This is a genomic window from Peptoniphilus rhinitidis 1-13, from assembly GCF_000246925.1.
In the GTDB taxonomy this organism is placed as follows: Bacteria; Bacillota; Clostridia; order Tissierellales; family Peptoniphilaceae; genus Peptoniphilus_A; species Peptoniphilus_A lacydonensis.
Map to the genome: position 1 here is coordinate 1 of NZ_BAEW01000002.1, position 57,671 is coordinate 57,671.

At 29.5% G+C, this 57,671-nt stretch carries 54 protein-coding genes, 1 pseudogene, 1 riboswitch and 1 other annotated feature (1 of these 57 running past the window's edge); of the genes and pseudogenes, 13 read left to right on the top strand and 42 right to left on the bottom strand.

Annotated elements, in window-relative coordinates:
- Positions 1-36: 36 nt before the first annotated feature.
- The 6 genes from RH95_RS01465 to RH95_RS01490 form a co-directional block, all read right to left on the bottom strand.
- Positions 37-1,155, bottom strand: coding sequence for a lanthionine synthetase LanC family protein (locus tag RH95_RS01465; RefSeq protein WP_010242549.1), 1,119 nt, complete (start codon positions 1,153-1,155; stop codon positions 37-39).
- Positions 1,156-1,187: 32 nt separating this feature from the next.
- A complete protein-coding gene (locus tag RH95_RS01470) occupies positions 1,188-2,120 on the bottom strand; it encodes a CPBP family intramembrane glutamic endopeptidase (RefSeq protein WP_010242551.1) in 933 nt (310 codons plus the stop codon).
- A gap of 257 nt (positions 2,121-2,377) precedes the next feature.
- Positions 2,378-3,127, bottom strand: coding sequence for an ABC transporter ATP-binding protein (locus RH95_RS01475; protein ID WP_010242553.1), 750 nt, complete (start codon positions 3,125-3,127; stop codon positions 2,378-2,380).
- Positions 3,124-4,155 (bottom strand): ABC transporter substrate-binding protein, encoded by a 1,032-nt coding sequence (locus RH95_RS01480; protein ID WP_010242555.1) that lies wholly within the window; start codon positions 4,153-4,155, stop codon positions 3,124-3,126. Before RH95_RS01480 ends, RH95_RS01475 begins: the two co-directional genes overlap by 4 nt.
- On the bottom strand, positions 4,152-4,916 hold the full coding sequence (locus tag RH95_RS01485) for an ABC transporter permease (RefSeq protein ID WP_010242557.1): 765 nt from the start codon (positions 4,914-4,916) through the stop codon (positions 4,152-4,154). Before RH95_RS01485 ends, RH95_RS01480 begins: the two co-directional genes overlap by 4 nt.
- Positions 4,885-5,184: a thiamine-binding protein gene (locus RH95_RS01490; protein WP_010242558.1), complete on the bottom strand. Its 300-nt coding sequence runs from the start codon at positions 5,182-5,184 to the stop codon at positions 4,885-4,887. The genes RH95_RS01485 and RH95_RS01490 overlap by 32 nt, the downstream gene beginning before the upstream one ends.
- 716 nt (positions 5,185-5,900) lie before the next feature.
- Between RH95_RS01490 and RH95_RS09785 the strand changes: the two genes are divergently transcribed.
- A complete protein-coding gene (locus RH95_RS09785) occupies positions 5,901-6,254 on the top strand; it encodes a TetR-like C-terminal domain-containing protein (RefSeq protein ID WP_010242559.1) in 354 nt (117 codons plus the stop codon).
- 121 nt (positions 6,255-6,375) lie between these two features.
- On the top strand, positions 6,376-8,169 hold the full coding sequence (locus RH95_RS01500; RefSeq protein ID WP_010242560.1) for an oleate hydratase: 1,794 nt from the start codon (positions 6,376-6,378) through the stop codon (positions 8,167-8,169).
- A gap of 406 nt (positions 8,170-8,575) precedes the next feature.
- Here the strand turns inward: RH95_RS01500 and RH95_RS01505 are convergent, their stop codons facing one another.
- Positions 8,576-10,321, bottom strand: coding sequence for an ABC transporter ATP-binding protein (locus tag RH95_RS01505; RefSeq protein WP_010242561.1), 1,746 nt, complete (start codon positions 10,319-10,321; stop codon positions 8,576-8,578).
- 148 nt (positions 10,322-10,469) lie between these two features.
- Between RH95_RS01505 and murJ the strand changes: the two genes are divergently transcribed.
- From murJ to RH95_RS01525, 4 genes are all read left to right on the top strand, one after another.
- Positions 10,470-12,071, top strand: a complete 1,602-nt coding sequence (gene murJ / locus RH95_RS01510; RefSeq protein WP_010242562.1) for a murein biosynthesis integral membrane protein MurJ — start codon at positions 10,470-10,472, stop codon at positions 12,069-12,071.
- Positions 12,072-12,192: 121 nt separating this feature from the next.
- Positions 12,193-13,005, top strand: coding sequence for a hypothetical protein (locus RH95_RS01515; RefSeq protein WP_010242563.1), 813 nt, complete (start codon positions 12,193-12,195; stop codon positions 13,003-13,005).
- A 126-nt stretch (positions 13,006-13,131) separates the two neighbouring features.
- A complete protein-coding gene (locus tag RH95_RS01520; RefSeq protein ID WP_010242564.1) occupies positions 13,132-13,602 on the top strand; it encodes an HD domain-containing protein in 471 nt (156 codons plus the stop codon).
- Positions 13,599-14,300, top strand: a complete 702-nt coding sequence (locus tag RH95_RS01525) for a putative ABC transporter permease (RefSeq protein WP_026038561.1) — start codon at positions 13,599-13,601, stop codon at positions 14,298-14,300. Before RH95_RS01520 ends, RH95_RS01525 begins: the two co-directional genes overlap by 4 nt.
- 41 nt (positions 14,301-14,341) lie before the next feature.
- Here the strand turns inward: RH95_RS01525 and RH95_RS01530 are convergent, their stop codons facing one another.
- The 12 genes from RH95_RS01530 to glmU all read right to left on the bottom strand — a co-directional run bounded on the left by RH95_RS01530 (position 14,342) and on the right by glmU (position 33,284).
- Positions 14,342-16,105 (bottom strand): ABC transporter ATP-binding protein, encoded by a 1,764-nt coding sequence (locus tag RH95_RS01530; protein WP_010242568.1) that lies wholly within the window; start codon positions 16,103-16,105, stop codon positions 14,342-14,344.
- A 22-nt stretch (positions 16,106-16,127) separates the two neighbouring features.
- Entirely contained in the window at positions 16,128-17,912 is a 1,785-nt protein-coding gene (locus RH95_RS01535; RefSeq protein ID WP_010242570.1) for an ATP-binding cassette domain-containing protein, read from the bottom strand.
- A gap of 110 nt (positions 17,913-18,022) precedes the next feature.
- Positions 18,023-19,756 carry a pyruvate kinase gene (pyk, locus tag RH95_RS01540; RefSeq protein WP_010242572.1) on the bottom strand — a complete coding sequence of 578 codons (1,734 nt, stop codon included), beginning with the start codon at positions 19,754-19,756 and terminating at the stop codon, positions 18,023-18,025.
- Between the two features lie 8 nt (positions 19,757-19,764).
- Positions 19,765-20,718: an ATP-dependent 6-phosphofructokinase gene (locus RH95_RS01545; protein WP_010242574.1), complete on the bottom strand. Its 954-nt coding sequence runs from the start codon at positions 20,716-20,718 to the stop codon at positions 19,765-19,767.
- Positions 20,719-20,732: 14 nt separating this feature from the next.
- Positions 20,733-24,161, bottom strand: a complete 3,429-nt coding sequence (locus RH95_RS01550) for a DNA polymerase III subunit alpha (RefSeq protein WP_010242576.1) — start codon at positions 24,159-24,161, stop codon at positions 20,733-20,735.
- Between the two features lie 172 nt (positions 24,162-24,333).
- Positions 24,334-24,600 carry an HPr family phosphocarrier protein gene (locus tag RH95_RS01555; protein ID WP_010242578.1) on the bottom strand — a complete coding sequence of 89 codons (267 nt, stop codon included), beginning with the start codon at positions 24,598-24,600 and terminating at the stop codon, positions 24,334-24,336.
- Position 24,601: 1 nt separating this feature from the next.
- On the bottom strand, positions 24,602-25,537 hold the full coding sequence (gene whiA, locus RH95_RS01560; RefSeq protein ID WP_010242580.1) for a DNA-binding protein WhiA: 936 nt from the start codon (positions 25,535-25,537) through the stop codon (positions 24,602-24,604).
- A gap of 208 nt (positions 25,538-25,745) precedes the next feature.
- Entirely contained in the window at positions 25,746-26,828 is a 1,083-nt protein-coding gene (locus tag RH95_RS01565; protein ID WP_010242582.1) for a peptidylprolyl isomerase, read from the bottom strand.
- A gap of 49 nt (positions 26,829-26,877) precedes the next feature.
- Complete coding sequence (mfd, locus tag RH95_RS01570) at positions 26,878-30,357, bottom strand: transcription-repair coupling factor (RefSeq protein ID WP_010242583.1); 3,480 nt, start codon at positions 30,355-30,357, stop codon at positions 26,878-26,880.
- Positions 30,358-30,365: 8 nt separating this feature from the next.
- A complete protein-coding gene (gene pth, locus RH95_RS01575) occupies positions 30,366-30,935 on the bottom strand; it encodes an aminoacyl-tRNA hydrolase (protein WP_010242584.1) in 570 nt (189 codons plus the stop codon).
- Between the two features lie 9 nt (positions 30,936-30,944).
- The gene (locus RH95_RS01580; RefSeq protein ID WP_010242585.1) at positions 30,945-31,895 is read right to left on the bottom strand and encodes a ribose-phosphate diphosphokinase; all 951 of its coding nucleotides are present in this window, start codon (positions 31,893-31,895) and stop codon (positions 30,945-30,947) included.
- Between the two features lie 9 nt (positions 31,896-31,904).
- On the bottom strand, positions 31,905-33,284 hold the full coding sequence (gene glmU / locus RH95_RS01585) for a bifunctional UDP-N-acetylglucosamine diphosphorylase/glucosamine-1-phosphate N-acetyltransferase GlmU (RefSeq protein WP_010242586.1): 1,380 nt from the start codon (positions 33,282-33,284) through the stop codon (positions 31,905-31,907).
- Positions 33,285-33,766: 482 nt separating this feature from the next.
- Between glmU and cysK the strand changes: the two genes are divergently transcribed.
- From cysK to RH95_RS09790, 6 genes and pseudogenes are all read left to right on the top strand, one after another.
- Positions 33,767-34,657, top strand: a complete 891-nt coding sequence (gene cysK / locus RH95_RS01590; protein WP_010242587.1) for a cysteine synthase A — start codon at positions 33,767-33,769, stop codon at positions 34,655-34,657.
- A complete protein-coding gene (gene epsC / locus RH95_RS01595; protein ID WP_010242588.1) occupies positions 34,650-35,201 on the top strand; it encodes a serine O-acetyltransferase EpsC in 552 nt (183 codons plus the stop codon). The genes cysK and epsC overlap by 8 nt, the downstream gene beginning before the upstream one ends.
- A 19-nt stretch (positions 35,202-35,220) precedes the next feature.
- Complete coding sequence (locus RH95_RS01600; RefSeq protein WP_010242590.1) at positions 35,221-36,051, top strand: deoxyribonuclease IV; 831 nt, start codon at positions 35,221-35,223, stop codon at positions 36,049-36,051.
- Between the two features lie 199 nt (positions 36,052-36,250).
- Positions 36,251-37,381, top strand: a complete 1,131-nt coding sequence (locus RH95_RS01605; protein WP_010242592.1) for an aspartate-alanine antiporter-like transporter — start codon at positions 36,251-36,253, stop codon at positions 37,379-37,381.
- 174 nt (positions 37,382-37,555) lie between these two features.
- A pseudogene (locus RH95_RS09875) lies at positions 37,556-37,624 on the top strand (hypothetical protein); the annotation flags it as partial.
- A 28-nt stretch (positions 37,625-37,652) separates the two neighbouring features.
- Positions 37,653-37,862, top strand: a complete 210-nt coding sequence (locus RH95_RS09790; RefSeq protein WP_268869482.1) for a transposase — start codon at positions 37,653-37,655, stop codon at positions 37,860-37,862.
- A gap of 281 nt (positions 37,863-38,143) precedes the next feature.
- On the opposite strand, the gene RH95_RS01615 is transcribed toward RH95_RS09790, so the two are convergent.
- From RH95_RS01615 to rplJ, 16 genes are all read right to left on the bottom strand, one after another.
- Entirely contained in the window at positions 38,144-39,163 is a 1,020-nt protein-coding gene (locus tag RH95_RS01615) for a phosphate/phosphite/phosphonate ABC transporter substrate-binding protein (protein ID WP_010242597.1), read from the bottom strand.
- A 114-nt stretch (positions 39,164-39,277) separates the two neighbouring features.
- On the bottom strand, positions 39,278-40,153 hold the full coding sequence (locus RH95_RS01620) for a PhnE/PtxC family ABC transporter permease (RefSeq protein WP_010242599.1): 876 nt from the start codon (positions 40,151-40,153) through the stop codon (positions 39,278-39,280).
- Positions 40,150-40,932 (bottom strand): PhnE/PtxC family ABC transporter permease, encoded by a 783-nt coding sequence (locus tag RH95_RS01625; RefSeq protein WP_010242600.1) that lies wholly within the window; start codon positions 40,930-40,932, stop codon positions 40,150-40,152. The genes RH95_RS01620 and RH95_RS01625 overlap by 4 nt, the downstream gene beginning before the upstream one ends.
- A 31-nt stretch (positions 40,933-40,963) precedes the next feature.
- Complete coding sequence (gene phnC / locus RH95_RS01630; RefSeq protein WP_010242601.1) at positions 40,964-41,731, bottom strand: phosphonate ABC transporter ATP-binding protein; 768 nt, start codon at positions 41,729-41,731, stop codon at positions 40,964-40,966.
- 105 nt (positions 41,732-41,836) lie between these two features.
- Positions 41,837-42,652: a PHP domain-containing protein gene (locus RH95_RS01635; protein ID WP_010242602.1), complete on the bottom strand. Its 816-nt coding sequence runs from the start codon at positions 42,650-42,652 to the stop codon at positions 41,837-41,839.
- Positions 42,649-43,353: a phosphonate C-P lyase system protein PhnL gene (locus RH95_RS01640; RefSeq protein WP_010242603.1), complete on the bottom strand. Its 705-nt coding sequence runs from the start codon at positions 43,351-43,353 to the stop codon at positions 42,649-42,651. Before RH95_RS01640 ends, RH95_RS01635 begins: the two co-directional genes overlap by 4 nt.
- A 1-nt stretch (position 43,354) precedes the next feature.
- Entirely contained in the window at positions 43,355-43,987 is a 633-nt protein-coding gene (locus RH95_RS01645; RefSeq protein ID WP_010242604.1) for an LbetaH domain-containing protein, read from the bottom strand.
- On the bottom strand, positions 43,980-45,167 hold the full coding sequence (locus RH95_RS01650; RefSeq protein WP_010242605.1) for an alpha-D-ribose 1-methylphosphonate 5-triphosphate diphosphatase: 1,188 nt from the start codon (positions 45,165-45,167) through the stop codon (positions 43,980-43,982). Before RH95_RS01650 ends, RH95_RS01645 begins: the two co-directional genes overlap by 8 nt.
- 8 nt (positions 45,168-45,175) lie before the next feature.
- Positions 45,176-46,015, bottom strand: a complete 840-nt coding sequence (locus tag RH95_RS01655; protein ID WP_010242606.1) for an ATP-binding cassette domain-containing protein — start codon at positions 46,013-46,015, stop codon at positions 45,176-45,178.
- A 12-nt stretch (positions 46,016-46,027) separates the two neighbouring features.
- The gene (locus RH95_RS01660; protein WP_010242608.1) at positions 46,028-46,873 is read right to left on the bottom strand and encodes an alpha-D-ribose 1-methylphosphonate 5-phosphate C-P-lyase PhnJ; all 846 of its coding nucleotides are present in this window, start codon (positions 46,871-46,873) and stop codon (positions 46,028-46,030) included.
- Positions 46,863-47,951 carry a carbon-phosphorus lyase complex subunit PhnI gene (locus tag RH95_RS01665; protein ID WP_010242609.1) on the bottom strand — a complete coding sequence of 363 codons (1,089 nt, stop codon included), beginning with the start codon at positions 47,949-47,951 and terminating at the stop codon, positions 46,863-46,865. Before RH95_RS01665 ends, RH95_RS01660 begins: the two co-directional genes overlap by 11 nt.
- A complete protein-coding gene (phnH, locus tag RH95_RS01670; protein WP_010242611.1) occupies positions 47,932-48,522 on the bottom strand; it encodes a phosphonate C-P lyase system protein PhnH in 591 nt (196 codons plus the stop codon). The genes RH95_RS01665 and phnH overlap by 20 nt, the downstream gene beginning before the upstream one ends.
- A 9-nt stretch (positions 48,523-48,531) precedes the next feature.
- Positions 48,532-48,954, bottom strand: coding sequence for a phosphonate C-P lyase system protein PhnG (gene phnG, locus RH95_RS01675; protein WP_010242613.1), 423 nt, complete (start codon positions 48,952-48,954; stop codon positions 48,532-48,534).
- 118 nt (positions 48,955-49,072) lie between these two features.
- Positions 49,073-49,789: a GntR family transcriptional regulator gene (locus RH95_RS01680; protein WP_010242616.1), complete on the bottom strand. Its 717-nt coding sequence runs from the start codon at positions 49,787-49,789 to the stop codon at positions 49,073-49,075.
- Positions 49,790-50,153: 364 nt separating this feature from the next.
- Entirely contained in the window at positions 50,154-50,537 is a 384-nt protein-coding gene (gene rplL, locus RH95_RS01685; protein ID WP_010242618.1) for a 50S ribosomal protein L7/L12, read from the bottom strand.
- A gap of 45 nt (positions 50,538-50,582) precedes the next feature.
- Positions 50,583-51,119 carry a 50S ribosomal protein L10 gene (gene rplJ, locus RH95_RS01690; protein WP_010242620.1) on the bottom strand — a complete coding sequence of 179 codons (537 nt, stop codon included), beginning with the start codon at positions 51,117-51,119 and terminating at the stop codon, positions 50,583-50,585.
- 8 nt (positions 51,120-51,127) lie between these two features.
- Positions 51,128-51,249: a sequence feature (ribosomal protein L10 leader region), on the bottom strand.
- A gap of 126 nt (positions 51,250-51,375) precedes the next feature.
- Positions 51,376-51,463, top strand: a riboswitch (TPP riboswitch).
- A gap of 26 nt (positions 51,464-51,489) precedes the next feature.
- Here rplJ and thiT point away from each other — a divergent pair.
- Complete coding sequence (gene thiT / locus RH95_RS01695) at positions 51,490-52,044, top strand: energy-coupled thiamine transporter ThiT (RefSeq protein WP_010242622.1); 555 nt, start codon at positions 51,490-51,492, stop codon at positions 52,042-52,044.
- A gap of 89 nt (positions 52,045-52,133) precedes the next feature.
- On the opposite strand, the gene rplA is transcribed toward thiT, so the two are convergent.
- From rplA to RH95_RS01730, 7 genes are all read right to left on the bottom strand, one after another.
- Entirely contained in the window at positions 52,134-52,835 is a 702-nt protein-coding gene (gene rplA, locus RH95_RS01700) for a 50S ribosomal protein L1 (RefSeq protein WP_010242623.1), read from the bottom strand.
- A gap of 39 nt (positions 52,836-52,874) precedes the next feature.
- The gene (gene rplK, locus RH95_RS01705) at positions 52,875-53,300 is read right to left on the bottom strand and encodes a 50S ribosomal protein L11 (RefSeq protein ID WP_010242624.1); all 426 of its coding nucleotides are present in this window, start codon (positions 53,298-53,300) and stop codon (positions 52,875-52,877) included.
- A gap of 47 nt (positions 53,301-53,347) precedes the next feature.
- Positions 53,348-53,890 (bottom strand): transcription termination/antitermination protein NusG, encoded by a 543-nt coding sequence (nusG, locus tag RH95_RS01710; RefSeq protein ID WP_010242625.1) that lies wholly within the window; start codon positions 53,888-53,890, stop codon positions 53,348-53,350.
- Between the two features lie 14 nt (positions 53,891-53,904).
- Positions 53,905-54,120, bottom strand: coding sequence for a preprotein translocase subunit SecE (gene secE / locus RH95_RS01715; RefSeq protein WP_010242626.1), 216 nt, complete (start codon positions 54,118-54,120; stop codon positions 53,905-53,907).
- 9 nt (positions 54,121-54,129) lie between these two features.
- Entirely contained in the window at positions 54,130-54,279 is a 150-nt protein-coding gene (rpmG, locus tag RH95_RS01720) for a 50S ribosomal protein L33 (protein WP_010242627.1), read from the bottom strand.
- Positions 54,280-54,474: 195 nt separating this feature from the next.
- Positions 54,475-55,356: a CPBP family intramembrane glutamic endopeptidase gene (locus tag RH95_RS01725; RefSeq protein ID WP_010242628.1), complete on the bottom strand. Its 882-nt coding sequence runs from the start codon at positions 55,354-55,356 to the stop codon at positions 54,475-54,477.
- 32 nt (positions 55,357-55,388) lie between these two features.
- On the bottom strand, positions 55,389-57,671 hold the 3' portion of the coding sequence (locus tag RH95_RS01730) for an ATP-dependent DNA helicase (protein WP_010242630.1). It continues 15 nt past the right edge of the window; the window shows 2,283 of its 2,298 coding nt (coding positions 16-2,298); the start codon falls outside the window, past its right edge; the stop codon is at positions 55,389-55,391.

The following is a 57,671-nucleotide window of genomic DNA, read 5'->3' on the forward strand; positions in this document are numbered from 1 at the left end:
GAGTTAAATATACTCCAGTAAATCCTTGCAAAGAAACTAATATCGCCAAAAATATATATCATCTATATAAGAATTAAGCCCTTTTTTAGTTATTTCATTTATGATTAGTTCAATAAACTTATCTTTTATATCTAATTTTTTCTGTAAATATAATTTCCTAAAATATTTATCTGAAAAAGAATAATCAATTATTGATATTACAGAAGAATATCCATGGCACAAATTAGAAATGTTCAAGTTTAAGTCATCTTTACATAAAAGATTTATAAGTTCTCTTATGTAAAAATTTTTTTCTTCTTCATATCCTAAATATGAATAGGTTTTTATTAATCCTCTTAAAATTCCCAAGTTACCATTACACCAGCTCGACTTATAATTTTCTAAATCTAATTTATATTTTTTGTTGTATAAATCATCAAGATTTAATTTTACAGGCCAATAAAGTACATTATTTATTTTCCTACAAAATTTTTTGTAATAAACTAATATTTTTTCTATAGCATTATCTAAATCTTTAATATTATATCCTTTGCTTTTTGCTTTTGCTAACACTATAGCAATTGAAATAATTCCGTGGGCCATTCCGAAATTTAAATGTCCATGTGGAAAATTTATAGTTTCTAAATCATTTTTTTGCATTTCTCTTTTTATAAAAAATTTATTATCTTCAATTGTTATTGATACTAAATATTTAATTATATCTTCTATTCCTTTTTGTTCAAAATTATTATCTAGAAAATAGTACAAATCTCCTGATAATCCACCAATAATATCATAAAAATTATAATGAATGCTTTTATATCCTTCATAATTTTTAAGTAAGTTCAGTGTGATTTTAAAAAATAATCTATCAATACTTTTTGAAAAATTTTTTAGTAATCCTGTTATAAGTGAAAATTCTTTCAACACAAAAGCAAATTGTCCTAATCCTCCAATCATACCACAATTATATATTATATTTCCTTTATTAAATTCATCTTTCATAATCTTATAATAATCGTAAACTTTTTCTATATAAATATCATTATAATTATTCAATAATAATCGATTTATTATCATAATATCGTTTGAATCTATTATTTTATCTTTATTTATAAAATAATCTGACATGCTATCATTAATATTAGTGATCTTTTGCTCATAATTCTTAATCATACTAGATATCCTTGTTTTTATTCAAATTAAAATCACTTATACTTTTTATTTAATAAAAATGGAGTATATAAAACTATATTAATTATTACAGATACAAGTAAAAATTCTTTTGTAAAAATAGAATCTTGATTGTAATCTGCACTCGTGAAATTAGTCATAAACATATTGTGCAAAAGATGTATGAAAGTTACCATAATAACACTTCTACTCTCCATGTAGATGAGTCCAAGCACTATCCCAATGGCGATACAAAATACAGTAATTTCTATACCTGCATATATGCCTTCTGTTCCAGAATAAAATACCAAACAATACAAGGGAAAATGAGACAAACCCCACATAAGACCAGTTAACAAAACTCCTATTCTATTGCCATATAATGATTGAAGTCTTGTTTGTGAAAAATATCTCCAACCATATTCTTCACCCATAGTAAATATTAAATTAAAAGTTGTACTAATTAATCCTAGGGTTAAGGTCCCAGCTAACCTATTAAGAAGATCAGTAAAATCAACTTCTGATTGAAAATAAAAATTTAATATTCCCATTCTAAATAAATCTATTATAATTACAATAAAAGCCCATTTAAGAAATAAAGCAAAATTAAATTTTCCTCTTAATCTTTTATCATCTATCGTTAATACATAAAGACTAATTAACCAACCTAAATACACGACATAATCAATCTTATTTAAAACTTTTTCTGAAAAGAATGACAATATGTAAAAAAATATAGATAATATGAAGTATAAGGAATATATCAGACTAAATTTATCTTTAGATAAATCTTTTAACTTAAAATCTTTTTCTAATAAAATTGCAATAAAAGCAGGAACTAAACTCATGACAAGTGTTATAACCCCTGTATTATCTGTTTTATAAAAATATTTACATGTAATTCCTATCAAAAAATCTAGAAAAAGAACTATAAATAAGAAATATCTTATTTCTTTTTTTGTGCTCATATTAACTCCTCTCCTTCACCGTTTTATTAACTCACTCATTTATTTATATTCACAAAATATCTTATTATTTATTAATCATAATAAAGTATCAATAGTTACTACTAAAGATTATAAATCTTCTAAGCTACTCTATACATCTTTATTGAATCTAAATTATTAAACTTTTTATCCATCTTTATATAAAAATATTGTTTCAAGCTAAAAAAAGAGATTCCACACCTCCTTTTTCAGATCATATATAAATATTTACAATACTTTTATAGATTATCTAATTTATTTATAATATATTTTTTATATTTTATAAAATTTTCGTCTTCAAAAAAATTATCATGGAAATTTTCTTTGATATTAATTTCATCAATAATTGTACCAGGATTTCTCCCTAAAATATAAATTCTATCAGAAAGTTTCACTGCTTCTTCTATATCATGAGTTATAAAAATAGTCGAAATTTTCATTTCATTTATAATATTTTTATACCACTTGTGAATTGAAGCTTTTGTTATCGCATCCAATGCACTAAAAGGTTCATCTAAAAGTGTAACTTCACTTCCAAAAACATAAGTCCTTAAAAGAGCTGCACGCTGTGCCATTCCTCCTGACAGTTGTGATGGATATTTATATTCATTACCCTCTAATCCAAAATCCTTAAACAAATCTTTCACTTTTTCTCTTGCAACTTTTTTCTTATCTCCACGAAGAACAAGTGGAAGAGATACATTATCTATAATGGTCATATATGGAAGTAGAAGATCCTTTTGGAGCATATAAGATACTTTCCCTGCCTTATTTGTAATCTCTTTATCTCTTAAAAAAACTTTTCCACTATCTGGCCCGAGAAGACCTGCTATTATATTAAATAGCGTAGTCTTCCCACTCCCAGATACTCCAACGAAAGACACTAATTCTCCTTTATTTAGTTTAATATTTATATCTTTTAAAATAATCTTATCATCAAAAGATTTGTTAATATTTTCTGTTCTTAAAATCTCTAATTTTTCACTCATTTTAAATTTTCTGGATTTACAAAATCATTGGTGAAACCAAAATCCTTTGGAATTTCATTTTCAATTAGTCCATTTTCAAAGAGCCAAGTATAGAAATCATTCCATCTTTTTGAATCAATTTGACCAAAGTATTCTGCATCATCTTTATATTTATCTTTTAGATATTCCATTCCACCTTTTACAAGATCCTTATCAAGTTCAGGATTTGCCTTTACAAGAATTTCTGCTGCTTCATCAGGGTTTTCAATCGCATATTCGTACCCCTTAACAAAAGCCTTCATAAATCTTTTTGCAACATCTTCTTTATCTTTTAAGAAATCATTATTTGCAATCAAAATAGGTGTGTAATAATCAAAAACAGGACTTATATCTTTAAATGCAAAATAATTTATTGGAACATTTTGATTTTTTGCCAAAACTCCATCTACTTGATAAAAAATCCAAACTGTATCAATATCTCCATTTATCGCTTGCACTGCATTTGTAACATTTTCAGGAATCATTTCTACTTTAGAAAAATCTCCTCCATCATCTTCTACAACTTGTTTTAAAATAGCTTGTTCAATTTCAAGTCCCCATGTTGCATAATTGTGACCTTCCATATCCTTTGGTCTTTCAATATTTTTTTCTTTTAAAGAAATCACACCAGAAGTATTGTGATTAATAATTGCAGCAATTGCTGTAACTGGAAGTGGATCCTTATTTGCAAAAGCTGGTGCAATTGTATCTTGGAAAGAAATCCCTAAATCTGCTTTGCCAGATGCCACAAGAGCTTCTGCCCCATTTGCAGGCGGTTGATTAATTTCTACTTCAATACCTTCATCCTTAAAAAATCCCTTTTCGATTGCAGTGTAAAGACCTGCATGATTTACATTTGGATCCCAATCTAGCAAGAAACTAACTTTTTCTGTTTTTACATCTTCTTTTTCATTTTTATTTTGATTTTTACTTTTTTCGCCGCCATCTCCACAAGCAGTAAGCATGGCACAAGCCAAAAATATAATAAGTACTTTTTTTAAATTTTTCATTTTTCCTCCATCCACGGCATCATTTTCTTTTGAATAAAACTAACGAGTTTCATCAAAATTAATGAAATTGCCGAAATTAAAAATATAACTGCAAACATCTTGTCAAAGGAATAGTTCTTCTGAACTCTTATCATATAAACTCCTAAACCTTTAAAACCTCCAAGCCACTCGGCAATAACTGCACCAACAACAGAATATGAAACCGCAATCTTAAAAGCAGAGAAAAAATTAGAAAGACTTTCTGGAAGTTTTATATATTTATAAATTTCGTATTTACTTGCTCCCATTGCCTTTAAAAGTTTTATCTTATCTTGATCCACTTGCTTAAAAGCCTCGAGAAGAGAAATTGCAACTGGAAAGAATGTCACAATCACAATCAAAGTGATTTTTGGAACAATCCCATAACCCATCCACAAAACTAAAAGTGGTGCAATTGCAACTGTCGGAACTGTTTGCGTAATTACAAGTATTGGGTAAAGTGCAGAATAAATTGTTTCAGACAAATCCATCAAAAGTGCCACAATAAAACCAAGAGTAACACCAACAAAAAGTCCCCAAAAAGCTTCCGTAAGAGTAGTTCCCAAATGGGACAATATAGTAGAAAAATCATTTACAAAAGCCTTTATAACATCAATTGGTTTTGGCAAAAGATATGGTCCAACTATTCCCTTTGTTGTTACAAATTGCCAAAGAGCTAAAATAATTATTATCAAAGAAGCTGCTGAGATATTATCCTTGATATTTACCTGTTTTTTCTTCAATTGTCAAAATTCCCTTTTCTGAATAAAATATTTTACTATAACAAGCAACCTGTTCTGATAAATCGCCTGCAATTTTTACACAGTTTTTCAAAATTTCAAAAGCCTTATCATAATCATCAAGCTCAATTACAGTTTCAAAAGGTGTAACAACATAATTCACATTTTCATCAATAATATATTCAATTACTTTGTCAACCACAGCAACTACTGATTCAGATGTAGCTTCTTTTGTAGTTGGCAAAACCTGTATTGCCACTGAAATCTTCATATATACCTCCTAAAATAAATTTGTACAAATTTTTGCATAAAAAAATTCCCATAGCGGGAACATACTTTTCCCACGACAGCATTACCTGCCCCGGTCCAAAGGGTTTAAGGATAAACCTAATCTCAGCAAACGCTCCCCTGATATAATTATTATAGCTACAAGCAATATTTATTACAAGTTTAAAATTTAATGAAAAAGTGGAGTTAAGCCTAATATAGCGCTCACATAAAATTGAATTAAAATCAGATATGGCAATTAAATTTATATAAAAAAGTCTAGATATGAAATTATCCAATATTACAAAACTAGAAATTTGAAATTGATTTTAATTTACAGAAATAGTTATATTAAAAATTATAAAATTATTTATTATCTTATCTCTTTTAATAATTAATAAATTGGGAAAATATATAATATATAACTTTATTCTAATAAGGGGAAAATATAATATATAACTTTATTCTAATAAGGGGAATTTATATGCCAAAAAATTATACTAAAGATTTAATACGAAAAGAATTTATAAATCTTTTAAATAAAAACAATTACATAATATTACTGTAACTGAACTAGCTAAGCAATGTAAAATTGAAAGAAAGACTTTTTATTATCACTATGAAAATTTACCTCAATTAATTAAGGAAATTTTTGACGAAGAACTTGAAAATGTAATTGAGGAGTTTAATGAAACCTTATCATGGGAAGAAAGCTTTATTTTGGCTGCTAAATTTATCTTAGATAATAAAAAAGTTGTAAAGCATATGTACGAGTCTGATTATAAGGTTGAGTTGGAAAAATATATTTTTTCTATTTCCGGTGAGATAATGAAAAAATATGTAAGAAGAGTTGCTGTGGATACTAAGGCACAAGAAATTGATATAACATTAATTGCTTATTTTTATCAATGTGCACTAAGTAGTTCTCTGATTCAATGGGTAGCGACTGACATGAAGACTGATCCAAAAGCTATTACTCGTAGAATTGGTGAGCTAATGGACGGTAATATTTTATTGTCTTTAAAGAGAAGTGAAAACTTAGAAAAGTTTACCCAAAATTTTGAAATTGAGTAAAACTAACCCAATATTAAAGTTTTGGTAGATGAAACTTTATCTGGATAATGTTTTAATTAATTTGTAGGAAAGGATAAATAATTTTTGGAAAAAGTATAAGTAACTATCAAAGGAGGGTATTATGGAACTAAAAACTTATGATAAAAGACTCAAACTAACTAATGGCGACTTTCAAAGATTAGTTAAAGCGAGAAAACCAGAAGGTATAGAAGAAAAATCTGCTTATTTAATTGGAACAGGAGTTGCATCACTTACTGCAGCATGTTTTTTAATTAGAGATGCTCACATGGAAGGTAAAAAAATTACTTTCTTGGAACAATTAGATATAGCTGGAGGCTCACTAGATGGTAAATGCATGGAAACCAGAGGATATGTTGCTCGTGGTGGTAGAGAAACTGGAGCTCACTTCGAATGTTTATGGGATATTTGGAGCTCAATTCCAAGTATTGAAGATCCAGAAATGAGCGTGTTGGATTCTTATTATTACACAAATTATGATGATCCGAACTTTAGTAATTGCCGTATCACTCATAAACAAGGTGAGCGTTATGACGATGGTAATTTTAATCTAACTCAAGATCAAGTTAAAGAAATTGCTGAACTTTGCATGACTCAAGATGAACTACTAGAAGATAAGGCTATAGAAGATATTTTCTCTGATGGACTTTTAAACTCAGACTTCTGGACTTATTGGCGAACAATGTTTGCTTTTGAAAACTGGCACTCTGCACTGGAAATGAAACTATACTTAAATCGTTTCATCCACCATATAGATGGATTTACTGACCTATCAGCAGCAAGATATACAAGATTCGACCAATACAATTCACTTGTTAAGCCAATGGTTAAGTATCTTGAAGACCACGGCTGTAATTTCCAATACAATATTAAGGTAACAGATGTAGATTTTGATATATCTGAAAATAGAAAAGTTGCTACAAAAATTATAGCAGAAGATAAAGACGGAAACGACAAGTCTATAGACTTAACAGAAAATGATCTTTTATTTATAACTAATGGTTCTATGACAGAAAACTCAAGTTATGGTGATGACAACACACCAGCAGAACTTAGTGATGAACAAACTGGTTGCTGGGAAATGTGGAAAAACATTGCTAAAAAATCAGATGACTTTGGTAACCCTGAAGTATTTTGCTCTGATGTAGAAAAAAGTAATTGGGAATCATGTACAATAACTTGCCACGATGAATCAGTTCCAAAATACATTGAAAAAATCACAAAGAGAAGCCCTTATACTGGAAAAACAGTTACTGGTGGTCTAGTAACTTGTGTTGACTCAAGCTGGTTAATATCTTGGACAATAAATAGACAAGGACAATATCCAGAACAACCTGAAAATGATGTTGCTGTTTGGGTTTACGGTCTATTTACAGATGTTGAAGGTGACTACATCAAGAAGAAAATGAGAGATTGTACAGGTAAGGAAATTACAAAAGAATGGTTATACCACATCGGTGTTCCTGTAAATGAAATTGATGCACTTGCTGAAACTTGTACAGCTGTACCTGTTATGATGCCATACATTACAGCTCAATTTATGCCTAGAAAATTTGGCGATAGGCCACTAGTTGTTCCAAAGGGTGGAGTGAACTTTGCTTTCTTAGGACAATTTGCAGAAACTCTTGACGATCCAGGAAGAGATACAGTATTTACAACAGAATATTCTGGAAGAACAGCTATGGAAGCAGTTTATGTTCTTTGCGGAGTAGAAAAAGCTGTGCCAGAAGTTTATGCTTCAAGATATGACATAAGATATCTTCTAAATGGAATGGTTTCTTTATCAGATGGTAAAAAACCTGAACTTCCACTTAGCCCATTACAAAAGATGAAAATTGCAAAATTTATTAAGGGAACAGATATAGAAGAAATGCTAAAAGAATTTAATATAATTTAGTATTATTAAAAATAAAATTGTTGCAGTATAATTACGCTGCCCTATAACCTTAGATTAACTACCAGAGAAATTATAAACTATCTCTGGTAGTTTTTTATCTAAATTTTTATTTTAAGCAAAAGCTTTTTAATTTCTATTTAGCTTTTATTAATTTAATGCTATTAGATATACCTATATTTATAAATCTTTTATAAAAAATCGACTTTCAAAAACCAACTTTCGGAAATCAATTCATATTTTCTATTTTAAATTATCCAATTACTTTTAAAATTTTAAAGAATTTTCTGTATTGTGGAATATTTTTTCTTGTCCTTTATAGCATCTCTCTTATAAAAATTAAATCAGTTACTTTGCTTGATAAAATCTATAAAATTTTTCTTCATCACTTTTATATCAAAAGTTTCATTTACTCTAATCTTCCTCCTTTTGTATAAAGGTTGTAGTAATAATCTTTTCTATCCATTAACTCTTTATGGCTTCCTCTTTCTATAATTCCATCCTTTGTCATTACAATTATTAAATCTGCATTTTGCACTGTTGTAAGTCTATGTGCAATAGTAATTGTAGTCCTTCCTTTGGAAAGTTTTTCTATGGAATCTTGTACAATTATTTCACTTTTATTGTCTAGAGCAGACGTTGCTTCATCTAAAATTAATATTGGTGGATTTTTTAGAAAAACTCTTGCAATAGAAATTCTTTGTTTTTGTCCTCCTGATAATTTTACACCCCTCTCTCCAACATAGGTGTCAAATCCATCAGGTAAATTTTTTATAAATTCATATGCTCCTGCAAGTTTTGCTGCTTCAATTATTTCTCCATCACTTGCGTCACTTTTTCCATATCCAATATTGTCTTTCACAGTTCCTGAAAATAAATATACATCTTGTTGCACTATTCCAATATTTTCTCTTAATGATTTTATTTTTATATCACGTACATCAATACCATCTACATTTACAGAACCACTGTCTACATCATAAAATCTTGGTATTAAATTACAAATTGTAGTCTTTCCTGCTCCACTGGGTCCAACAATTGCAAGCTTTTCTCCAGGAGTTATATCAACACTAAAGTTTTCTAAAACTTTTTCTCCACCTTCTCCATAACTAAAATAAACATTCTTAAAGGAAATTTCTCCTCTCACATTTTTTATTTCTTTTGCATTTTTTCTATCCTTTATGTCAGATTCAACAGACATAATTTCTGCAAACCTTTCAATTCCAGTCATTCCTTTTTGAAACTGTTCTGTGAATTCTATAATTCTTCTCACAGTTGCAAGAAGTGATTGCACATACATTACATAGACAATCAAATCTTCTGGTCCAATTTCCCTCTTCATAAGGAAATATCCGCCACTTGCTATCAGGATAAGATACATCAAACCATCAAAAACTCTGTTAATTGTATTAAATCCTGCCATTGATTTGTAATATCTCTTTTTGATGTTTAAAAATTTATCATTTTCATTCATAAATTTTTCGTTTTCAACATCTTCATTTGCAAAAGATTTTACAACTTTTATTCCTAGTAAAGAATCTTCTATGGAAGAGTTCAAATGCCCAATGTGAACTCTTTGATCTTTTTGTGCTTCACGCATTTTCTTTCTAAATCTTCCTGAGAAAAATATCATAAGAGGAATCATAATATAAATCAAAAGAGTCATCTTCACATTTATATTTAAAAGAATAATTAAAGATACTAGTATTTTTATTGCCCCAATAAAATATTCTTCTGGACAGTGATGTGCAAATTCTGTTATGTCAAAAAGGTCATTTGTAATTCTTGACATTATAACTCCGACTTTTGTTTCGTTGTAAAAAGTATCAGAAAGAGTTTGAAGATGCGAATATAAATCACGCCTCATATCTGTTTCTATTCTCGCACCCATTATGTGCCCAATACTTGTCATAAAATACTGAGCAATTATTTCCACAATTTTTATTGAAATATATATAAGAGAAAGTTTTAATACAAAATCAAAGGTAATAGATTCTAAATCTTTCATCCCTCTATTTGTAAGTGCTCTTAGAATCAAGGGCAAGATCATTTCACTTGCAGTTGTAAAGGCTGCACAAAATAAATCTAAAAACAAAGTCAATTTATACTTATAAAAATATGGCATTACTTTTTTTATTAAATTTTTATTTTTCATTTTTCCCCCTATTTGTAATTTTTTTAATTTTCTATTTTACATTCATAATAACACAAAAAATCTTTTCTTTAAATTGAAAAGAATCCCTTTACTTGACATAAAATTTTAAACAAATTATAATTTGAGAAGATATAAAGGAGTTTTTAAATTGGAAAATAAAAGTAATACAAGCTCAAAAATTGCAAAGTCAACTCTTGCAATAATAATCTTTTCGTTAATAGGAAAAGTTTTTGGATTTTTTAGAGAGTCTTTAACTGCAAATGTCTTTGGTGCAGGAACTGAAATGGACGCCTTTTCTCTTGCACAAGCTGCAACTGCAACGATTGCAGCTTTTGTAACTCAAGCTATTGCAACAACTTATATACCATCAGTTCAAAAAGCTGAACTAGATTATGGTAAAAACCAAAAAAATTATTTTACTAATAATTTATTATCAATTGCCTCACTTGTATCCTTTGTACTTATCATCCTTGGTATAATTTTTCCAAGGCAAATTGCATACTTAACAGCATCCCAAGCTGATAAAGAAACTTATGATATTGTTGTTAAATTAATTCAAGTTGGTATGCCAGTAGTATTATTTTCATCATGGGTTGGGGTAATGGAAGGATATTTGCAACATGGTGGCAAATTTGCTGCAGCTGGTGCAATAGCAATTCCTCTAAACTTAACATATATAATATATTTAGCATTATTTTCTCGTCATGTTGGTATAATAGGGCTTACAATTTCATCTGTACTAGGAATACTTGCAGAATTTTTATTTTTACTTCCTCATGCAATGAAAATCGGTTACAAACCTAAATTTGTCTTGGATTTTAAAGATGAATATGTAAAAGAAGCAATAACTCTTGCTCTTCCTGTTTTTGTTTCTGTATCTATAAATGATATAAACACACTTGTAAATAGATCTTTGGCTTCTGGAATGGGTAGAGGAGCTGCTTCAATTTTATATTATGCGAATAAAATGAACACAATGATTATTGGTATTTTTATAACTGCAATAACTGCAACAATTTTTCCAGTACTAACAAGGACACTTGGTCAGGGAAATATGCGTGACGGAAAAAAAGTTATGAATGCATCAATAAAATCAGTTTTATTTTTAACTGTTCCTGCAACTGTGGGGCTAATAGTATTGGCAAGACCAATTATAGAAATTGCCTTTGTGCGTGGAGCTTTTACTCCAGAAAATGGGATTGCGGCAACTTCTACGCTTAGATTTTATTCACTCTCACTTATTTCTATATCATTAATAAATGTATTAAATAGAATTTATTATTCCGTTGATGACACAAAGACTCCATTTTATGTTGGAGTTGTAAATGTGGCAATAAATGTTGGGCTAAACCTCTTAGTTGCAAGACACTTTGGCACAAATGGACTTGCTGCATCAGTTTCAATTGCAACTATGATAGCAGTTTTTATTTCATTTATACTTTTAAAGAAAAAAATTGGAAATCTTGGAGTAAAATCCTATATAAAAGCACTTGTTAAAGCATTAATGGCATCTTCTGTTATGGGACTTGTTACGCTTGCCTACTTCCCTTATGAAAAATTAATTATTTCTTTTGCTAGTGGTGGTATGCAAACACTTTTGCGTTTGATTCTTTTAATAATTATAGTAGCAATTGCCGCTGTTATTTATTTAATTTGTCTATATTACTTGGGTGTTCGCGAAGTTAGAGATGTTGTGCCTATTTTAAAAGGAAAAATAGAAAATAGGAAACAAAGAAAGTTAGAAAATTAATATTTTGAAAAGAACTTGGGAAACTGAGTTCTTTTTAATTTAAAACTTTTTAATTTTTTAATTAATTAAAGTAGTTATTTTATATTTAAGTGGTATAATATAAATAATTGGAGGTGCTGAAATGCTATATTTTATTTTAATTGTAGTCATTGTCCTTATCTTTTATTTGTGGAAATCTAAAAGTAATAAAAAAGCTCTTCCCGCTAATAAAAAAAATATAAATGAAACTACAAAAAGCTCGGCTAGATTACATAAAGAAGATTCAAAGAAAAATGTAAAAATTTCTAACGAAACTAACCTTAATAGAGAAAAATCTCAAGACAAAAATTTGAAAAAAGAAGGAAATGAACCTTCCCAAGAAAAGCTTCACGATTTGGAAATTAAAAGTCCTGATACAGATAAAAATGTCAAAAAAATAATCAATGAATCCAAAAAAGATGAATCTTCAGAAGAGAATAAAAAAGACAAAACTCCTACAACAAATAAAAAATATGAAGATGTTATAAATTCTTTAAATAATTCTTCAAAAGAAATACAACCAGAAAAATTTTCTATAAAAAAAGAAAATACCAAGACTAAAAAAATTACAGAACTTTATCCAAATCTTTGTGATTCAAAGGAAAAAAACTTTTTAGAAGATATTTCAATTGACAAAATTAAAAATTCTATAAATTCAAATAATTTGGTTGAATTTTTAAATCAAGTTCAAACAAATCCAACAGTTTTAAATAAAAAAGACAAAATTGTATACGAATTTACAACAAAAAATGAAAGTGAAATAGAAATTATAAAAAATAGATATTCACTAAATGATAAAAACTTTGAAAAGGCAACTTCTATGCTGACCTTTTCTAAAGAAAATTTAAAATTAATAGAACTAAGTGATGCTCTTGTTTCTTCTGAAAATAGAATTTATTTTGAATCAAAGTTCTAATAGAAAATAAAAGTCAAAAGTCATAGCAATATGACTTTTATTTTTTTGCAATTTTCTTTAAATTTTAACATAAATTTAGAAAATTTTTTACATTTTTAATCTAAAATAATTTTCGAGGAGAATAAGATGGATAATGAAAAAAGACTTAAAGAAATTATAGAAGAATTAAATAAAAATACTAGATTTTTAAAAACAAAAAATTATATACAGCATGGAAATACAACTGTATACTCTCACGTTATTTCCGTTGCAAAAAAATCTATTGAAATCGCCGAAAAATATAATTTAAATGTAGACATGGATTCTCTAATAAGAGGTGCTCTTCTTCACGATTACTTTTTATACGATTGGCATGACAAAAAACATAAAAAAAGTTTTCATGGCTTTACTCATCCAAAAGAAGCTTACAAAAATGCAAGGAGTGAACTTGATCTAAACAATGTTGAAAAAGATATAATAATAAAGCATATGTTCCCTTTAACTGTAGTTCCACCAAAATATTTGGAATCATGGATTATAACTTATGCAGACAAATGGGTGTCAACAGTTGAAACTGTATCTCATAGATTTGCGAAAGTGAGTTTTGAAAATTTATGAAAATATCAGAATTTTACTTAATATTTTTTATCTATTCATTTTTAGGTTGGTTATGGGAGAGTTTCCCTTGTTCTATTGTTGAACTTGATAAAATTCACAACAGAGGATTTTTGCTAGGACCTTGTTGCCCTATTTATGGCATAGGTACCACTCTGTCCTACTTCACACTTAAAGGTTTTCAATCAAGCCTATCCATTTTTATATACTCTGCCTTTTTATGTTGCACTGTAGAATATATGATAGGATATTTTCTTGAGAGATTCTTCCACAAGAAATGGTGGGATTATAGCAACTATCCTTTCCAAATCAAAAGTAGAGTCTGCTTATATGGTCTTATAATTTTTGGTTTTGGAAATATTGCAATAGTAAAAAAATTAACCCCAATTATGATTTTTTTCTTATCTATTGCAGACAACAAATTAATAAACTTAATCACCTCTATATTGGGAGTTTTATTTGCAATTGATATACTGCTCACACTAAATAATTTATCTAAAGCCTCTAAAACTTTAGATAAAATTTACAAGATTCTATCCCAAAAAATTGAAGAAAATTTCAACTACTTAAATGAATCAGAAAAATTTTCTAAAATAAAATTAATGTCAGAATCTAAAAATGTAAAGGTAAAATTAGAAAACTTTAATTCCATTTTAAAGGAAAGAGAAAAAAACATAAAAAAAATAATAGCACAAAAATAAAGATCTCTAAAACATAAATACAAAATGTCTAGAGATCCTTTTTATACAAATTTTTTCTTTTGAATGTCAAACATTTCCTTAAATCTACTATTTTCTCTCATAAGATCTTCAAAACTTCCACTTTCTATTATCTCGCCATTTTCTAAAACAAAAATTTTGTCAGAAAATTTTGAACTTATAAGCCTGTGTGAAATAAAAATCGAAGTTTTATTGCGAGTGAACTCTTCTAAACTTTTATAGAAATCCACCTCTGTATATACATCAACAGAAGCAGTTGGCTCATCTAATATTAAAAACTCTCTATCACTGTATAAGGCTCTTATTAAAGTAATTTTTTGTTTTTGCCCCAAAGATAAATCCGTAGATGAAGAATCATAAGCCTTGTACAAATTTTCTTCTAATCCATGTTCCAAACTCTCTATTTTTTCATAAAGGCCAAACTCAGATAATAATTCATTTGTCTTTTCCTCATCGCATTTATAATTCGTATCTATATTTTCTGATACTGAAAGAGGAAAAATATTAAAGTCTTGGAAAGCTACTCCAAATTTTTTAAATAAATCTTCTTTTTTATAGCTCTCTAAGTCACAACCGTCTATTAATATTCTTCCCTCAGTTGGCTTATAAAGACCTATTAGTAATTTAATAATTGTAGATTTGCCTGCACCATTTGAACCTACCAAGCTAACTCTCTCGTTTTTTCCTATTTTAAAGCTCAAATTCTTTAATGTATATTTATCCTGAGATGGATATTTAAAATATACATTTTCAAATACAATCTTAGAACCTTTTTTATCTAAATTTAAAATATTTTTATTTTTAATTATAATTTCTTTTTCTGAAATATCTAAGTCTAAAAATACAAAATAACTTTCTACATAGCAATTAATTTTACTAATATCTACAATAGCATGACTAATAGTCTTAACTGAATTCAAAAACACGTTCACTGAAACTAAATATGAACTAAAGTCTGCTATTGAAAGGCTCTTTCTTGTAAGACCCTCTAATCCCAAATAAAAAACCAAAAAAATTTTAAGTGATTCTAACAAATTATTAAGTATATTATATTTAGAAATAGTTTTTGCCTCATCGCTCATAACTTGATACATATCTTTATTGGTATCTTTTGCAGTATTTCCAAAAAAATCAGACGTATTAAAGATTCTAATATCAGATCCGTTATTAAAATTATACATCAAATCATATACCATTCGAAATTTTCTATTAATTGGAATCCATTTATTCCAATTTTTTATTTCAAAATTCGCTATCAGTTTTTCAATTACAAAATCTAAAATTAAAATCAAAACAAGTGCCAATAAATACCTTATATTAATTCTTGTTATTATATATGTGACACCAAAAATAGAAATAATAGAAGATATAATTTCTATAATTTTTTCATTGTAAATAGATATACTTCCATTATTTACAGAAATTCCTTCAAGTGCCTTATCTTTCATATCAAGTATCTTTGGACTTTCTAAAATTTCATAATCTACTCGCATTATTTTCTTTAGTATATTTAATTCAAACTTTTGATTTAATTCTGTCCCAATATATTCTAATTTATTGTCAAAAATATTTACTAATATTTCTAATAAATACTTTATAAAGATTATAAAAATAATTGTACTTACAACTACTTTAAACCCCTTTCCAGAAGTTATGTTGTCTATAACAATTTTGGGAAATATAACTGTAATTATTGGCAATAGACTCTTTATAATTATTAAAATAAGAGAAAAATATAAATATTTTTTAGACATTTCCCATATAGTTTTGTAAATCCTTCTAAACAATTCTTTTCTCCTAATTGTAATCTTAATCTTTTAAATATAGCATCTTCTGGCTCATATACATATTATAAAACTCGCCTTGTTTTTCCATTATTTCGTCAAAATTCCCTTGCTCTTTTATTTTTCCATTTTCAAGTAATATTATTTTGTCACAAAATTTTACTGTTGTGAGTCTGTGCGAAATGTAAATCATAATTTTATCTATTGAATTTTCGACTATTGTTCTTAACATTCTCTCTTCTGAAAAAGGGTCTAAAAAAGCTGATGGCTCATCTAAAATAAATAAGGGACTTCCTCTATAAAGCATTCTTGCAAAATTAATTTTTTGACTTTGTCCACCTGAAGGAACATAACCATTGTCATCTATTAATTTTAACATCATCTTACCTACATTTTCATCAAAACCACTAATCACATTATAAATATCTGCTCTCTTTAAAGAAAGAATTACTCGTTCTCTATTAAATTCAGATGCCATAGCTACATTTTGAGCCACAGTAAAAGAATATATAATAGTTTTTTGAAACATTGCAGAAAGTGCAAAATATAAACTCTTTTTCTCGATATTGTTTATATCAAACCCATTTATTAAAATTTGACCCTTGCTCGTTTTATATAATCCAAGTAAAAGTTTTATAATTGTACTTTTTCCACTTCCATTTACACCGACAATTGCAAACTTTTCTTTATTAGATAATTTGAAATTAATTCCTTGAAGTACAAAAGGACTTCTATCAGAATATCTAAACCAAACATCTTTAAATTCTATTTCATATATATCTTTAATTTTTATATTACTAATATTACAACCCTTACCTTCTTTTTCAGAATATTTATTAAAAAAAGATAAATAATCTGAAACTTCAATACTATTTTTATAAAGATTGCTAAAATCGTGAATCATCTGGCTCATAGCTTGTCTAAATAAAGAGATTAACATTATTAACATTACAATCGAATTAATGCTTAATTTTCCATTTATATGCAAAATAAAAATATATAAATACGTAGCTATTTCAAATATAAACCAAATTAACCCATTTGAGAAAAATAGTTTATTTTCCTTCGTTAGAATATCTTTCACATTTAAATTAATTTCTTTAAAGATACAATTAAGCTTTCTGACTAATATAGACTCCATTGAAAAAATTCTTATTTCTTTTCCTGTGCTAAAGTCCCATATTGCATCATTAAAATAATTTTCTTTTCTATCGCATTCTTTAATTATATAATTTTCTTTCTCATGAATAAAAAGGCTATTCTTAACACTTTTTTTAAGACTAAATACAAATACAAAAATTGCAGGTGCAATTAAAAATGGCAAATAATATAGCAAGACTGCACCATTTAAAAAAAATCCAACTATTCCCTTTAATATCTTATTTGAATTTAAAACATACCCTGCAAATCCTTTTTGATTGTCAGATGAAGATGACTTTGCAATTTCAAACTCTTCCATCACACTATAATTTTCTAACAGTGAATAATCCATCTTCATCGCAAGTTCTCCCAAATGAGTAAGTTTGCTAAATCGGAATTTTACAACAATTGGCCAAAAAATATTGTAAGAAAAATTCACAACTAAATTTATTGCAAATAATAAAATTGTAAAATACAACAAATATCTAGTTATAAATCTTAAACCTGCACCTCTTTTAAATAAGTCCAATATATTCTTACTTAAAAGTGCTATTAAAAAAGTGGGCAAAGGCTCAAATATAGCATTAACTAAAAGTGCTATATTTCCCTTTTTTGAAAATTTTAAAAATTCCCCAAAAATATAATCAAAATTTTTCTTTATTTCTTTCATAATAACAAGTCCAAATCCTATAAATTCTACCTTACCACTAATTAATTATCTAAAAGGCTTAAAATAAATTTATTATAAACTAAGCAAAAAACAATACTTCTTATAAAAATTTATCTTCTAACAGTTCCATCTATTCCATCAATTGTTATGATATCCCCTGTTTTTATTTTCGCAGTTATATCTTTCACTCCAACTATTGCCATTTTATCAAGAGATATTGCAGAAACTGCTCCATTTGATGTGAATCCTGCCTCTTCTGTTACAAATCCTGAAGATCTCTCCATGAAAGGAATCATTTTTTCATTTGTACTCTTGCACACAATAATATCCTTTGTTTCGAAATTTCCTTCCAAATCCTTTATAGAATTTACAACTATGGCTCTAGCCTTCTTTTTCTTTTTTCCAATTGAAGTACCACGTCCCAAGATTTCCGAAACATTTTCTATTTTTAGAAGATTAGTAGATCCAGCAATTCCCGTTGGCACTCCTGCTGTAAGTACAACTAAATCTCCAGATTTTAAATATCTTTTTTTTACAGAAGCTTCCATTGATGCATCGATTAAATTATCTGTATCTTTAAAATTTAAAACTTTTATTGGATTTATGCCCCAAACGATACTAAGTTGATTTTTTATTTTTTCAAAAGGTGTAGATGCAATAATAGGCGTAACTGGTCTAAACTTTGCAATTGCCCTTGATGTATTTCCTGAAGTTGTTGCTGTTATAATTGCCTTAGCATCTAAATCTCTCGCTATTACGCAGGCGCTTCTCCCAATGGAATTAGTCATGGAATTTTCCACAACTTTAATTATATTTTCTAAAATTTCATCGTGATCAATAGTATTTTCTGTGTACTCCAAAATTTTTCGCATAGTTATAACAGATTCTAAGGGATACTTTCCACTTGCAGTTTCACCTGAGAGCATCACTGCACTTGTTCCATCTAAGACAGCATTGGCAACATCATTTGTTTCTGCCCTAGTTGGTCTTGGGTTTCTAATCATTGAATCAAGCATTTGCGTTGCAGTAATTACAGTTTTGCCAGATATATTGCACTTTTTTATAATCTCTTTTTGTACAATTGGAACTTTCTCTGTTTCTATTTCAACGCCAAGATCTCCTCTAGCAACCATTATGCCATCAGATACTTCAATTATTTCGTCAATTAAATCCACTGCACCTTGAGATTCTATTTTTGAAATAATTTTTGTTGTGTAGTCCCTTTCTTCTTCTAAAACTTTTCTTATTTTAAGAACATCTTCTTTACTTCTAACAAAGGATGCGGCAATAAAATCAACATCTTCTTTCACGCCAAATTTTATATCTTCTACATCTCTCTTAGTAAGAGCAGGCAAATTTAAATTTGCTCCTGGCACATTTACTCCTTTGTGGGAAGAAATATATCCAGAATTTAAAACTTCAGTCACTATGTCTTCATCTACAATGGAAACTACTTTTAGTTCCACAAGACCATCATCGATTAAAATTTTACCGCCAACTTCTACATCATTATAAAGTTCTTTATAGGATATTGTGGCAATATTTTTATCGCCCACAATTTCTCTACTTGTAAGGGTAAAGTTTTCTCCAACTTCTAAAAAAATTTCGCCCTCCACATCTCCAAGTCTAATTTCTGGTCCTTTTGTATCAAGCATTATACCAATTGGAAGGTCAAGTTCTTTCCTAATCTTTTTTATTCTATCAATCTTTATTTTATGCTCCTCATGGCTTCCATGAGAAAAATTTAGCCTTGCAACGTTTACTCCTTCTAAAAACAAACTTCTTAAAACTTCTTCACTTTCACTTGAAGGACCAATTGTTGCTACAATTTTTGTTTTTTTCATTTCACACCTCATATAGAAACTGTCTTTAGTATATCTAATAGATCGTGTCTAAAAACTTTCTTACATTTAAAAATTTCATCATACTCCATTTTTATTACAGATCCATTTTTTACACCAAGGGCAACAGAATTTTCTTTTTTTGCTTCCTTAACTGCAAAATAGCCAAGTTCTGACGATAAAATTCTATCAAAAACACTTGGTGCTCCACCTCTTTGAATATAACCCAAAACAGTTACTTTTGTGTCAATATCTGTCAACTTTTCAAACTTTTCTGCAAAATCAAAGGCATTACCACATCCCTCTGCCATAATTATTATGTGATGTCTTTTACCTCTGTTTTTGCACATAATTGCCTTTTCTGCAATTTCATTTATATTTGTTTCTATTTCTGGTATAAGGATTGACTCTGCACCCGAAGAAACACCAGAATAAAGTGCAATATCTCCACACTCACGGCCCATAACTTCAACTACATTTGCACGACCATGAGCTTCAGTGGTATCTCTAATATGACTTACTGCCTCTGTAACAGTTTCAACAGCAGTCATAAATCCAATAGTAAAATCTGTATATGCAAGGTCATTGTCTATAGAACATGGAATTCCAATTACATTAATACCATGATCACAAAGTTTTTTTGCACCTCTAAGAGTTCCATCACCACCTAAAACAATTAAGACATCAATTTCAAAAACTTCAAGCGAAGTTAATGCCTTCTTAAATCCTTCTTCTGTCATAAATCTTTCTGACCTAGAAGTTGATAGAATTGTCCCCCCTCTTTGAATTATATCTGCAACAGAAGAAAGATTTAATTTTTCAAATTTTCCATCAATTAGTCCTTCGTAGCCACCATTTATTCCAAAAACTTCTATTCCTTCATATATACAAGTCCTAACTACTGCACGTATTGCACCATTCATCCCTGGAGCATCTCCACCACTTGTTAAAATTGCAATTCTCATAAGCACCTACTCTTTTACTTTAAGATTATTTTCTCTTTATCATTATCCGTAAATAATATTAATTCATCCCTAAGTTCTTCAAATAACTTTTCATCTATCCACAAATTATTCTCCGTTCCAAAAGCTTTTTTACTTTCTTCTTCATAAAATATTACTGGAGTATTTCCACTATAATCTTTTAAAATATTTCTTATTTCTCTCAAATTTTTATCTCTCATCGAATTTACTGAAATATATAATTTTTTATTTGTTGGCATTTTAATCTTAGAAACTTTATCTACCAAAATTTTTGGCTCCTCAATTTCTGATTCCTGAAAATGTCCCTCAACAAAAACTACATTTTCATCTTCAATTAGTTCTCTATACTTTGAAAATACATTTGGAAAAATTACAAGTTCAATTGTCCCAAAAAGATCTTCTAATTGTGCAAAGGCCATCATTTTATTTGTCTTTGTAATCATGGTCTTTTTCGCTTTTAAAATTCCGCCAACTTTTACCTTGCTATTATTCAACATATTTTCTCTATACTTTTCAAAAATTTCATTTGTATCTGTATCTGCACTTTTTTCAATTAATTCTCTATATGGATCAAGTGGATGCCCAGAAATATATATTCCTACAACTTCTTTTTCCATATCAAGCTTGTCTTTTTGTGAAAAGTCCTTTAAACTTGGCAAATCTTCTTGAACATCTGAGCTTTCAAAAAGAGAAAATTGTCCAACAACATTATTTTTTGCAGTATTTGATGAAGATGAAATTACTTTTTCATAAATTGCAAGATACTGTGCTCTATTTCCGTTAAAATCATCCATTGCTCCACATCTTATAAGAGATTCAACTGCTCTTTTATTTAAGGCAGACTTATCTATCGCATTAATTCTATCTACAAAATCTTTTAAAGATTTAAACTTTCCATTATCTCTAGCTTTTACAATTACGTCTATTAAATTATTTCCAACATTTTTAACTGCTTTTAACCCAAATCTAATTTTGCCATCTTCAACAGTAAAATTTTTAAAAGAATAATTTATATTTGGCGGAAGAATTTCTATACCAAGTCTTTTTATCTCCTCAATATAAAGACTTACTTGTTTTATATCATTTGTATAGGTAGAAGTTTGTGCAGCCATGAATTCTCTAGGATAATAATATTTTAACCAAGCTGTCCTATAAGCTACAACAGAATAAGCAACAGAGTGAGATTTATTAAATGCATAATCTGCAAAATCTATAATCAAATCATAGATTTCATTAGCAGTTTTTTCATCTACTCCATTTGCAATAGCTCCAGAAACTTCTTCTTCTACATTTCCATAAATAAAATTTTTTCTCTCCTCTTCCATTACCTTCATTTTTTTCTTGGAAATGGCACGCCTAACAATATCTGCTCTTCCAAGTGAGTAACCACCAATTTGTTGCACAATTTGCATTACCTGCTCTTGATAAACTATACAACCATAAGTGGATTTGAGTATAGGTTCAAGCTTTGGATGGAGATAAGAAATTTTACTTTTGTCGTGCTTCGACCCAACAAATTTTGGAATTTGCTTCATTGGCCCTGGTCTAAAAAGTGCATTGGCAGCTACAAGATCAGAAAATTCATCAGGCTTTAATTCTTTTAAAAAGGCTCTCATTCCACTTGATTCAAATTGAAAAACCCCAAGAGTATCTGCTCTTGCAAACATCTTTAAAACATCGGGATCATTGTAGTCAAATTTCTCAAAAGAAATCTTCTTACCATAATTTTCCTCTATTAAATTTATGGCATCTCTTATAACTGTTAATGTCCTAAGACCCAAAAAATCCATTTTTAGAAGTCCCAACTCTTCCAGTTCGATCATATTAAACTGCGTTGCAATTATTTTATCATTTCTAGTTAATGGAACATATTCTGTCAGCTCATCTTTAGAAATAACAACGCCAGCTGCGTGAGTTGAAGTATGTCTTGGAAGACCCTCGAGTTTTATAGCCATATCAATCAATTCTTTTGAATCATCTTCTTTTTCGTAAATGCTTTTAAAACTTTCAGATATTTCAAGAGCCTTTTCTATTGTCATATTAAGTGCCTGAGGAATTTGTTTTGCAATATAATCAACTTTTGCATAACTCATGTCGAGAGCTCTGCCAACATCTCTTATGGCATTTCTTGCTGCCATAGTTCCAAAAGTAGCAATTTGTGCAACATGAGAATCTCCATATTTTCTGTTTACATACTCAATTACTTCTTCTCGTCTTTCGTAGCAAAAATCTATATCAATATCTGGCATTGAAACTCTCTCTGGATTTAAAAATCTTTCGAAAAGTAAATCAAATTTTAAAGGATCAACATCAGTTATCCCAAGGCAAAAAGAAATCACACTACCAGCAGCTGATCCTCTTCCAGGCCCAACTTGAATTTCATGTTTTCTAGCATATCTTATAAAATCCCATACAATTAAAAAATAATCTACGTAACCCATATCTCTAATTGTATTAAATTCAAATTCAAATCTGTTTTTTATTTCATCTGTAACATTTTCATAGCGATTATACATCCCTTCAACAGCAAGTTTTTTTAAATACTCTTCGTGGGTGTACTCACTTGGAACAGAAAAATCTGGCAAGTGAAGATCATGAAATTTTATATCCACATTGCATCTATTTGCAATTTCAACTGTATTTTCAAGTGCATCTTTATTTTCTGGAAAAAGTGCAGCCATTTCATCGGGAGATTTTAAATAAAACTCATCTGAAGGAAATTTCATTCTATTTTCATCATTTACAGTTTTCCCCGTTTGAATACAAAGTAGCACATCGTGACTTTTCGCATCATCCTTATTTAAATAGTGAACATCATTTGATACAGTAAGAGGTATTTCTAGTTCTTTTGACAAATTTATAAGTTCTCTATTTACCCTAGCTTGCTCTGGCATCCCATGATCTTGAAGTTCTAAGAAAAAATTATTTTCCCCAAAAATTCCTCTATATTCTAAGGCCGATTTTTTTGCAGCCTCAATATCTCTATTTAAAATTAATTTTTGCACTTCGCCACCTAAACAAGCAGAAGTTGCAATTATCCCCTTAGAATATTTTTTTAACACTTCCTTATCTATGCGAGGCTTGTAATAATATCCATCCACAAATCCAATGGATACAATTTTCATAATATTTTTAAAACCCTCATTATTTTCTGCAAGAAGAATTAAATGATATCTTTCGTTTGACTTATCTTTTATTGAAAGATCCTTTTTTGAAATATAAACTTCGCAGCCCAAAATTGGTTTTATTCCCTCATCTTTGCAAGCTTTATAAAAAGCAATAGCACCATACATATTCCCATGATCAGTTAACGCTACTGCATCCATATTAAGTTCCTTAACTTTTTTTGGAAGAAGAGATATTCTCGTAGAACCATCCAAAAGAGAATATTCACTGTGCAAATGTAGATGCACAAAATTATTCATAAAATCATCCTTTAATTTATAACTTTAATTAAAACTTTTTAAATAAAAATTATTTACTTATAACTTATATAGTACATTTTATCAAAGCTATCAAACAAATAAAAGAACATGAAAAAAGAGTTCTGGATAAAACCCAAAACTCTTTAAAAACTATTTATTAAATAAAAAATCATTAAATATTTACAAAATCTTTTTCTACTAAATTAGCAAGTTTATCAACTGCTTCTTCTTCATCTGCACCATCAGCTTCAATTATTATCTTTTCACCGTTAAATGCACCTAGTGACATTATGCCTATAATACTTTTTCCATTTACTTTTTCCCCATGAGCTTCTAAATTTACATCACTTGCAAATTTATTTGCCTCCCTCACAAAAAGAGCCGCTGCCCTCGCATGGAGTCCATCGTTATTGTTAAGTACAACTTCTTTATTTGTCATTTTATACACCCCTCAACTCATTTGCTATCTTTCTAAGTTTTTTAAATCTATAATTAACAGTGGATTTTGATATCTTGGGCTCAAGTGAATTTGCAATATCATTTAAACTCATGGACCTGTTGTGAAGTCTTAAAGTTGCAATATCTCTTAAATCTTCATCTAAACTTTCTATCCCGATCTCTCTATCTATTAATTTAATGTCCTCAACTTGATTGTAACTTGATTTAACTATCTTATTTAAATTTGCAGTTTCACAATTTACAATTCTATTTACATTATTTCTCATTTCTTTTATAACTCTAATATTTTCATATTTTAAAACAGAGTTATAAGCACCTATCAGAGATAAAAAATCAGAAATTTGTTCCGAATCCTTGATATAAATTATGTATTTTTCTTTTCTCCTAATAATCTTTGAGGAGAATCCAAATTCATTAATTGTATCTCTTAAAAAATATGCGTTGGATTCGTTTTCAGAAACAAATTCTAAGTGATAAGACTTTTCTGGATTTGTAACAGAGCCTGAACCTAAAAAGGCACCACGTATATAAGCCTTCTTCTGTCTATTATTTTTTATGAGATCAGCAGGCGAATAATTTATCATAAATACGCTTGCACCCTTTATATATTTTAACTCATCTAGTAGCAACCTGCAAGACTCATCTTGTGATATATATATAATAAATAAATTCTTTTTAAGTTGAGCAGACCTTACATTTTTTACTTCAACATTAAATCCAAAGGATCTTCTCAAGAATGTAAAAATTCTCCTGGCAACTGGAGCATTTTCAGTTATATATTCCATAGAAATTTTTTTATTTTTAAAATTCAAAACTGCACACATAGGCGTGATTCCTGCAAGTTCTGAGAGAATAATTTCGTAATCATCTACTTTTATCTTTGCAACCTCATCTTTAACTTGAGAAGAAAAGCTCATAATATCACCTCTACTGCAAAACCATTTTATTTTATTATATCAGATTTATTGATAAATACTTTAATTTTATAATTATTTTAAAAATAATATTTTATGTACACTAAAAATAAAAAGACCTAAGAGATGGCTTACTAAAATTTTAGTTCCCAAGGGTTGTATCATCTCTCAAGTCTTCTTAATTATAAGATAAACAATTTAAATATTCAAATTATTTTGTTTTTTTATTATCTTTTGTATTTTCTTTTGTTGAATTTTTATTTGCATCTTTGTTTGTATTTTCTTTAGCTTCAGATGTTTGTTCTTGTCCTTCTTTTTCAATCTTTCCAAAGTTCTTATATTCTTCAGGAATTTCTACATCTTTTTTAGTGTCTACATATTTTTTAATCTTTGCATCTTTTTTTACTTTATCAATATAATCTTTGAATTTTTCTTGTTGAAGATTGGCTTTTACTTCATCTTTAACTTCATCAAATTCACGAGCTTTCTTTTCATCAAGTTTTATAATGTGATATCCAAATTGAGTGTTAATCGGTTCAGAAATCTCTCCTTCTTTCATCTTTGCAATTTGTTCATCAAAAGCTTCCACCATTTGACCATTTGTAAATTCGCCAAGTGATCCACCATTTTTTGCGCTACTTGTGTCCTTTGAATTTTCTTTAGCTACTTTTGCAAAATCTTCACCCTTTAAAATTTTTTTTCTAAGGACATTTGCTTCTTTTAAATCATTAACCAAAATATGAGAAGCTTTTGCTTTAAAGAAAGAATCTTTGTTGTCTTCATAATATTTTTTTACTTCTTCATCAGTCGGTTCTAATTCTTTTAGTTTTGCGTCAGTATATTTCCCAACTAACATCTGATTTTTCATATTTTCTGTTACATAGTCCCTTGGAAGACCATTTTGTTTTAAGAAACTATCAAATTGTTCTTTGCCTCCAAGTTGTTTTTCTATATCAGATATTTTTTTATTTACTTCATCATCTGTAACTGTAATATTTGACTTTTCTGCATCTTGTTTTATAGCTTCAGTTGTCGTCAAATCTTCAAGTGCTTGTTCTCTCAAAAGCTCATCAGTAGATTTCTTTTGCTTGTCATTTTCATTTTTAAGAATATCTTCACCATACATTGAAGTAAGTTGATTTACTCTTGCTGCATAAGATTTATAAAAATCTTCCATTGGAATATCTGTCCCATTAACTTCTGCAGCTACTCCTTCTTTTTTACCACTACAAGCAATAAGTGACCCAGCTAGAGCAACAGCCACTACTACTTTTCCAAATTTTTTAAAACCCATTTTTCTCTCCTTTATTATATTTATTTTTCGTCAATATTTTTATTATACACTAATTTCTAGATGTTTTTGTGTCTTTTTTGTGTAAATACAAAATACTTACAAGTTTTTTAAGTTCATCTAAAGGATATTTTAATTCTGAAATTACAATTTCATTTTCATCACTCATAGAATAAGAAATATTTTCAAATTCATTATTTAACTCCATAATTGTTTCAATTGCAACTTCACCTTCAACTTTTATTCTATACTCGCTATCTTTTTGAGAAATTGAACTTACCCTTGCTATCTGTGCTTTATTTTTTAGAAGTGCAATATCCATCAAATTAGAAACTTCTTCAGGAAAATCAGAAAATCTATCAATTAATTCATCAACTAAATCTGAATAATCTTCTTCAGAATCAATTACAGAAATCTTTTTATAAATTTCAAGCCTAGTTTTGTCATCTTCAATATATTCTTTTGGAATAAAAGAGTCAAGTTTCAAATCAATTGTAGTTTCAATTTTATCTTCAACTTCAATTCCCTTCAATTTCATGACAGCGTCTTTTAAATATTTCATATAAAGATCATAACCAATCTTTTCTATATGCCCTGATTGTCTTGATCCTAAAATTGACCCAGATCCTCTTATCTCCAAATCTCTTTCTGCAATTTTGTGACCAGATCCAAACTCGGTAAATTCTTTTATTGCTTCAAGTCTTTTTTGTGCAACTTCAGAAATAGAAGTAGATCTGTCGTAGGTAAAATAAGCGTAAGCAATCCTTGACGATCTTCCTATTCTTCCACGAAGCTGATAAAGTTGTGAAAGTCCAAGTCTATTTGAATCAGTTATAATCATTGTATTTGCATTGGGAACATCCATACCAGTTTCAATAATTGTAGAACAAACTAATACATCAATATTTCCTTCTATAAAATCAATCATAGTATCTTCCAAAACTTTTTCACTCATTTGACCATTTGCCATAGAAAAGGTTGCTTCAGGCACTAACTTTTTTAACTCTGCTAATTTATTTTCCATATTTGAAACTTTATTATATAGAAAATATACTTGACCATCTCTTTCAATTTCTTTTAAAATTGCCTCACGAACCATTAAATTATTATATTCCAACACATAAGTTTCAACTGGAAATCTCTCTTCTGGTGGCTCATCAATCACAGACATATCTCTTATTCCAATCATAGACATTTGCAAAGTTCTAGGAATTGGTGTCGCCGTCAAAGTCAAAGTGTCTACATTTTCTTTTAACATCCTAAGTTTTTCCTTGTGACGAACACCAAACCTTTGCTCTTCATCTATTATAAGTAAACCTAAATCTTTAAAGTGAACATCCTTTGATAGAAGCCTATGAGTTCCAACAATCATATCTATATTTCCATCTTTAAGTCCTTCAAGATCATTTTTTTGATCTTTTTTACTTCTGAACCTCGATAGAAGACCTATGCCTACTGGAAAATTTTTAAATCTCTCTTTCATGGTATTATAATGTTGTTGTGCCAAAATTGTTGTTGGAACTAAAAAAGCAACTTGCTTTCCATCAAGAATTGCCTTAAAAGCTGCACGAAGGGCAACTTCTGTTTTTCCATATCCAACATCGGCACATAAAAGTCTATCCATAGGCACATTTTTTTCCATATCTTCTTTTATTTCTTCCGATGAAACTAACTGCCCATTTGTTTCCTCATAGATAAAGGCATCTTCAAATTCTCTTTGATACTGATTATCTTCGCTAAAAGCATATCCCTTGGTGTTTTCTCTTGTAGCATAAAGTTTTATAAGTTCTTCTGCCATATCGTCAATAGATTTTTTGGCACGAGCTTTTTTCTTTTTCCAATCCAAAGAATTTAATTTATTTACCTTTGGCTCGCTCTTTCCCTCTTGTACATATTTATAAATTGAGTCTAATGATTCAATTGGAAGAAATAACTTGTCCTCTCCTCCATATTCTATTACTATATAGTCCTTTTGTATTCCCGAAACAGAAAGTCTAGTTGTGCCCACATATTTTCCAACACCATGTGCTTCATGCACAACATAATCTCCAATTTTTAAATCTTCAAAATTAAGTTCTTTTTTCTTCGATTTTTTCTTTTTCTTTCTATTTGAAAAAGAACCGTAAATTTCTGAATAATTTATAAATACAACTTTTGAATCAGAAAATTCAATTCCATTATTTAGGGATCCTGTGGTTACAATTAAATTTGAAAACTTTTTTAAATTCGCATTCTCTCTTGCATATTCTGGAGAATATCCCAACTCCACTAAGTGTTCAAAAAGCCTTTTTGCTCTTTTTTCTGTTGCACCAAGTAAAATCACCTTAAAATTATTATTGCCATAATAATTTAAATCTTCTTTAAATAATTTTATCTTGGACATATAATTTGTGACACTTTTTATTTTCATATTCACTATGTCCTGAGGGCTGAACATCTTTGGTGGCTTTAAAAGAGAATTAAAGGTTACAATTTTATTTTCATTTAATCTTTCTACAATGTATTTATAATCATAAAAAGTTTTTTCATGAGATTTTGTAACTTCTCCATATTCTATTAACATAGAAATTTTTTCTCCATTTTGGACAAAAAGTTCATCTTCCCTTTCAATTATTCTACTTGGCTCATCAATTAAAAAAATAAAATTATCAAGATAATCTAAAAAAGATGACAAATCACTTTCTTCAACATAGGGAATAATCAAATCCTTATTTAAAATACTTTTATCATTTTCAAGTCTATCCACATATTTTAAAAACTTTTCTGTCAGTCTATCCTTTTCCTTACCAGCTAATCTTGTCTTTGAAATATCCTTTTTTACTTTTTTTGAAATTTTGTTTTTGTCATCACTTTTTAAAATTAAATCTTCTATCGGAAAAATATTTATCTCATCATACTTTTCAATTGATCTTTGTGTTTCAATATCAAAACTTCTTATTGAATCCACCTCATCGTCAAAGAGTTCAATTCTATAATTTTCATCATAAGTTGCAATATCAATAATTGACCCTCTAATAGAAAATTGTCCCACGCCTTCAACACCTGGAAACCTCTCGTACCCCATCTCCATCAATTTTAATTTTAAATCCTCTATTGAAATTACAGACCCTAATTTAATATTTATTTTGTAACTTGCAAAAACTTCTGGATTTGATACTTTCGCAGTAAGAGCATTTAGAGTTGTAACAACAATTTTGGCATTTCCAGTGGAAACTTCTGCCATTGCTTCAAGCCTTTTTTTAGTGTTTTCCTTTGACTTTGAATCTCTGTCATAAAGGAAGACGTCTTTCTCTGGATATATTACACATTCTTCATTGAAAATACTTAGTATATCTTCATAAGTTTTTCTTGCAGTGACCCTATTTTGTGAAATCACACAAACTTTTTTCCCCTGAGATAAAAAAGCTGGTGCAAAAAGAGAAATCACTGCCTCATCAGATCCAAATACAGCAGTGTTTTTAAAATTTTTTATTGAATTTTCAAGTTCTTTAAAAGATTTTAAGTTCTTTACGCTATTTATTAAAAAACTCAATTTGCACCTCAATAAATATTATTATTATAAAAATTCATCGCAACATCAATTCCATCTGTAACAGTTTTTATTATTGATTCAGAACAAGCATCTACTGCATCTTCAATATGTTTTTTATCCCTAGATGGAAAATTAGACAACACAAAACTTGCCAAATCTTCATTTGGATGTTTTTTACCAACACCAATTTTAAATCTGGCAAAATCTTTACTTCCTATTAAATTTACAATTGATTTTAGACCATTGTGTGTTCCAGCAGAACCATTCTTTTTTATTTTAAGCTGTGCAAATTCAATGTCTATATCGTCAACTACTACTAATAAATTTTCTGGTTTTAATTTATAAAAATTTAAAATTTCAACTACGGACTCACCTGAATTATTCATAAAAGTGTGAGGCTTTAAGAGAATAACTTTTTCTCCAGCTATTCTCCCTTCTCCTACAAGCCCCTTAAATTTTATCTTATTAACTTTTATATTTAATTTATCGGCAAGTGCATCAATAGTTTTAAAACCAATATTGTGTCTTGTGTCCTCGTATCTCTTACCAGGATTTCCTAGACCTACTATTATATACACTCTCTCACCTTATTCAAACATTTCGCTAACTGATGTTGATGTGTTGATTCTTCTAATTGCTGATGCAAAAATTGGTGCAACAGATACAACATCTATTTTATCTATATTTTTTTCTTCTGGAAGTTCTATTGTATCAGTTATTACAAACTTTTCTAGAGATGAATTTTTAATTCTTTCTATGGCAGGGCCAGACAACACTCCATGAGTTGCTGCACCATAAACATATTTTGCACCCTTAGCCTTTAGTGCATCAGCTGCCTGAGTAATAGTACCTGCTGTGTCTGCAATATCATCTACTAAAATTACAGATTTTCCATCAACATCACCAATAATATTCATAACTTCAGATACATTTGCCTTCGGTCTTCTCTTTTCAATAATCGCAATTGGAAGATTTAATTCATTTGCAAACTTCCTTGTTCTTGTAACTCCGCCAAGATCAGGTGAAACTACTACAAAATCATCTTCTTTTACAATATCTTTAAAATATCTTGCAAGATAAGGAACTGCAGTCAAGTGGTCCACAGGAATATCAAAATATCCTTGAATTTGACCTGCGTGAAGATCCATTGCAACAACTCTATCTGCTCCAGCCTTGGTCAAAAGATCTGCAACAAGTTTTGAAGTAATAGGTTCTCTCGCCTTAGTTTTTCTATCTTGTCTTGCATAACCATAATAAGGAATAACTGCATTAATTCTGCCAGCAGATGCTCTTTTAAGTGCATCAATTAAAATTAAAAGTTCCATTAAATTATCATTTACTGGTGAAGAAGTTGATTGAATTATAAAAGCATCCTTACCTCTTACAGAAATTCCTATGTCAATAGAAATTTCTCCATCTGAAAATGTAGAAACAGTACACTTTCCCTTGTCAATTCCTAAGTTTTCACATATCTTATCTACAAGACTAGTATTAGAATTTCCTGTAAATACTACAATATCTCCATTAACTGTACTCATTATGTCCTCCTATTTTAAAAATCCTTTACGTTTTACCCAACCATCTATATTTTTTTGAGGTGCCCTCTCAAGAGAAAGCTGTCCCTTTAAAACATCTTTAGTAATTGTAGAGCCTGCTGCAACATAACCATTGTCTTGTACTTCTACTGGGGCAACTAAATTTGCATTTGAACCAATAAATGCATTGTCGCCAACTTTTGATCTAAATTTTTCTTTGCCATTATAATTTACAAAAACAACACCGCATCCGATATTAACGCCACTTCCCACATCAGCATCACCAACATAAGCAAGATGACTCATTTTAGATTTATCTCCAATATTAGAATTTTTAATCTCTACAAAATTTCCAACTTTACAATTTTTGCCCACATTAGAATTTGGTCTAAGATGTGCATAAGGTCCAACTGTTGTACCAGAACCTACCTTTGAATCTTCGATTTCAGAAGACTTTATAGTTACATCTTCTTCTATTGTCGAATTAATTATAGTTGAAGAATAAATACTTGTACCTTCTTTAATTACAGAATTTTTGTCAATGCAAGTGCCAGGATAAATCATAACATCTTTTTCAATCTCTGCGCCCAATTCAATATATGTGGATTTTGGATCTACAATGCCAACTCCCTTTAACATATATTCTTTATTTATTTTTTCTTGTAGAATTTCTGCTGCAATGGAAAGTTCGTATCTAGAATTTACACCTAGTATTTCTCTTGTATCTCTAAGCTTAAAAGAATCAACTTTTTCTCCATTTTCTACTAAAATACCAAGAGCATCAGTAATATACATTTCATTTGCAGCATTGTCTGTTTTAATTTGCGAAAGTGCGTACTTAAGAGATTTTCCCTTAAAAGCAAAAATTCCAGAATTAATTTCTCTTATTAATTTTTGTTTTTCACTTGCATCTTTCTCTTCTACAATTGCAACTACCTTTGCATTTCCATCTCTTACAATTCTTCCATAATTTGTTGGATCTTTTAAATCAGCCGAAAGAACTGTTACATCATTATTTCTCTCTTCGTGAAATTTCAAAAAACAAGAAATAGTTGAGTCCGAGATAATAGGAGTATCTCCATTTAAAATTATAACCGTATCTTCATCGTTTATTTTATTAATAGCATTCAGTACAGCAAATCCAGTTCCATAAGGCACATCCTTACCAATTGGTTGCTCAATAAATTCTACATTTTCTTCCTCTTCAAAGGCCCCCAGCACTTTTTCTTTATTGTGTCCCACTACTACAATATTTTTTTCTATCTGCGAATGTTTGCAAGAATTCAGGACATAAAAAAGCATAGGTCTTCCAAGAATTTCATGAAGTACCTTAGGTTTTTTGGACTTCATTCTCGTTCCTTCTCCTGCTGCCAGGATAACTGAAACTTTCATAAAACACCTCTTTTTATTTACTTATTACATTATAACTAACAAAGCACTTTATATTCAAGAAAATTTCACAAATTAATTTATTTTTAAACCCTTTGTAAAATTCCATTGTTTCCTTTGAAAATTTTGATTTGTAAAGAAACTTTAAAATTAATTTTTTATTTATTTTTAGTTAATATAATGTTTTTCATCTTCATTAACTAAAATTATCTTTAAATAAAATATAATTTCAAATACTATCTATGAAAAATTTTTCATATGACTTGACAAAACAAAAATTTAATAGTATAGTCGAGTCATATTGAATGAGGTGTATTGAAATGAAAATCTTTAAAAATTTCACAACTCAAGCATTCTGTTGTTGTTCTATAAAAAATTTTATAGAACTTATTTGAATGCGAATCAATATTTAGAATTTTTTAAGGCAAAAGAATTTAGAGAGTATATGATTGCATATACTCTCTTTTTTATTTAGGAGGAAAAAAATGACAAAATTATTAGAAACAATTGGAAAATCAAAACTTGTACAACTTAAAAATATTGGAAATGGAAAAGTTTTTGTAAAGGTTGAAAAATCAAATCCAGCAGGTTCAGTTAAAGATAGAGCCGCACTTTATATGATTAAAGGTGCAATTGAAGATGGCTCTCTTAAAGAAGGAATGGAAATTGTGGAACCTACAAGTGGAAACACTGGTATTGCAATAGCCATGATTGGTCGTGCTTTTGGATACAAAGTAAATATTATAATGCCTTCTTCAATGTCTGTTGAAAGAAGAAATTTAATTGAATCCTTTGGTGCAAATTTAATTTTGACAGGAGAAGGTGGAATGCAAACTGCAGTCGATAAAGCAAAAGAACTTGTAGCAACAGGCAATTATTTTATGCCAAATCAGTTTGAAAATAAGTATAACGCAGTAGCTCACGAAGAAACTACTGGTCCAGAAATTTATAAAGAGTTAAAAGATATCTCTGGATTCATTGCTGGAATTGGAACTGGAGGAACTGTAACTGGTGTTGGAAGATATTTGAAGTCACAAAATAAAGATATAAAAATTTGGGGTCTTGAACCAGAAGAATCTCCACTTCTTACAAAGGGCGAAGCTGGTCCTCACAAAATTCAAGGACTTGGTGCAAACTTTATTCCAAAAGTTTTAGACAAAAAAATTCTTGATAAAACTATTACAGTTCCATCAGAAAAAGCTATAAAAATGGCAAAAAGACTTTCAAGAGAAGAAGGACTTTCAGTGGGAATTTCTAGTGGTGCAAATGTTTTGGGTGCGTTAAAAATGCAAAAAGAAATTGGTGGAAATATAGTAACAGTCGCACCTGATACTGCAGAAAGGTATATGTCAACAGACTTATTTAAGAATGAATAATCTTTTTAAAGAATTACATTCCTATGGAAAATTTATTTTAAAAAAAGATCCTGCCTGTAAAAGTTTATTTGAAGCAATCTTTATGTACCCTATTGTTTCTTGCATGATAAGTCATAGAATTGCACATCACTTTTATAAAAAAGGCCACACAACTTTTGCCAGATGGATTTCGCAAAGGGCTAGAAAAAAAACTGGAATAGAATTACACCCTGGTGCAAAAATTGGAAAAAATCTTTTTATAGATCATGGAATGTCTGTGGTAATTGGAGAAACGGCAGAAATTGGAAATAATTGCCATATGTATCACAACATAACTCTAGGAGGGACTGGCAACGAAAAAGAAATGAAAAGACATCCAACAGTTGGAGATAATGTTATAATTGGTACAGGAGCAACTATACTTGGACCAGTTGTGATTGGCGATGGTGCAAAGATAGGAGCAGGTGCTCTCGTTTTGGAAAATATTCCACCAAATTCAACTGCTGTTGGAGTTCCTGCAAAAGTCGTGAAGTTTCACGATCCAAAAGAAAACAAATTTCACTAAATTTTATTCAGGAGGTAATATGTTTATAATTGGTTCACATCTTTCCACATCAAAGGGCTATGCCAATATGGGCAAAACTGCACTTTCAATTTCTGCCAACACATTTCAATTTTTTACTCGAAATCCACGAGGATCAAAAATGAAAAAATTAGACGAAAGTGATATAAATAAATTAATGGAAATAGCAGAGAAAAATAATTTTGGTCCACTTCTTGCCCATGCACCCTACACGCTAAATCCTTGTTCAAAAACAGAAAGTGTAAGAGAATTTGCAAATATTGTTTTGGCAGAAGATTTAGAAAGGCTAAAATATTTTAAAAACACTTACTACAATCTTCATCCAGGTTCACATACAGGGCTTGGAATAGAAAAGGCAATTGAAATAATTTCTGCACAACTTAACTTTGTCCTTCACGAAGATCAAAATACCATAGTTTTACTCGAAACCATGTCAGGCAAAGGCACAGAAGTTGGCTCCACCTTTGAAGAAATTTCAAAAATAATAGAAGGTGTAAACTTAAAAGAAAAGGTTGGCGTATGCATGGACACTTGCCATATTCACGAAGCAGGCTATGATATAGTAAATGACTTGGATGGAGTTTTAAAAGAATTTGATGAGGTTATAGGACTAGATAAACTCTACGCAATTCATTTAAATGACAGCAAAAATAAAATTGGTGCAAAAAAAGATCGCCACGAAAAAATTGGCGAAGGTAAAATTGGTCTTGACACAATAGAAAAAATTATAAATCACGAAAAATTAAGAAATCTTCCCTTTTATTTAGAAACACCAAATGAACTTGAAGGGCACAAAAGGGAAATAGAACTTTTAAAAAATCTTAGGAAATAAATTTTTGATTATTAAAGCTGCATTAATTTGCAGCTTTTTTATATTACAAATCATCTCATAATTGTAATAACTTTATATAATATGTAAAATTTTTTAAATTTATGTTTAAATTATTTTATTATGTGTATTAAATAAATGCAAAAAAGCTTTACTTTATTATTTAAAAGTGCTATTATATTTTACTCTAAGGGGGTTTAGTATGAATGAATTACTAATTATATTTTTAATTATGGTCTTAGGCTATGCCTTTGGTCGTATCAATTTCTTTGGGATTAGATTTGGTGCTTCTGCAATTTTAATTATAGCACTTTTCTTTGGTCACTTTGGCTATACAGTCCCAAAATTTTTGGCAAGTCTTGGTCTTGTGCTTTTCCTTGCACCAATAGGTTTAATGGCTGGACCAACTTTTTCTTCGAACATTAAGAAAAATGGAATTTCATTTATTGCAATTTCACTTATAACTGCAATCATAGGTGGTTTCTTAATAGTATTTATTTCAAAAGTATTTAATATCGAACTTTCACTTTCTATGGGACTTGCAACTGGAGCAATGACTTCAACGTCAATGCTTGGAACTGTAAAAAGTCTTACTACTTCAAATCTTCCAGGCGTTGGATATGGAATTGCTTATGCTTTTGGAGTTGTTGGAGTTGTTCTTATTGTTCAACTTATTCCACGAATTTTAAAAGTAAATGTCGAAGAAGAAAACAACAAGCTAATTCTTCCAGTTAGCGACAATGCTGGGGAAAAAATTGAAATTAAAAAATTAATTGACTTTGAAAAAAATGGACTATTTCCAATTGCACTCACATGTGTTTTGGGAATATTATTGGGATCAATAAAAATTCCTATTGGAGATAGTGTAAATCTTTCACTTGGTGCAGGAGGAGGATCACTAATTGCAGGACTAATTCTTGGTCACCATGGAAAAATTGGAAAAATTAATTTATCAGTTTCAAAAGAAAAATTATCACTTGTAAGAGATCTTGGACTTGCATTTTTCCTACTAGAATCAGGAGTAAGTGCAGGAAGTGGATTTGTAGAAGTAGTAACAAAATACGGAGCAAAACTTTTCTTTGCCGGAGTAATTATGACTTTAGTGCCAGCTCTTATTTCCTTTATAATTTCATATAAAGTATTTAAACTGCCACTTTTTGCAGCACTTGGAGCAACAACTGGTGCAATGACATCTGCACCTTCACTTGGAGCACTTCTTCAAGTAACAAATGACGACAAAGTATCATCCTTTTATGCAGCAACTCAACCAATCGCAACAGTATTAATGGTATTTTTACCACAGTTTATAAATATTTTCTTCCCTGTGGTTTGAAAATAAGATTATTATAAATAAAGTTTTGAAAAACTCTTAACAATAAAAAAAGTTCTTTTTACTATAAAATATACTGACCCCCAAAAGTTAGACCTAAAAATTAACTTAAGGAGGTCAATTTTTTAATCGCAAAACAGACCCTTAGAAAGAGTATATCCATTTGTCTTTTTAGATGCAATCCACTATCCCATAAGGGAAAACAACATCGTAATAAAAAAATCGGTATATAACACTAAGACATAATACTAAAGGATACAAAGAAATCTTTAGAATGTACTCAAGGGCAGACACTGGTTTGGAGAAAATGGATCAAAGTAAATACTGGCTATTAGTATTAAATCAATTAAAAGAACGAGGATTAGAAGACATATTAATAGTTTCAACAGACAATTTATCAGGATTTAGCCAAGCAATAGAAAATGTATATCCAAAAATACATAATCCATCAAATAAGAAATTCAACAAAATTCGTATTATATAAAGATATAAAAGAACTAATAAAAGACTTAAAAACAGTATACAAAGCATCAACAGAAAAACTAATACTAAATAATCTAGATATATTTGAAGATATACAATTAGGCAAAAAAGGGAATTTTTAGAAAAATCTTAACTTTCTAGTTTAATTGTTCCAAAATTAGGTTACAAATATCTGAACTTTCAGATTTTAGTAATAAAAGTATATTTTTTAAAATTAAAAAAATATCAGCTCACAACCTATCAGGAGGAGCTGATACACAAAACTTTTCACATACCCTTTGTTTACATTTCGTCTTTAAACATTTTTTCTAAGAAATCAAAATAACTTGCATCTACTTTTACATATCTTTCGTCATGTCCTATTTCATATTTATTCTTATCATCTGCTGTTTCTCCCTCAGGGGCAAAGAAATTTTTTGCTGTTACATTGTCGGGCGTTAACTCTGTAAAATGATCGATAATTGCATCTATATGTTCTTTAGGCACATTTTCACTATTAACCCAATATGGATCTCCTGATACTTGTTGTTCATAAATAATATTTAATTTGTCTTTGTAGGGTTCTCCATATTCACAGCAGAATGCTCCTGCATATACTCTGTCATTTGCTATTAGTTCTACGCTCGCTGGGTGACTTCCTGCAAATTGGACTTCTGAAAATATACCACCGTTATCTATATTTTCTTCATATATTTTACTCTTTTTATCTACTTCTCCAGTTCCTTCTGGTCCAAATACTTCCCAAAATGTAGTTGTTGGAACTACTCTTCCTGATGTTGATGTTGCAGACACAAAGCTAAATGACTTACCTTTTAATTTTTTTAGAGCTTCCTTTCCTTCTATCCCATCAAAGTCAGATTTGTGTGAAATGTTAGTAGCTATATAAGCTGGATAGCCTGCTCTTTCTAAATCTCCATCTGGTGCTGGTACAAACATTGGTATTATTTTATTATTTTCCATACGAGCCTTTACATATGTCGCGCCTGAGGCATTTGTAAATTGTGCTGTTCCCGATAATATAGCCTCAGATACTACAGAATAATCATCAGCTGCCTGATATTTAACTTCTGCGTTAAATGGTTCTAGGGCAATATTCATTTCTTCAATTGCTGCTTCAACTCCGTTACTCATTTGACCTCCATCGTTTGGAAGTGATATCAAAGTATAAACTGTCTTTTCTTTACTATTTGTTTCTTTTGAACTAGTATTTGTTTTCTCCATGGTTTTATTACCTGAATTACTACATCCTGCAGCAAATACAATAAGTACAAATAACGCCAATACATTTAATAATTTTTTCATGATTCCTCCAAATTAATATTTTTTAATTTAAAATATACTTTTTTTGATTTTGATCTATATAAAATAATTAGATCCATTAATTAAAATAAATTTAAAACTTTAACTTTAAAATTCTCATGAAACTATGTTCTTTTGTCTGATTTTGTTCATCATCAATTCTAAAATTAAAGCAGTTATAAAAATTAGAAATACCCCAAATCCTAAAGAACTATAATCTCCAGTTCTTGAAGCATTATTAATCATAGTCCCTATGGTTCCTGGTACTCCAACCGCTGGCCCTATTATTACAGCTGTACCAAAATTTTGCTCAAATCTTAAAGCAAACCAAGATATTATTTTTGTAAGTGCCGATGGTATCACGGCTCCAAAGATTATCTGCATCTTGCTTGCTCCTGCTGCCATGAGTGCCTCAATAGTATCTTTGTCTACTTCTTCAAAGCTTTCTGCCAATGCTCTTATAAAAAATGCAAGTGTATGAAAAAACATACCCACAACCGCAGTAGTTGCTGAAAGTCCATATCCTGCAACAAAAATTAATACCCAAATTATAGTTGGTACAGCTCTTATAAGTCCTGCAAAAACTCTTATAATATTTGATACTGCAAGCATCGTAATGTTTCTTGCTGCAAATATAGAAACTATAAGTCCAACACAAAATCCAAAAAGTGTAGATAAAAATCCTAAAGCTACTGTATTAATTAAACTCCTTACCATCTTTATTTTTAACTCATGAGAAACAGTCTGAACTTGAAAAAATTTCTTTAAAGTTTCTTTCGCTAAATTTAAATTTACTGTATTCCATTTATATTCAGTTCTTACAAAAAGAGTATAAATAGTAATTAAAACAAAGATAAATATTACTAAACTAACAATCTTTTCATCAGAATTTTTTCCGCAGATCTGACTTTTGTCAAACATGATATTAAGTTTATTTTTCCTAGTTCTTCTATTAAATAAACTTGCTTTTTTATTAATAGTGTTTTTTATCATTGTAATTTCTCCCTTAGAACTATTGATAACCTATCAAAAATCAAAACTAAGGCCACAATCAATATAACTGCACTTGTAAGTTCATCAAACCTTCTAAAATTTCTATATATATCTATTAACTGTCCTATTCCTCCTCCAGCTAACATTCCAATTATTACTGAATCTCTAATGTTTGTTTCTATTGCATAAAGAGTCCATGAAACTATAGATGGCCATGCATTTGGTATTATGGACTGTCCTATAATTGAAATATTGTTAGCTCCAACTGAGTTTAATGCCTCTATGCTATTAGAATCTGCTTCATCAAATATGTCTGAAAAAACTCTTGCATTAAATCCAAATGTTCCAAGTGTCATAACAAGAAACCCTAAAAATTCCCCATACCAAAATGAAATTAATAGGATAATGGCCCAAATAGTCGACGGAATATTCCTTATAAATGTAGATATAATCCTAATTACACTACGAACTATTTTATTTTTGAATGTCTTTTTTGACATAAATAAGGCTGCTATTGAAGCAAGTAAAGAACCTACCATACCAGATGAAACTGCCAAAATAAAAGAAACCCATACTCCTTCTAAAAGCTTTTGTAAACTTTCAAAATTTGCTGGAAAATATAGTCTTACAAATCTACTAGTTGCATTTTGAAAGTTTTCAAAGATTATATAAAAATTAAATTCTAAAAGATTAGATGAAATTTTTGTCAAAGCAACAATAAATAAAACAAAAATTAAAAATTTAATCCTATTTTTTCTAAAATATAAATCCGAATTCATCCTATCTCCTTAATAAAATATATTTTATATATTATGCTAATATATCATCAAAGCTAGCTCCATATATCCTTTCTAAGTCCATTATAGATATATCCTCAGGCTTACCATTAAAAACTATCCTCCCAGAATTTAATCCAATTATTCTATCAGAATATTTTTTTGCAATTTCAACTTGGTGTAAATTTACTAGGCAAGGTATTTTTAATTCACAGCTTATATCTCTTAAATGTTGCATAATAAGTTTTGAAGACTGAGGATCTAAAGATGCTATTGGTTCATCACAAAGAATAATATCTGGATCTTGAATTAATGCTCTTCCTATTCCAACTCTTTGTTTTTGTCCTCCAGATAAATCTTTACATTTGAAAAATTTTCTATCTTCTAAACCTAATTTACATAGAATATCATTTGCTTTTTCAACATCTTTTTTATCATATAAACTAAAAGCCCCTCTAAATGCCGAATAATTTCCAAGCCTGCCATGAAGTACATTTTCAAATGCTGTAAGCCTATTAACTAAATTATAATTTTGAAAAATCATGCCAATCTTTTTTCTAACCTCAATTAATTCTTTTTTTGTTAATTTATTTATATTTTTATCTCCAAATATTATGTTTGAATTTTCTTTAGGATCTGTAAGTCTATTAATGCACCTGAGTAAAGTTGATTTTCCTGCTCCACTTGGACCTATTATTGAAACTAATTCACCTTCGTATAATTCAAAGCTTATGTCTTTTAATACTTCTGTATTTCCATAGCTCTTATTTAAATTTTCTATTTTTAAAACACAATTTCTCATTTCTTACCTTTCTAAAATTAACTATTAAGCTTTATTAAATAAATTCTATTATCAACATATCTATTTCGTGTAATTAGAAGATAAACTTAAGGTAAAACATTTATCTCATAGTTTATAGTTTAACTTTTCGACTATATCAGTATCTAAATCAATGCCACCTATATCAACTTTCTTTCCATATATTCCATGATCATCCGATCCTCCTGTTATAATTAAATTATATTTTTTTGCAATCTCTTTTGCTCTTTTTACATCATTTTCGCTATGTGAGGAATGAAATACTTCAATACCCCTTAAACCTTTATCTACTAAACTCTCTACTATTTCAAAAGATTTTGTTTCACCAGGATGAGCTAAAACTGGTATCGCTCCATCCTCAAGTACAGCATCAAGAGCATCATAAATATCTAAATACTCAAAAGAAAAATCAGCAATCCCACCATTTTTAAATAAAGCCTTGTAAAGATTTTGATACTGTCTACTATCAAAATCACTTTTTGTAAGTGCTCTCATAATATGTTGTTTATAGAGAGTTTTTCTAGAATTAACTGAATGAGCTATATCTTCATCAATCAAAAATCCTTTTTCTCTTATTATTTTTAATTGTTTTTCTGAATTTTTATTTCGATTATCAAGATTTTTTTTGCATATTTTTTTTATACTATCTACCTTTTCATAGCCATATGCCAGGAGGTGAATTTTTCTATTTCTTTTATAATCAAATGCTGAAATCTCTATTCCTGGAATGATGACTATATTGTCTATATCTTTTAAAGTCTTTATATATTCAAAAGTCTCAACGGTATCATGATCTACAATGCTTATAGTATCAATTGAATTTTCTTTTGCCAAATTAATTACTTCTTGAACACTTCTAGAAGAATCAGAAAAGTTACTGTGAATGTGTAAATCACAAATCAATTTATTACCTCCAATCTTTTATCATTTAAATAATAAATTTTGTTTGTTAAATCCTGCATAAATTCAAGATCATGAAAAATCCCAACCATTGTAGTCCCAAATTTTTGCAAATTTTTAAAAGCTTTTTTAACCTTAACTTTTGACTCATTATCAAGGCTGGCCGTAGGTTCATCAAGTAATAAAAGTCTTGGTTTCTTTACAATTGCCATAGCTATGTTTAGTCTTAATTTTTCCCCTCCAGAAAAAGTACTTGGATAAATATCCCATAATTCTTCTGCTAATTCAAAATATTTTAATGTTTCTTTAGCTTTTTTTTCGGCAAGATCTTTTGAATAGCCTGTTTCAATTAGGCTAGTTGTTACAAGCTCAAGACATGTAGTTCTTGGCATAATTTTTAAAAATTGTGATACGTATCCTATTTCATCTTTTCTTAAATTAATTACAACTCTTTCACCAATATTTGCTAAATTTATTCTTCCATAAGAGGTTGAATCATACCAAATATTGCCCTCTGTAGTATTGTAAGTTCTATAAATACACTTTATTATGCTTGATTTACCACTTCCACTTTTACCAACTATCCCTATAAAATCTCCCTCATCAACAGAAAAACTAACTCCTCTTACAGGCGTTATCTTTTTATCCAAGTGATGGGTTGTAAATGATTTATACAAATTTTCAACTTCCAATATCTTTGACATATTAATCCACTTCCTGAAAATATTTTTCTATAAATTCCTCAATTGGCATCTTGAAATCTTCAAACCTCTCCTTAATAATTTCGTTGTCCCAATTCCACCATCTTATCTTTTGAAGTTTTTCTATTGTGTCCTTATTAAACCTATATTTTATTTTTCTTTCAGGATTTCCAACAACAATTGAATATGGTTCAACATCTTTTGTAACTACAGCAGCTGACCCTATGATTGCACCATTACCAATCTTAACTTCTGGCATTATAATTGCTCCATGACCAATCCATGTATCATGCCCAATAGAGCTAATCCTCATTTCACGTTTTTTGAAAAATTCTTTTTCATTTTCATCTGCAAACCCATACATTGAAGGCCTGTATGTGAAATGATGTAGAGTGGGTCGATTTATTGGATGATCTGTTGGTCCAATTCTTACACAAGCTGCTATATTCACAAACCTTCCAATTTCAGCATTCTGAATAAAACAAAACTGACCTGTGTATGAAAATCTTCCAAAATTTACGTTCTCTAATGAGTTAAAAATTCCAATTTCATTATAGCCTTCAAATTTAACGTTATTTAAACTTGAATTTTCATGTATTGTAGGTTCCTGTCTTAAAATAATCTGTTTATTAATCATATCTATAACTTGTCCTATAAACTATATGTCCATCTACCATCGCTAAATTTATCACTGGATAATCAGCCTTCTTTTCAATTAATAAAATATCAGCATGTTTCCCTTCTTCGATTGATCCAACTTTATTAAATATTCCGACAGCTCTTGCTGGATTAGAGGTAACCATCCTAAACATTCTAGTTAAATCAATTCCATATTCTTCGTGCATTTTAAATATGCTACTTAAAACTGCAGATGGATAATAGTCACTTGATATTATTGAAATTGCTTCGTCTATAATCCCCTCAATTGCACTCAAATTACCTGAATGTGACTTACCTAAAATTATGTTTGGAGCACCACATACAGTCCACATATTTCTCCTTGTCGCCTCTTTTGCAATTTCAAGTGTAATTGGAAATTCTGATATGGAAATATTTGCTTTTTCATTAAAACATAGCTTTTCTATTGAATCATCATCATGAGATGCTATTTTTACCTTATTTTCTAAAGCAAACTTTGCAAGTTGCTCAATTTCATCTAGATTTAGAAGCTTTTGACTTTGCTTTTCATGTATTCTATTCTCTATGTCTTTTTGAGTTAACTTTTCATCATAAGAAACTAAAGTTTTTTCATAAATTTTTAAATCTTTATATTGTCCTTGTCCTGGAACATGATTCATAAAGGAAAGCAAGTGTACCTTTCCCTCTTTAATTAAATCTTCGACTTTCTTCATGTGATCTATTCCACATATTTCATATCTTAAGTGCAACCTATTATGTATAATATGTGGCCCTTTATCAAATTTTTGAATTTCATCTATCAATTTATATATATTTTTTGGATTTCTAACTTCCTTTCTCCCAAATTCATCAAATGGATATAGAGAAAGTGAGTGGTAAATGGTAGTTATACCACTAGTTACTAATATCCTTTCTGTTTCATGTAGTGAAAAATTATAATCCATCATTATAACGGGTCTAGGTGAGATTATATTTTCTATATAATCTGAATGAATATCTATAAATCCAGGTGATATAAATTTGTTACTACAATCAATTATCTTATACTCACCATCTAAATAATTTCCTACTCGATCATTCTCTACAATCTTCTTAATCTTATCATCTTCTATCAATACTGAATGATTTTCCAATATGTCATTTTCTCTTATAATTTTTCCATTTTTTAGTATTATCATATTTCCCCTCATATTAATGAATAGACCAATTGTTGTGTATACGCTTCTTGTGGATCTTCTAAAATTTGATCAGTAAGGCCTCTTTCTACTATTCTCCCATTGTGCATAACTATTGTCCTATCTGCCAACATTCTAATGACTTTTAAATCATGAGAAACTATTATTATACTTATGGCTAATTCTCTTTGAATTTTTTTTATAAGTTCCAAAACATCAGCTTGCACACTTAAATCTAGTCCAGTAGTTACTTCATCTAAAAGTAAGATTGGTGGGTTATTAGAAAGTGCTTTTGCTATTTGTACTCTCTGTTGCATTCCTCCAGAAAAATTTTTTGGAGCTTCTTCATACCTATATCTAGATATATCTACTTCTTCTAGAAGTTCTATGGCCCTATTTCTTATATCCTCTACATTTCTATTCCCAGCAGAAATCATCTTTTCCGCTATATTTGCTATTGAGGAATAGTTCATTCTAAGACCCAACATTGGATTTTGGTAAACCATTCCAAGTAAATTATTTTTAATTTTTCTTTTTTCATACATATTTATATTAAATAAATTAATATTAGAATCTTTGTAGTCTGCTAAAAAATACTCTCCAGAACTTACATCCTGGTCAAAATAAAGTGACTTTATCAGTGTTGATTTACCAGACCCACTTTCACCAACAACCCCTAGAGTTTCTGCCTTATATAAATTAAAACTAACGTCATTGCATGCATAAACTGTTCTACAATTTGGGCAAAAGTTTTTAATTAAATTTTCTCCTTTGCCATCGCATCTTTTGCAACCCTTCCCATATATTTTTTTTAAATTTTTTACAGTTAGAACTGGACTTTCTTCTTTCATAATTCCCCCAAGCTATTTTTCTAATTTTTCAAGTAGCTCTAATAAATAAGATTGATCATTTATCTGATAATAAGTATCTCCTGTTTTTTCATCTTGCAATTCATCTAAAAACACATCATTTGCTCCTGTAAGTCTACATTTTTTTCCAGTAAAATCTTCTCTTTCAAACGGATAGTCTTCAAATTCGATTGATTTTACCTTTGTATAAGCAGGAAGTGCATATATTTTTTTCTCTCTTCCTGCCCCCAAAAGTATAAGTGCCTTATTCATATTCATCTTAGGATTATCGAATCTTGGAATTGGGCTTGGAGCCATCAAATATCTATCATTTACTATTACTGGATAATCCGCATGCATTGATGCTTTCCCATATTTGATTATTTCCTCAAATATATTCAAATAAGCTACTGAATAATCACAATATCCATGCATTTCTTTAGTCTTTCTTTCATAGGGCTCTGCATTTCTAAGAGGTTCTGGCTCTGGAACTTGTAATACTAATATTTGATCTTCATTTAATTCTATTTCCGGAATTCTATGTCTTGACTGAATTATTGTTGCATCTTGTGTTTTTATAGTTTCTTTTACTCCTGTAAATTCTGTTATAAGATTTCTGATATTAATTGAGTTCACACTCTCATCACTACCTTGATCTATTACCTTTAATACATCTTTTTCTCCTATAATTGATAAACTGATTTGGAGTCCCCCAGTCCCCCATCCTCTAGCAATTGGGAGTTCTCTAGATGCAAAAGGTACTTGATAACCTGGTATAGATATTGCCTTTAAAATAGTCCTTCTAATTTCTTTTTTTGAATTTTCATCTAAAAAAGCAAAATTTTTTTTATTATTTATCATAATCTATTCCCTTACGAATTTTTCTTATACCATCTAATTTAGATTGAAATGTTACATAATGTGGCAATTTAAGATGAGATATAAATCCAGTTGATTCTACCGAATCTATATGGAGTAAAATAAACTCATCATCTCCTGTGATATCTCCTTCTTGTTTATATTCAAGTGAATGATCTAAAACACTCATTGCAATTGCTTTAGTTTCATTTTGCCCAAAAACTAATCCATATCCAATTTCAAATCCAAGAGGATTAGAAGGATCTTCATTACCTGATGCACAGAAGGCTTCTACTTCTGTAACTTTTATAGATCCTATATAATATTCATCTTCTGAATTATTATTTACATAAAGTGATAGATCCCCAACTCTTAATTCTCCTATATTGGGATGGCTTCCAATTCCAAATCCTCGGATTTTTGCATATCCTAATGAAGTAACTGCGCCCGTTTGTCCTCGAGTCAAACTTTGCAATCTTTGACTTCTTGAGCTAGGAAATTCAATCTTTTTTTTAGTTATATCATCAGGTTCTCTATCGTCATTTTCCCTTTTATTAAATAAGTCTTCTTTTATTAAATAATCAACAACTTTTGGTAAATTTGTAAAATTAATATCTGTATTTTTTAAGTTTTGTTTTTCAAATCGTTCTTTTAAGGCTTTTAAAGCTTCCTTATTTTCATTTGTTAAGTCAAAATTTAAAAATCTTTGTTTAAAATCATATGCCTTACCTAAAAACTGGCCTCCAGGTATATCTTTAAAAGAAGAAGATATCCTTCTTTCAACATGCATATTTCTAGGATCAGCTACCGAAGTATAGTACAACCTAGGTAATGTTGATAGATGGGCTCTTAATAAAAAAACAGCTTCCTCCATACTGCCCATTGCTTGTTTTATAGCAAGAGCTGCTAAATCTTCATCATATAGGCTACTTTCCGACATTACTTGATACAAAAGATCTTTTAATTCGGATTTAATTACATCAATTTCTAGTAACTGCTCATCTTTCACCCTGTCATAATCAAGAAGCCTGTTAGATTCTTTTATTGCATCTTGACCACCTTTAACTGCAACATAAGCCATCTTTTTCACCTACCTTCATTCTTGTAGTTCTTGGAATACAAAGTAAATTTTTATATTGATCAATTAGAATTATGTCAACTCCTATTGGAAACTCAGAATTTATTTCATTTCTTATTTCTATCCAATCAAAATTATCTATTCCAATTTTATTTATATATTTAATCCCTGGCCCCATAAGGCTTATATTTCCATCATCTAATATTTCTCTTGTCTCAATAATTAAAGTTCCACTTGTGTGAGGATTTATTAAAGTTCCTCTTTTAACTTCTTTTAAACAATCACAAATTTCATTTTCATAATCTAAACCAATAACAACATAGTCAGCTTTAGATATAGTTCCTGTTTTAGTATTTGTCCTTATTATTATTTCCTCTTCTGCCTGCTTATCTTCTTTATAGATATAAAAAGATACCTCACCATCTACAAGTGTAGTTATTAAGTCTATAGTTTGAGGGAATAAACTACCCTTATATTTTTCAAAACTCACTATTTTATTAATCTTTCCTGGATAGGCAAAAGAATCCATTATTTTTCTGAAATTTTGCTGATTTTTAAATTCTTTCTCTAACATTTTTCACCACTATTCATTCATAATATTAAAATTAACTCTTGTATTAGCTATAATACTGTCTTTTTTATTTAATTTCTTTAATCCTTCATTCTTACAGTTGAAAAATATATCTATATATTTTTCACAAATTGGAAGATTAAGTTCAAATGCTGAATCTGCAATTGCTAATGCCTTGCTTAATTCATAATTGCTCCCTCTTACAATTCCTATCCCTACTTGATCATCTATCCTAACTTTGCACTCAGTGATCAAAAGCTCACCAAGATAAAATAAGGAATTTTTAGCAGCTTCACGAACTTTTATCATAGCTAAACCCTCTCTTGGTTCTTGTATTATTTCTACCTTATGTATTTCTGATACTTCTTTAGCAAATTCTTTTACCTCATCTTGTGCATATTCAATAAATATTTTTGTTCTTTCTTTTTTATCCACCTTATCCTCCTCCGAAAAATAGTCTATCTTGGCGCCAATATAATAATCTTATTTTTTTTGTAAACACTTAGTAAATAATAAAAACTCAAGAATAAATAAAATATTTTACTCTTGAGTTTCATTCTAAAGAATATTTAAATATATCACTTCTATACTCTGTCTTAATAATTTCTATTAAACTACCTTCCTTATCTAATAATTTTCCTTCTAAAACTAGGATTGGAACTAAGCTGCCAACTTTTAAAATTTCAATTTCTTCAATCGTTGGTAAATCTACACTTAAAGTAGATTTTGAAATTTTAAAATCTTTTATATCTTTGCTTTTATAATATTCATAAATTGAAAGAATTTTTGAACCTTCTTTTTCTATTTGCGGAAATTTATAATCGCTTATATAGGAATTGTGAATTGCAGATGGAATATTATATAATTTCCTAAGCCTAGATACCTTATAGATATTTCCCATTAATCCTTCTCTTTTTGCTTCTACAAGTTCTTCTCCTGTAACTTTCTTTAATCCTAGATTTAAAGTAGTTAATGGTATATTTTGTTCTTTCATCTTTTTTGTAAAGCTTGTCTCTGTAAGATCTAGGTTTATTTTCGGTTCTTTTATTACCATAAATCTGCCTACTCCTTGAACAGGATGGACTAAACCAAGTTTCTCTAAATTACTGTAAATTTTTCTAACTGTATGCCTGCTTACATTAAATAATTTTGATAACTCATTTTCACTTGGTAAACTTATATTTCCCCCTCTTTTATTACTTTGAGCTGTATTAATAATATAGTTTCTTATACTGGCTTCTATCTTGAAATTATCTAGATTTTCCTCCATTATTATCTATTATCCTTTCATATAAATATATTTATATAAAACTAAATTCTTAAACTTCAAGGTGAATTATAGGACATAATAATTTACTTTCCTTTAAAGAAGAGTAAAGACATTGTAAATAATCTAAGTAAAACATATTATAAATAAATTTTAACGAGAGTATCTTTAGTAAAACTAATTCCTATAAACTATTAAATATATAGTTTAATAGTTTATATAAAAAAATTGGCAAACTCAGAAGATTACTCCGAGTTTGCCAATTTTTAAAAATTCTAATTATATTTTGTAAGGCTCTGTAGTACCTTGTTAGGGAGTAAATCTCTAACAAGGTACTACAGAGCCTTACAAATTAACTTCACATTAATTATTTAACTTCTACAGTTGCTCCAACTTCTTCAAGCTTAGATTTGATTTCTTCAGCTTCGTCTTTTGAAACGCCTTCTTTAACTGCTTTAGGTGCTCCGTCAACTACTGCTTTTGCATCTTTAAGTCCAAGTCCTGTAATATCTTTTACAACTTTTATTACTTTAACTTTTTCTTGTCCAGCTTCAGTGATTACTACATCAAATTCAGATTTTTCTTCTTCTGCTGCTGGTGCTGCTCCGCCTGCTGCTGGTGCTGCTGCAACTGCTGCTGGTGCTGCTGCTGAAACTCCGAATTCTTCTTCAAGAGCTTTAACTACTTCTGATAATTCTAATACTGTAAGTTCTTTAACTTCTTCAATTAATTTTTCTACTTTTTCTGACATTTTATTCCTCCGTTATTTTAATAATCCTAATTTTTTAGCATAATATTATGCTGCTTCTTGTTCTTTTTTATCAGCAATTTGTGCAATAACTCTAGCAAATCCTGACAATGTTCCATTTAATACATTTGCGAATCCTTGGATTGGTGCATTCAAGCCGCCAAGTACTTGTGCAACAAGAACTTCTTTAGATGGTAATTTAGCAAGATCGTCAATTTCAGAAAGTGATAATACTTTTCCATCAACGTAACCTGCTTTAATTTCTAAAGCTTCATGATCTTCTGCAAATTCTGATGAAATTTTAGCTGCACTTGCTGGATCTTCCATACCAAAAGCTACGGCACTTGGTCCCTTTAAAAATTCTTCAAGTCCAGTAATTTCTAATTCTTCAAAAGCACGTTTCATCATTGTATTTTTGTAAACTTTGTAGTCAACATTTGCTTCTCTGTACTTACTTCTAAGTTCAGTTACTTCTTCAACTGTAAGACCTCTGTAATTTACAAGAACTATAGATTGTGCTCCTTGAATTTTTTCCTTAATTTCATCAACTAGGGCTTGTTTTGATTGTAATTTTTCTTCTTTCAATTTGTCACCCCCAAAATAAAAAAATCTCACGCCGCCGTGAGATGTGAAAATCAAATAAATTCGAATTTCAAACCTCGGTAGGACTTATGGCAATGCCACCTACTGTCTGCGGCTTAGTAACATTAGTATTATATATACTTTTATTTAATTTGTCAATATTTTTTTATGTTCTTTGGTGACTAATTTAAATATACAATTTATATTATCTTTTTAATCTGTAACTTACTTTACAAAAGAAGACCAATAACCTATAATTAACTTGCACTAGGGGTGCCACTTGGCTGAGATTATACCCTTAAACCAATCAAGGTAATGCTTGTGGAGGGAAGTGTCTAAACCTCTTTAAGTATGTGCAAAGGAGGTATTTTTTATGCAAAAAATTAATAAAAATTGGACAACAAAAATGTTAGTTGAAGGTTCTGTGTGTATAGCACTCGCCCTTATTCTTCGTACGATTAAAATTTATGAACTACCTAATGGCGGATCTATTTCTCCTGGCAAGATGATTCCTCTAATTATATTTGCTCTTAGGTATGGACCTTCTAAAGGATTTATAGTTGGTTCAGTTTATGGAGTATTATCTATGATACTTGGTGGAAGTATTTTCCATCCAGTTCAAGCTATTTTAGATTATCCATTAGCATATGGTCTTTTAGGCCTTGCAGGAATTTTTAAGGATGAATTTCAAAAAACTCATTCTATTAAAACAATTTTACTTGGATCACTTGTAGGTGTACTAGGTAGATTTATTTGCCATGTTCTATCTGGAGTAATCTTCTTTAAGCAATATACTCCAGCTGGTATGAACTCATGGGCTTACTCTATAACTTATAATGCATCTTTCTTATCAATTGATTTTGCAGTCACTGTACTAGTTATATTTTTACTAAAAAATTTTCTAACACGTGATTTGCAAAAACTTTAAAACTAAAAAAACTTTAAGATTTTCTTAAAAAATCATAAAAATACCCCTCTTTTAATTTCTGAAATAAGAGGGGTTTATTTTTGGTGTTTTTATTTTTCCATTAATTTTTGTCCGTTAATTCTAATTCCAGGACCCATTGTTGATGAAACTGTCACTGATTTTAAATAACGACCCTTTGCAGCTGCTGGTTTTGCTTTTATTATAGCATCTGCAATTACTTTGAAGTTTTCAGCAAGTTTATCAACTCCAAAAGAAACTTTTCCGATTGGAACATTAATGATTGCAGCTTTGTCTACTCTATATTCAACTTTACCTGCTTTAGTTTCTTTTACAGCTTGTTCTATATCAAATGTAACTGTACCTGATTTAGGGTTTGGCATAAGTCCCTTTGGTCCAAGAACTCTACCAATCTTACCAACTACGCCCATCATGTCTGGTGTTGCAATAAGTACATCAAAATCAAACCAATTTTCATTTTGAATTTTTTCAACGTATTCTTCTCCACCTGCATAGTCAGCACCTGCTGCTTCAGCTTCTTTAATTTTTTCTCCCTTTGCAAGAACAAGGACTTTAACTTCTTTACCTGTTCCATTAGGAAGTACTACAGTACCTCTTACTTGTTGGTCAGCATGTCTTGGATCTACACCAAGTCTTACTGCAAGTTCAACTGTTTCATCAAAGTTTGCCTTAGCAGTCTTTGTAACTAAGTCAAGAGCTTCATTTACATCATATAAATTTGATTTATCGATTAGCTTTACGCTATCTTGATATTTTTTACCTCTTTTTGGCATATTTACCTCCTTCGTGGTACTTTCGGCTCAGCCTCCCACTTATCTTTCTACTTCTATACCCATACTTCTAGCTGTGCCTGCGATCATTTCCATAGCAGCTTCAACGCTTGCTGCATTGAGATCTGGCATCTTTGTTTTAGCTATCTCTTCAACTTGAGATTTTGTCAATTTTCCAACTTTTTTCTTGTTAGGTTCACCACTTGCTTTAGACATATTAAGAGCTTTCTTAATTAAAACTGCAGCTGGTGGAGTCTTAGTGATAAAAGTGAAAGAACGATCTTGATAAACTGTAAGAACAACAGGAATAATCATACCTGCTTGATCTTGAGTCTTTGCGTTAAATTCCTTTGTGAATTGCATAATATTTACACCATGTGGTCCTAGTGCAGTACCAACTGGTGGTGCTGGTGTTGCTTTTCCTGCAGGAATTTGTAATTTTACTAATGCTATGACTTTTTTTGCCATTTTATTTCCTCCTTGTGGTAATGCGGGTTTACCCTCCCACACATTTACTATTCTTTAATAATTTGATTGAAATCCAATTCAACTATTGTATCTCTTCCAAACATTGAGATACATACTTTAACCTTAGCTTTGTCGTAATTGAAGCTGTCGATTTTACCTACCAAATCTTTAAATGGTCCATTAATAACTTTAACAACTTCTCCCACTTCGAAGTTATCGAATAACTCTTTGCTATCGGTAACTCCTAGTAGCAACACTTCTTCATCTGTAAGTGGCACAGGTTTTGAAGCTGGCCCAACGAAACCAGTAACTCCTCTTGTGTTTCTCACAAGATACCAAGTTTCATCGTTCATAATCATATTCACAAGGACATAAGATGGAAACATCTTTCTCTCCTTTGCCTTTGAAATGCCTTCTTTATTTTCAACATATTCTTCCATGGGAATTCTAATGTCAAAAATCAAATCTTCCATTCCACGATTATGAACCATGGCTTCCATATTATCCTTTACCTTTTTTTCATAACCAGAATAAGTGTGAATTACATACCATTTTGAAGCTTCATTGTTATTAAGTTCTTGTGTATCCAATTAAAACACTCCAATCAAAAAATAAAACCAAATAAAAACATTACGATTTTATCATATGCTAATAACAATAATGATGACAAAATAACTGCCACAATTACTATTATTGAATATTTGATTACAGTATCCTTTGTAGGCCATACAACTTTTTTGAATTCAGATTTCACACCTCTAAAGTATCTACCTAAACTGCCTTTTTTCTCTTCAGTCTTAGGTGTAGTTTTAGTAGCCATAAATCCTCCTTATTTAGTTTCTTTGTGAGTTGTATGTTCTTTACAGAATTTACAATACTTCTTTAGTTCCAATCTTTCAGTAGTGTTCTTTTTGTTTTTATATGTCACATAATTTCTGTTTTTACATTGTGTGCACTCAAGAACTACTCTATCTGCCATAAAAACACCTCCAGTGCTAAAAAAAAGAGCCGCCATTGGCTCCTTCTGATTTACTAGCTAATACTACCACAAATGTAGCTATTTGTAAAGCAATTTGCGATAATTTTCTCTACTTTTGTGCAATTTATCCCATTAAAAATTTTCTAACAAATTTATTTGTTCCTTATTTATGCTAAAAAAATTAAAATTTCAAATTTATTTTTGTAGGAAAATAAAAAATCTAAAGAGAAACCCTATATTAAGTGGGAATGCCTTTATAAGTTCAGGTAAATATTTAATCTCTTGCAGTATTTTTTTAAGAGTTTCTTTTTCCCTTTGACTAAAAGTAGCTACAAAATCTTTATTTAATAAAAATTGCCCAATAATTAAAATAAATCCCAAGAGTAAACTTATAAATCCAGTAGTCTTATTTATTTGGGCTAATTCAATGTTATTTACCGCAAAAAGATTTTGACAAAATACCACAATCCTCATGGATACTGTTGAATTTAAAAAATAGTGAATTATTACGGTATAAGAGATATTTTCTGTTATTGCGTAAATAATTCCTAATGCAATACCAAATAAAAAACCTGATTTATATTTTCCGTAATGAAATAGTCCAAAAACTATTGCCATAACTAGGATTCCATAATCTCTTGAGACGTTCATTAACTTCCTTTGTACTATATATCTAAAGATATACTCTTCAAATAAGACAAATAATATCATTGTAATGCTTACATATAAATCAATAGAACTAGTGGAATCATTGCTCATTTCTTGTAAAGCATCCAAATTTGTTGTTAAAATAATAATTCCCTGATAAATAAAAACATATTTGAAAAATAAAATTAGCTCTTTTACTTTTATTTCTTTTATTCCCTTGATTAAATCTCTAAAAAAATCCCTAATATGAATACCAAAGAAACAACTAAATCCAATAAAAATTGAAATAGGATTTAAAAGAGACCTAAATACAAAAAAAGAGTATGAAGTTCCTTTAAATTTAACTGATGCCAAAAAAACAAAAATAATAAAAGAAACTATTACTGCATATCCAATTTTTTCTATAATTTTTTTCCTCTCTAAATTCATTTTAAAAACTCCTCTTTATTCCTTTTGTGACTTTACTTGTCTTTCTCTTCCTCAAATTCTCTTAAGATTTCACTTATTTCAGCCGAGTCCATAAAGTCATAAACTTTCCAGTGATTTGGCAGTAAAAATTTGTAAGGTTCATATGAAAATCTCTTATCTATTAAAAGAACCTTCCCCTTATCATCTTCTGTTCTTATAACTCTTCCTGCAGATTGGACAACTTTTATCATGCCTGGATAGATGTAGGCATACTCGTAACCTTTATTGTACTTTTTTTGGAAGTGAACTTTTAAAATATTTCTTTCATAGGAAAGTCCTGGCAATCCAACAGTTATTATCGCTACACCTTTAAGTCTTTCACCAATTAAATCTATTCCCTCAGAAAAAACTCCACCCATAACTGCAAAGGCTGTTGTATTAGATGAAAATGTAAAATTATTTAAAAATTCTTCTCTTTCCCTTTCTGTCATTTCTCTATTTTGTTTTATTGCGCCTTTATTTTCCTCTATATATTTTTTATAGACGCTTTCCATAAAAGAATATGACGGAAAAAAGAAAATATAATTTCCATCGTCCTCTGTAAAAATTTCTAAATTTTTTACTATTTCATTAATTGCATTTTCTCTATCTCTATATACAGTTGAAATATTTTGATTGCGAAAAACTATTAAATTTTTTGGATCAAAAGGCGATTTTATTTTGTAATAATTTGTATCATTATCTGCTCCAAGGAGTTTACCGTAGTATTTTATTGGACTCAAGGTTGCAGAAAAAAATACAGAAGACTTTGGTACTTTTAAAATATTTTGAAAAATTGGTGCAATGTCGAGAGATTTTATTTTCACGCTCTCTCCACCTTTTATGGATACAAAATCTTCGTTGTAATACTCCAAAATTTTTATATATTTGAAGAGTGAAAAGTAAATGTCAAGCCCCTTTTCATAATTTTCTACCTCCTTATCTTTAGTCAAAAAATCATTCATAGCAAAAACTGTCTTTTCAATCTCTCCATTAAACTTTACAAAGGATTCATAAGAATAAAAAGTTTTATCACCCAAATTTTTAAACTCTTCTATCGCATTATTAAGGTGTTTTCTCGCAGTCTTTCTCTTTTTAGGAAGAATTTCATATAGATTTATTAAATCATCCAAAAAAACTTCCGATGAATACATTTCTCTACCTCTCTCCAATAGATTGTGACTTTCATCTACAAGTAGGGTAAATCTAAGCATTGTATTTTCAAAAAATCTCTTTAAATATACTGTCGGATCAAAAATATAATTATAATCACATACAATAAAATCTGAAAAGTCCAAAAGATCTAACTGATATTCAAAAGGACAAACCATGTGAAGTTTTGCAAATTTTTCAATATTTTCTCTAGAAAAATTATCGCAGGAATCAAATATGTCTATGATTGCATCGTTGACTCTATCAAAATGTCCCTTGGCATAGGGACAGTCCTTGGGATTGCAAGAAACTTTATCATTTAAACAAATTTTATCTTTTGCAGTTACAATTGTAATTTTCACTTTCAATTTTTTGTTTAAAAGTTTCTCGAGGGCATCCTTCGCAGCATTTTTTCCAGTGGACCTTGCTACAAGGTAAAAGGCTTTGTCAATCTTATCCTCTCCCATTGCCTTTATTGTCGGAAAAATTGTAGAAATTGACTTGCCAATTCCTGTTGGTGCTTCTACAAATAATTTATTCTTATCATCAATTGTGTTATAAACTGCAACAGAAAGTTCTCTCTGTCCTTTCCTAAAATTTTTAAATGGGAATTTTAAACTTTTTATGGACTCATCTCTTATTTCCTTCCACTCAACAATTCTTCTTGAAAATTCCAGATATTCCATAAGAGTAGAAATAAAAAAATCTCGAAGTTCGCCAAAACTAAAGGCTCTTTTTATATGAATGACTTCTTCTGTTTCAAGTTGATAGTAAGTGAGCATAACATTTATGTCGTCTAGTCCCTTTTCCTTTGCATATATGTAAGCATAGCACTTTGCCTGTGCCCAATGCATTAGATTTTCTTCTTTTTCAAGTTCTTCTAAATCCCTTGTGGTAGATTTTATTTCATCGATAGTTACAGATTCTGCAACTTCAATGCCATCAGCACGACCCTCTACTGTGAAATTTATATCCTCTATTTCTTCATGAGTTCTTAAAAAAACTTCTGTGAGATAATTTTTTGTGTAAGACTTTTGAATCTTTTGGTGTGCCTTTATTCCCTCGATAGCTCTTTTATTGGAAAAAAATCTCCTGTCAATATCGCCACTTCTTTTGACAAATTCTATTAAATTTCTTACGGAGAT

Coding starts and splice junctions, on each gene's coding strand:
- RH95_RS01465 (WP_010242549.1), bottom strand. CDS start 1,155: ATGATTAAGAATTATGAGCAAAAGATCACTAATATTAATGATAGCATG.
- RH95_RS01470 (WP_010242551.1), bottom strand. CDS start 2,120: ATGAGCACAAAAAAAGAAATAAGATATTTCTTATTTATAGTTCTTTTT.
- RH95_RS01475 (WP_010242553.1), bottom strand. CDS start 3,127: ATGAGTGAAAAATTAGAGATTTTAAGAACAGAAAATATTAACAAATCT.
- RH95_RS01480 (WP_010242555.1), bottom strand. CDS start 4,155: ATGAAAAATTTAAAAAAAGTACTTATTATATTTTTGGCTTGTGCCATG.
- RH95_RS01490 (WP_010242558.1), bottom strand. CDS start 5,184: ATGAAGATTTCAGTGGCAATACAGGTTTTGCCAACTACAAAAGAAGCT.
- RH95_RS01500 (WP_010242560.1), top strand. CDS start 6,376: ATGGAACTAAAAACTTATGATAAAAGACTCAAACTAACTAATGGCGAC.
- RH95_RS01505 (WP_010242561.1), bottom strand. CDS start 10,321: ATGAAAAATAAAAATTTAATAAAAAAAGTAATGCCATATTTTTATAAG.
- RH95_RS01515 (WP_010242563.1), top strand. CDS start 12,193: ATGCTATATTTTATTTTAATTGTAGTCATTGTCCTTATCTTTTATTTG.
- RH95_RS01520 (WP_010242564.1), top strand. CDS start 13,132: ATGGATAATGAAAAAAGACTTAAAGAAATTATAGAAGAATTAAATAAA.
- RH95_RS01525 (WP_026038561.1), top strand. CDS start 13,599: ATGAAAATATCAGAATTTTACTTAATATTTTTTATCTATTCATTTTTA.
- RH95_RS01535 (WP_010242570.1), bottom strand. CDS start 17,912: ATGAAAGAAATAAAGAAAAATTTTGATTATATTTTTGGGGAATTTTTA.
- pyk (WP_010242572.1), bottom strand. CDS start 19,756: ATGAAAAAAACAAAAATTGTAGCAACAATTGGTCCTTCAAGTGAAAGT.
- RH95_RS01545 (WP_010242574.1), bottom strand. CDS start 20,718: ATGAGAATTGCAATTTTAACAAGTGGTGGAGATGCTCCAGGGATGAAT.
- RH95_RS01550 (WP_010242576.1), bottom strand. CDS start 24,161: ATGAATAATTTTGTGCATCTACATTTGCACAGTGAATATTCTCTTTTG.
- RH95_RS01555 (WP_010242578.1), bottom strand. CDS start 24,600: ATGACAAATAAAGAAGTTGTACTTAACAATAACGATGGACTCCATGCG.
- whiA (WP_010242580.1), bottom strand. CDS start 25,537: ATGAGCTTTTCTTCTCAAGTTAAAGATGAGGTTGCAAAGATAAAAGTA.
- RH95_RS01565 (WP_010242582.1), bottom strand. CDS start 26,828: ATGGGTTTTAAAAAATTTGGAAAAGTAGTAGTGGCTGTTGCTCTAGCT.
- RH95_RS01580 (WP_010242585.1), bottom strand. CDS start 31,895: ATGAGTACAGTTAATGGAGATATTGTAGTATTTACAGGAAATTCTAAT.
- glmU (WP_010242586.1), bottom strand. CDS start 33,284: ATGAAAGTTTCAGTTATCCTGGCAGCAGGAGAAGGAACGAGAATGAAG.
- cysK (WP_010242587.1), top strand. CDS start 33,767: ATGACAAAATTATTAGAAACAATTGGAAAATCAAAACTTGTACAACTT.
- epsC (WP_010242588.1), top strand. CDS start 34,650: ATGAATAATCTTTTTAAAGAATTACATTCCTATGGAAAATTTATTTTA.
- RH95_RS01600 (WP_010242590.1), top strand. CDS start 35,221: ATGTTTATAATTGGTTCACATCTTTCCACATCAAAGGGCTATGCCAAT.
- RH95_RS01605 (WP_010242592.1), top strand. CDS start 36,251: ATGAATGAATTACTAATTATATTTTTAATTATGGTCTTAGGCTATGCC.
- RH95_RS09790 (WP_268869482.1), top strand. CDS start 37,653: ATGTACTCAAGGGCAGACACTGGTTTGGAGAAAATGGATCAAAGTAAA.
- RH95_RS01615 (WP_010242597.1), bottom strand. CDS start 39,163: ATGAAAAAATTATTAAATGTATTGGCGTTATTTGTACTTATTGTATTT.
- RH95_RS01620 (WP_010242599.1), bottom strand. CDS start 40,153: ATGATAAAAAACACTATTAATAAAAAAGCAAGTTTATTTAATAGAAGA.
- RH95_RS01625 (WP_010242600.1), bottom strand. CDS start 40,932: ATGAATTCGGATTTATATTTTAGAAAAAATAGGATTAAATTTTTAATT.
- phnC (WP_010242601.1), bottom strand. CDS start 41,731: ATGAGAAATTGTGTTTTAAAAATAGAAAATTTAAATAAGAGCTATGGA.
- RH95_RS01640 (WP_010242603.1), bottom strand. CDS start 43,353: ATGTCAAAGATATTGGAAGTTGAAAATTTGTATAAATCATTTACAACC.
- RH95_RS01645 (WP_010242604.1), bottom strand. CDS start 43,987: ATGATTAATAAACAGATTATTTTAAGACAGGAACCTACAATACATGAA.
- RH95_RS01650 (WP_010242605.1), bottom strand. CDS start 45,167: ATGATAATACTAAAAAATGGAAAAATTATAAGAGAAAATGACATATTG.
- RH95_RS01655 (WP_010242606.1), bottom strand. CDS start 46,015: ATGAAAGAAGAAAGTCCAGTTCTAACTGTAAAAAATTTAAAAAAAATA.
- RH95_RS01660 (WP_010242608.1), bottom strand. CDS start 46,873: ATGATAAATAATAAAAAAAATTTTGCTTTTTTAGATGAAAATTCAAAA.
- RH95_RS01665 (WP_010242609.1), bottom strand. CDS start 47,951: ATGGCTTATGTTGCAGTTAAAGGTGGTCAAGATGCAATAAAAGAATCT.
- phnH (WP_010242611.1), bottom strand. CDS start 48,522: ATGTTAGAGAAAGAATTTAAAAATCAGCAAAATTTCAGAAAAATAATG.
- RH95_RS01680 (WP_010242616.1), bottom strand. CDS start 49,789: ATGGAGGAAAATCTAGATAATTTCAAGATAGAAGCCAGTATAAGAAAC.
- rplL (WP_010242618.1), bottom strand. CDS start 50,537: ATGTCAGAAAAAGTAGAAAAATTAATTGAAGAAGTTAAAGAACTTACA.
- thiT (WP_010242622.1), top strand. CDS start 51,490: ATGCAAAAAATTAATAAAAATTGGACAACAAAAATGTTAGTTGAAGGT.
- rplA (WP_010242623.1), bottom strand. CDS start 52,835: ATGCCAAAAAGAGGTAAAAAATATCAAGATAGCGTAAAGCTAATCGAT.
- rplK (WP_010242624.1), bottom strand. CDS start 53,300: ATGGCAAAAAAAGTCATAGCATTAGTAAAATTACAAATTCCTGCAGGA.
- secE (WP_010242626.1), bottom strand. CDS start 54,120: ATGGCTACTAAAACTACACCTAAGACTGAAGAGAAAAAAGGCAGTTTA.
- rpmG (WP_010242627.1), bottom strand. CDS start 54,279: ATGGCAGATAGAGTAGTTCTTGAGTGCACACAATGTAAAAACAGAAAT.
- RH95_RS01725 (WP_010242628.1), bottom strand. CDS start 55,356: ATGAATTTAGAGAGGAAAAAAATTATAGAAAAAATTGGATATGCAGTA.